At 37.3% G+C, this 57,671-nt stretch carries 37 protein-coding genes (1 of these 37 running past the window's edge); 17 read left to right on the top strand and 20 right to left on the bottom strand.

The window, feature by feature from the left end; genetic code table 11:
* The 5 genes from FLA105534_RS01010 to FLA105534_RS00990 all read right to left on the bottom strand — a co-directional run.
* Positions 1–171: the start of an IucA/IucC family protein gene (locus tag FLA105534_RS01010; protein ID WP_173964187.1), read on the bottom strand. Its footprint begins 1,662 nt before the window's first position; the window shows 171 of its 1,833 coding nt (coding positions 1–171); the start codon lies at positions 169–171; its stop codon lies off the left edge, out of view.
* A gap of 221 nt (positions 172–392) precedes the next feature.
* On the bottom strand, positions 393–1,745 hold the full coding sequence (locus FLA105534_RS01005) for a lysine N(6)-hydroxylase/L-ornithine N(5)-oxygenase family protein (RefSeq protein ID WP_173964186.1): 1,353 nt from the start codon (positions 1,743–1,745) through the stop codon (positions 393–395).
* A gap of 17 nt (positions 1,746–1,762) precedes the next feature.
* Positions 1,763–4,204, bottom strand: coding sequence for a GNAT family N-acetyltransferase (locus FLA105534_RS01000; RefSeq protein ID WP_173964185.1), 2,442 nt, complete (start codon positions 4,202–4,204; stop codon positions 1,763–1,765).
* The gene (locus FLA105534_RS00995) at positions 4,182–5,702 is read right to left on the bottom strand and encodes a pyridoxal phosphate-dependent decarboxylase family protein (protein ID WP_173964184.1); all 1,521 of its coding nucleotides are present in this window, start codon (positions 5,700–5,702) and stop codon (positions 4,182–4,184) included. The genes FLA105534_RS01000 and FLA105534_RS00995 overlap by 23 nt, the downstream gene beginning before the upstream one ends.
* A 32-nt stretch (positions 5,703–5,734) precedes the next feature.
* A complete protein-coding gene (locus tag FLA105534_RS00990; protein WP_173964183.1) occupies positions 5,735–6,367 on the bottom strand; it encodes a nitroreductase family protein in 633 nt (210 codons plus the stop codon).
* 695 nt (positions 6,368–7,062) lie between these two features.
* Between FLA105534_RS00990 and FLA105534_RS00985 the strand changes: the two genes are divergently transcribed.
* The 3 genes from FLA105534_RS00985 (at position 7,063) to FLA105534_RS00975 (ending at position 13,038) form a co-directional block, all read left to right on the top strand.
* Positions 7,063–7,440: a hypothetical protein gene (locus FLA105534_RS00985; RefSeq protein ID WP_173964182.1), complete on the top strand. Its 378-nt coding sequence runs from the start codon at positions 7,063–7,065 to the stop codon at positions 7,438–7,440.
* 83 nt (positions 7,441–7,523) lie between these two features.
* Positions 7,524–11,903 carry a CusA/CzcA family heavy metal efflux RND transporter gene (locus FLA105534_RS00980; RefSeq protein ID WP_173964181.1) on the top strand — a complete coding sequence of 1,460 codons (4,380 nt, stop codon included), beginning with the start codon at positions 7,524–7,526 and terminating at the stop codon, positions 11,901–11,903.
* A gap of 4 nt (positions 11,904–11,907) precedes the next feature.
* Positions 11,908–13,038 (top strand): efflux RND transporter periplasmic adaptor subunit, encoded by a 1,131-nt coding sequence (locus FLA105534_RS00975; protein WP_173964180.1) that lies wholly within the window; start codon positions 11,908–11,910, stop codon positions 13,036–13,038.
* A 74-nt stretch (positions 13,039–13,112) separates the two neighbouring features.
* Here the strand turns inward: FLA105534_RS00975 and FLA105534_RS00970 are convergent, their stop codons facing one another.
* The 4 genes from FLA105534_RS00970 to FLA105534_RS00955 form a co-directional block, all read right to left on the bottom strand.
* Positions 13,113–16,328, bottom strand: a complete 3,216-nt coding sequence (locus FLA105534_RS00970) for a TonB-dependent receptor (protein WP_173964179.1) — start codon at positions 16,326–16,328, stop codon at positions 13,113–13,115.
* Positions 16,329–16,622: 294 nt separating this feature from the next.
* Positions 16,623–17,990, bottom strand: coding sequence for an ATP-binding protein (locus FLA105534_RS00965; protein ID WP_246253137.1), 1,368 nt, complete (start codon positions 17,988–17,990; stop codon positions 16,623–16,625).
* Positions 17,991–18,254: 264 nt separating this feature from the next.
* Positions 18,255–18,938, bottom strand: coding sequence for a response regulator transcription factor (locus tag FLA105534_RS00960; RefSeq protein WP_173964178.1), 684 nt, complete (start codon positions 18,936–18,938; stop codon positions 18,255–18,257).
* Between the two features lie 31 nt (positions 18,939–18,969).
* The gene (locus tag FLA105534_RS00955) at positions 18,970–19,887 is read right to left on the bottom strand and encodes a bestrophin family protein (protein ID WP_173964177.1); all 918 of its coding nucleotides are present in this window, start codon (positions 19,885–19,887) and stop codon (positions 18,970–18,972) included.
* Between the two features lie 509 nt (positions 19,888–20,396).
* Here FLA105534_RS00955 and FLA105534_RS00950 point away from each other — a divergent pair.
* A complete protein-coding gene (locus FLA105534_RS00950; protein WP_173964176.1) occupies positions 20,397–20,882 on the top strand; it encodes a JAB domain-containing protein in 486 nt (161 codons plus the stop codon).
* A gap of 93 nt (positions 20,883–20,975) precedes the next feature.
* On the opposite strand, the gene FLA105534_RS00945 is transcribed toward FLA105534_RS00950, so the two are convergent.
* A complete protein-coding gene (locus tag FLA105534_RS00945; RefSeq protein ID WP_173964175.1) occupies positions 20,976–21,827 on the bottom strand; it encodes a porin family protein in 852 nt (283 codons plus the stop codon).
* Positions 21,828–21,880: 53 nt separating this feature from the next.
* Complete coding sequence (locus tag FLA105534_RS00940; protein ID WP_173964174.1) at positions 21,881–28,171, bottom strand: T9SS type A sorting domain-containing protein; 6,291 nt, start codon at positions 28,169–28,171, stop codon at positions 21,881–21,883.
* A gap of 87 nt (positions 28,172–28,258) precedes the next feature.
* On the opposite strand from FLA105534_RS00940, the gene FLA105534_RS00935 reads away from it, so the two are divergent.
* The gene (locus FLA105534_RS00935) at positions 28,259–29,278 is read left to right on the top strand and encodes an SAM-dependent methyltransferase (protein WP_173964173.1); all 1,020 of its coding nucleotides are present in this window, start codon (positions 28,259–28,261) and stop codon (positions 29,276–29,278) included.
* Between the two features lies 1 nt (position 29,279).
* Here the strand turns inward: FLA105534_RS00935 and FLA105534_RS00930 are convergent, their stop codons facing one another.
* Entirely contained in the window at positions 29,280–29,834 is a 555-nt protein-coding gene (locus FLA105534_RS00930) for a phage tail protein (RefSeq protein ID WP_173964172.1), read from the bottom strand.
* 761 nt (positions 29,835–30,595) lie between these two features.
* On the opposite strand from FLA105534_RS00930, the gene FLA105534_RS00925 reads away from it, so the two are divergent.
* From FLA105534_RS00925 to FLA105534_RS00880, 10 genes are all read left to right on the top strand, one after another.
* Positions 30,596–31,153, top strand: coding sequence for an RNA polymerase sigma-70 factor (locus FLA105534_RS00925; protein ID WP_173964171.1), 558 nt, complete (start codon positions 30,596–30,598; stop codon positions 31,151–31,153).
* A gap of 115 nt (positions 31,154–31,268) precedes the next feature.
* Positions 31,269–32,189 carry a FecR family protein gene (locus FLA105534_RS00920; protein ID WP_173964170.1) on the top strand — a complete coding sequence of 307 codons (921 nt, stop codon included), beginning with the start codon at positions 31,269–31,271 and terminating at the stop codon, positions 32,187–32,189.
* A gap of 176 nt (positions 32,190–32,365) precedes the next feature.
* Positions 32,366–35,755, top strand: a complete 3,390-nt coding sequence (locus tag FLA105534_RS00915) for a SusC/RagA family TonB-linked outer membrane protein (protein WP_173964169.1) — start codon at positions 32,366–32,368, stop codon at positions 35,753–35,755.
* A gap of 16 nt (positions 35,756–35,771) precedes the next feature.
* A complete protein-coding gene (locus tag FLA105534_RS00910; RefSeq protein ID WP_173964168.1) occupies positions 35,772–37,307 on the top strand; it encodes a RagB/SusD family nutrient uptake outer membrane protein in 1,536 nt (511 codons plus the stop codon).
* Between the two features lie 296 nt (positions 37,308–37,603).
* A complete protein-coding gene (locus FLA105534_RS00905; RefSeq protein ID WP_173964167.1) occupies positions 37,604–39,433 on the top strand; it encodes an alkaline phosphatase in 1,830 nt (609 codons plus the stop codon).
* A 388-nt stretch (positions 39,434–39,821) separates the two neighbouring features.
* Positions 39,822–40,343 carry an RNA polymerase sigma factor gene (locus FLA105534_RS00900; protein ID WP_173964166.1) on the top strand — a complete coding sequence of 174 codons (522 nt, stop codon included), beginning with the start codon at positions 39,822–39,824 and terminating at the stop codon, positions 40,341–40,343.
* 46 nt (positions 40,344–40,389) lie between these two features.
* Positions 40,390–40,599: a hypothetical protein gene (locus tag FLA105534_RS00895; RefSeq protein WP_173964165.1), complete on the top strand. Its 210-nt coding sequence runs from the start codon at positions 40,390–40,392 to the stop codon at positions 40,597–40,599.
* Positions 40,600–40,611: 12 nt separating this feature from the next.
* Positions 40,612–41,454, top strand: a complete 843-nt coding sequence (locus FLA105534_RS00890; protein ID WP_173964164.1) for a FecR family protein — start codon at positions 40,612–40,614, stop codon at positions 41,452–41,454.
* 388 nt (positions 41,455–41,842) lie between these two features.
* The gene (locus FLA105534_RS00885) at positions 41,843–44,455 is read left to right on the top strand and encodes a TonB-dependent receptor (protein ID WP_173964163.1); all 2,613 of its coding nucleotides are present in this window, start codon (positions 41,843–41,845) and stop codon (positions 44,453–44,455) included.
* Positions 44,456–44,460: 5 nt separating this feature from the next.
* Entirely contained in the window at positions 44,461–45,330 is an 870-nt protein-coding gene (locus tag FLA105534_RS00880) for a DUF4249 domain-containing protein (protein ID WP_246253135.1), read from the top strand.
* Positions 45,331–45,466: 136 nt separating this feature from the next.
* On the opposite strand, the gene FLA105534_RS00875 is transcribed toward FLA105534_RS00880, so the two are convergent.
* From FLA105534_RS00875 to FLA105534_RS00840, 8 genes are all read right to left on the bottom strand, one after another.
* Positions 45,467–45,901 (bottom strand): META domain-containing protein, encoded by a 435-nt coding sequence (locus tag FLA105534_RS00875; protein ID WP_173964161.1) that lies wholly within the window; start codon positions 45,899–45,901, stop codon positions 45,467–45,469.
* 145 nt (positions 45,902–46,046) lie between these two features.
* Entirely contained in the window at positions 46,047–46,712 is a 666-nt protein-coding gene (locus FLA105534_RS00870) for a porin family protein (RefSeq protein WP_173964160.1), read from the bottom strand.
* 14 nt (positions 46,713–46,726) lie between these two features.
* Positions 46,727–48,019, bottom strand: a complete 1,293-nt coding sequence (locus tag FLA105534_RS00865; protein WP_173964159.1) for a TolC family protein — start codon at positions 48,017–48,019, stop codon at positions 46,727–46,729.
* Between the two features lie 11 nt (positions 48,020–48,030).
* On the bottom strand, positions 48,031–51,144 hold the full coding sequence (locus tag FLA105534_RS00860; protein ID WP_173964158.1) for an efflux RND transporter permease subunit: 3,114 nt from the start codon (positions 51,142–51,144) through the stop codon (positions 48,031–48,033).
* 8 nt (positions 51,145–51,152) lie between these two features.
* Positions 51,153–52,325 carry an efflux RND transporter periplasmic adaptor subunit gene (locus FLA105534_RS00855; protein WP_173964157.1) on the bottom strand — a complete coding sequence of 391 codons (1,173 nt, stop codon included), beginning with the start codon at positions 52,323–52,325 and terminating at the stop codon, positions 51,153–51,155.
* Positions 52,326–52,778: 453 nt separating this feature from the next.
* A complete protein-coding gene (locus tag FLA105534_RS00850) occupies positions 52,779–54,146 on the bottom strand; it encodes a HAMP domain-containing sensor histidine kinase (RefSeq protein WP_173964156.1) in 1,368 nt (455 codons plus the stop codon).
* Positions 54,143–54,826: a response regulator transcription factor gene (locus FLA105534_RS00845; protein WP_173964155.1), complete on the bottom strand. Its 684-nt coding sequence runs from the start codon at positions 54,824–54,826 to the stop codon at positions 54,143–54,145. The genes FLA105534_RS00850 and FLA105534_RS00845 overlap by 4 nt, the downstream gene beginning before the upstream one ends.
* 65 nt (positions 54,827–54,891) lie before the next feature.
* Positions 54,892–55,677, bottom strand: coding sequence for a hypothetical protein (locus FLA105534_RS00840; RefSeq protein WP_173964154.1), 786 nt, complete (start codon positions 55,675–55,677; stop codon positions 54,892–54,894).
* Positions 55,678–56,201: 524 nt separating this feature from the next.
* On the opposite strand from FLA105534_RS00840, the gene FLA105534_RS00835 reads away from it, so the two are divergent.
* Positions 56,202–56,837, top strand: a complete 636-nt coding sequence (locus tag FLA105534_RS00835) for a hypothetical protein (protein WP_173964153.1) — start codon at positions 56,202–56,204, stop codon at positions 56,835–56,837.
* A gap of 215 nt (positions 56,838–57,052) precedes the next feature.
* The gene (locus tag FLA105534_RS00830) at positions 57,053–57,499 is read left to right on the top strand and encodes a hypothetical protein (protein ID WP_173964152.1); all 447 of its coding nucleotides are present in this window, start codon (positions 57,053–57,055) and stop codon (positions 57,497–57,499) included.
* Positions 57,500–57,671: the final 172 nt, after the last annotated feature.

Here is a 57,671-nt window from a genome sequence, read left to right as displayed (position 1 = left end):
TAATCTGAAATGGGTAAGACCATCCTCATCTTTAGCAGTTATTTGTGGGTTTGCGACGTCTTCACGCATCAATTCCGAAATACTTTTGGCGAGTAAGTTTCGATTGACCTGATTCCAAATATCGGCGTTGAGGTGCTGAGCGTCTTTAAAGGTATTTTCTGGGGTTATCATTTTTAGTTGATTTTTAGTAAGACCTGTCAATAGGGGGTATTTTTTTTAACACATAGAGACATAGATAACAAAGCTTGTAAAAAGAATAAAAGGCGTTTCACTTTTCATTAAAGCACATAGCTATGAGAAAGAAATGAGTTTCTCTTCTAACCTCCTTATCCAACACTTAAATCCTATGTTTCTATGCGTTGATTTTTTTATTTACACCAATAGCTTAAGATCTAATTGTTTAAGGGTTCGTTTACTAATTCCAAAACATTCGCTGATGAAAATTCAGGAGTTGCTTTTTGTACTCCGAATTGTTGAAAAGCAATACGTTTTTCAACCTTATACACTTCACGATTAGCGATTTGGTTAATGATGTACGAATTTCGATAAGCACCCATTCCCAAGTCCGGAGTCGAAAGTCCATGCGTATGTAATTCAGCATTCTGAACAAAAATATCCGTACCGTTTTTGTCAATAGTATAATTACGTTGCACTTTGAATAAGCCATTTTCCAGTCGGCCAATTTTGTCCTGAATTCCTGAAAGAATAGCGGGCTCTTTGTATTTGTAACCCGTTGCCAGAATCACATAATCGGTTTGATCCTCGAAAGGTTGCTCCAGTTCTGTCTGTACAAAATCAAGTAAATGTGAACCATCCGTATCTTCTTTTACCGATGTCAGACGCATATTTGAACGCAATTCTACATTTAGTGGAGTGTCTTCTAAGCTCATCTCGTACAAGCTGTCGAAAATCTCATTGATCAATTCGTGATCGATACCTTTGTACAGCCCGTGCTGACTGTCTAAAAGCTGTTTTCTTTTTTGTGCCGAAAGACTGTGAAAATGATCTACATATTCCGGAGAAGTCAACTCCAAAGTCAGTTTGGATTTATTGTCAAGCGGGAAGAAGTGTGACGAACGGGTGAACCATTTCAATTGCAATCCGTCTTCCGTATCCGGTAAAAGATCACGGAATACCTCGGCAGCACTTTGTCCTGATCCAATGATTGTTACCGACGCATTTTTCTGAATCTGAGGTTTGAAATACAAATATTGAGAAGCATGAATCACATTTGGAAGAGCTTCAGTGTCAATAAAATCAGGTACATGTGGTGAAGTTCCCGTACCCAAAACTATTTTATGCGTATAATAAACAGTCGTAATACACGTCTGAGTATTGATCACCGTAACTTTGTAAATATCATCAACAAGGTCAATTGAAATTACCTTGTGCGAAAATTTAAGGTTGCTTAACTGAGCAGCCGCCCATTTGCAATATTCATTGTACTCTCTTCTGTAGATAAAGAAATTTTCACGGATGTAAAATTTATAAGCACGTCCGCTTTGTTTGATGTAATTTAAGAAGCTGTATTTATTAGTCGGATCGGCCATGGTAACCAAATCGGCTAAAAACGGAACCTGCAAAGTGGCATTGTTTAACATTAAACCCGGGTGCCAGTCAAAGCCTTCCGACTGATCAAAAAACAGTGCTGATAAATCTTCAATGGGTTCGATAAGTGCGGCAAGTCCAAGGTTGAAAGGACCAATTCCAATTCCGATTACCGAATATATTTTTTCTGTATTCATTGTGGTTATTTTGTGAATTAAACTTGTGAGGTTGAAACGGTGTTTTTTTGAAACTCTTCGGCAGCCGGGAATTTAGCCCAATACCATTCTCTGTAACAGAAGTTTAGATTGGCTTTTTTGTGCGGCATTTCGATGACTTTCTGAATTTTAAACCCAACGTGAGCCTTGTTCATCATCGAAGCGATAGAATCTACAGAACCTTCTCCCACCATTTTGCCTACTTTGGTTTCGCTCAAAACAAAATCCATCATAGATTGTGTTGCTGGAGAACCGTATTTTAATTTCGGATCGGTTGGTGCGATAAATTGGTGTGTTCCGTAATCGGAGGGAAGTACGTCATAGTATTCTCCAACAATGTCACGGCACGGCCAGTACACTTCAATATTAAAAGTTGGAACTCCGTTGGCCTCTCCGATATAACTGTGCGAATGACCTCCCGGAAGCATGGTGCGATAGAATACCTCCAATTCACGTAACGGCCAGTTCATTTGCCAGATTTTCAAAGCATGTTCGCGGTGAAACCACTCGTGAAGCATCTCCAGATCGTTGTCTACATCTACCGGACGCAGACTGATCGTTACGTTGTCTTTCTCAAAAAAGCGGCTGAAAACCGTAGTGTTTGGTTTTGGCTGAATCAATTTTTTGGAGAAAAAGTGTTTGTTTAACGGATTAGGATACGTTTTGTACACCGCCGGATTGGTTCGTGGCGCACTGGCTTCGTCCATATTGTTTAAACTGGTCAGTAAATTTCCTTTTACGATTAGTTTGACACTGTTCGTAAAATGAGAAACCAAACCTGTTACATCTGAATCTTCTTCTTTTTTTAAGGCATTGTATATAAGATCCAATAATACCGTTTCGTCAGCAAGTTTGTTTTTACCCAAAGCGCTCACAATTCCTAACAAATGATTGATTAACAGGTAATACCCCCAGAAATCAATAATTCTTTTTTCGGCAATAAAAGAGCGGCTTTCTTTTCCAAAATCAGGGATTAAACGTTCCAGTTCCGGTACGATTCCTTCGCGGAAAAAGTATCCCTGATTGTCTCTGAAATATAGTTTTGACGGAAAAAGATTTTCATCAAATTCAACCATTACATTCTGTTGGTGGAATTCTGATCCAAATCCGTATTTATTAAAAACGCCAATTAAAGGAGTAAGACTAATATTCAGGTATTGTTTGAACCAGGCAATAGCAGTGTCAGCTACTGTTGTATCTTGTCTTTTGGCGGATTCCTCAATCAGGGTTACGATTCTTGGCAGTTCATTCAAAATATTATCCTGAGACAAAGCAGCAACCAGTGTTACATTTTTATTGGCGTTGGCTCCATGAAAAGGATTTTGACGGATACTAGTACTGAAACCATCGATAATTTTATCTTCAAAAACCACCGTGATGAATGCAGGATCGGTAATCAGCTGAATTTGTGGATAGTCTTTCTGAATGCCTTTTCCCCAATCTGTTTTCATCAACTGCGCTGCATCATAACCACGATTAAGTTCGTGTAGGTAATTGACACGGAAAGAGTTGGTAATTTTCACGTGCAGTGAGAATTTATACATCCATTCGCTTTCGTCATTGTACACGGTACGAACCGATGAGGTTGCCGCATAGGAAGGACCAAATTGACCCAAACTGAAAAGCAGTTGTCTGGATTGCATTTCTTTTACTTCTTTTTGCTCTAATAGATAGTTGGCTTCCCAAGGGTGTGCCGGTACTACTTTGTATTGCGAATAAAAATCCAGTAATTCTTTGGCGTTTTTATTGGCATATTTTGAAATTTCATTTCTCAGATAATCGGTGATCAGATAGTCTTCGGCACTTTTTTCGATAACATTTTCAGGATGCACCAGGAAAAAGTGTAATGGAAACTGCCCCTCGGTTTCAGGAGAATAGTGAAGCAATTCGTCTTTGGTAAATCCTTCTCTACTTTTTGGCAGTGGATGTACCGTATGTCCTAGAATTAACGATTGTTCTGCTGATATAAAAGTTTGTTCCGGGTTGCTGGCGTTCCGGCCGCTATTTTTATAATGCTCCAGGTAAAGCGCCAGATTGTCAATACTGTTTTCCATGCGTTTTTGTGTAGGAAGCGGATCAATATCCGGATATTCTGCTTTGCAATAAGCGGCAACAATTTCTGTAAACGCGATAGGATTTATTTCTCTGAATTCATCCGTTGCAATAGTGCGGGACACTATCGGAAAGCCAAAAGCATGAACGCCACTTTCGGAAAAGTAAACCAAAGGAGCAAAAACTTCCTGGCCAACAGTGCTAAAGTCAAATCGAAGAAAAGTGCTGTGATCGATAGTCTGCATAAATTCAGCCAAAGCAGGGTCGTATTTCGGAACACCTTCGTATTGGCTCCAGTTGCTGAATTCTCTGCAATAACAGTTGAGGAGGGATTTGTAATTTACTTGTTCTGCAAGTTGTTTAAAATTAGTTAAGTCTGTGGTATTCATCTCCGTTTTGTTTTATGAGGTTAAGAATGTTTTTAATATCATTTAGGGTTGTAAGGGGATTTAAAATGGTGAATTTCAAATAGAATTCTCCATCTACTTTGGTGCTGGCGACCAGAACTTCGCCGCCAAAAAACAGTTTCTCTTTGATGTATTTGTTGACTTCACAAGAATTAGATTCAGCCGGTCCGTCGAGATAACGGAAGAGTAAAATACCAATATCAGAGTGGCATAACAGTTCAAAATTAGGATCGGCTTCAATATAGGCAGCGGTTTGTTGGGTAGTTTCGATTAAGGTCTCAGTAAACTGTCCGAGCTTTTTCTTGCCCATATAACGAAGGGTAAACCAAAGTTTCAAAGCATCAAAACGACGTGTAGTTTGAACAATTGATTTATTGACCTGAGCCGGAAGCGCATCGTAATTTTGCTCTTTAGGATTCAGATAATCAGCGTGATGCTTGATCAGGTTGAGGTGAAGTTTATTTTTAACAATAAAGGCACTGCTGCTTACGGGCTGGAAGAATGATTTGTGGTAATCGACGGTTACAGAATCGGCCAGTTCTATGCCGTTTAATAAATATCTTTGTTTCTCTGTTAAAAGCAATCCGCATCCATAGGCAGCATCTACATGAAGCCATAAATTGTGCTGGCTGGCAATAGCAGCGATTGTTTTTAACGGATCGATGTTGCCAAAATCGGTTGTACCGGCCGTAGCGGTAATGGCAATTGGAATGTTTCCTTTTTTAATTTCGTCAGCGATCGCCTTTTCGAGTTTTTCCGGATCCATACGGTATCTTTTGTCTACACCCACATTTACAATAGCTTGTTCTCCGAGACCTAAAACCCAGGTGGTTTTATGATTGCTGAAATGCGCTTTATCCGAAACAAAAATCCTGTACTTGTGAGCATCAGGAGGAAGTCCTTCCATTTTAATATTCCATTTTTGATATTGCATGGCATAGTAATCTCTCGCCAGAAGTAGCCCCATTAAATTACTTTGAGATCCTCCCGCTGTAAAAACGCCATCGCCTTGTGTATAACCCACCTGCTCGCTGGTCCAGTCAATTAATTTTCTTTCGATAAAAGTTCCGCCAGCGCTTTGGTCATAAGTATCTTGTGAGGAGTTGATGGCACTGATCAGAATTTCTGCCGCTAGTGCCGGAATAACAACCGGACAGTTTAAGTGTGCAATATATTCCGGAAGGTGAAAAGCGGTGGCGTGGTTTACATAAAGCTCGTCTACTTCGTTCAGCAGACTTTCGTAATCGGGTAGTGGAGTGTCAAAATCTATCTCTTCAACTTTAGCTCTGATTTCCTCAGGTTTGATTCCGCTGAAAGGTTTTTTATTATTTTTTAGGAAATTCGAAACACGTTCCTGTGCTAATTTCATGGCTTGAGCGTATTCTGTTCCGGAGTTTTGATGGAAAATGTCTTTGTAAAAATCCTGGCCCTGCTGGACTCCTTTTTCGGTGACTTCTGTACGAATCAATGTGGTATTCATAAAATAGTTGTTTAAGGGGTTAAAGTTATTTTTCAGTCGAGGTAGACGACTTTTTTAGATAAAGGGGTTCTCTTTTTTTTGGAGGGTTTTAAGGCTTCGGGATAATACCCCAGATAAAGAAGCCCTAGTGATTTTTCATTTTCTGAGAGACCAAATTTTGCCACGTAATCGATAGCTACTCCTTTGGTACTCCAGTAACTGCCCATTTTATGAGCATGGCAGGTAAGCGCAATATTTTGTACAGCAGAAGAGACTGCAGCAATTTCTTCCCATTCGGGCAGGTCAATTTTGGTGTTTTTCACCATGACTACTCCAATCATACAGGCTGCGTTGAGCGGATAATTTTCGAGATACGAAAGCTTGTCTTTTTGATCTTCGGGAGATAATTCATTATAGAAATCTCTGTAATAGTGAGCCATATATTCGCCGTACTTTTTCAAATATTTGCCCCTAAAAACGATAAACCTCCAGGGTTCTGTCATTTTATGGGTAGGAGCCCAGGTGGCATTCGTCAAAATTTCTTCAAGCAATTGATCCGGTAATTCTCCCTTGATAAACTGATTGGCATAGACGCTTCTCCTGTTACGGATGTTCTTCGAAATTTTGTTTAATTTATAAGAAGAGTCTGATAGCTTGATTTTACTGAGGTTGTTCTTAATTTTCATTTATTTTGGAAATTTTTCTAAGAAAATTCTTTTTTATTTTGGCCAAATAAAAATAAATTTGTAAGTAATTCTTATTTAGAATGAATAAGAATAGTATGAAACAAAAGTATAAATTAATCTGATAGAAAAAAAAGTTTTTTTTAAAATTTATACGAATGACCGTACACTTGTCTTTGAATCTCTTTGATTGTTGTTTTTTAATGTATTGATTATGAGTAATTTGTATTTAAGGGTTTAAAGTCTTTTTACAGCTATTATTAAATTGTAAAAAAGAAGTTACGTGTAATTTACACAGATAAAAAGAGAGGCGAGAATACTTGTTTTATTTTGTATTCTTACAAGAAGTTAAAAAAAGAGAGCAAACCAGGAGGGAAGGAGCATTTAGCTTGGTTTTAGGAAGTTTTTAGCAAAATTTTAATAGAATTATTCTCGTCCATTTTGAAATAGAAAAGGGTTTGGAATTTTAGAATTTTGAAGTTTTTTTTTGAGTAAAAATGGCTTAGGATGGATCAATTTAATTTTGAATTGAGAATAGTTGTTCTAAATTAACTTTTAAGCTTTATAAAGTACTTTAATTTTTAGTTTTGAATGTGATAATTGTAATTTTTGTTGCTATAAATAAGTAAAGTCATAAAAGTTAGTAGCTTCTTGTTGTAAGTGTAAAATTATTTTGCGACATCGTTTAAATTTGTGAAGTGCGAAAACTCATTATATACCTGTTCATCTTTTTAATTGTATCCAATATTGGGTTCTTTCAGCAGTTTTATAAACTGCCGATATTGCTCGAGCATTTTAAGGAACATCAGCAAAGGCATGATATCAGTTTTTTTGATTTTTTAGAAATGCATTACTGGGGAGAAGATTTAAAAGACAATGATTCTGATCGTGATATGCAGCTTCCGTTTAAGAACATATCCGGACCTTACGTACAGTTGGTGTTTGTTCCGCAGGACAAACCCATATTTTATATTCCTTTTACTGTTGGATTTTCACAATCGGGTACAATTCCTTATACCTCAGATTTGTATTCAAATCCTTCCTTATTTTCGGTATTTCGCCCTCCTGTAGCCTAATTTGATTTTATAGAATTTTTATTGTGGTTAAGACATTTTTGATGTTTTAGCCCTGGCATTACTATATTCAAATAAATTAAATTATGCTTAATAAGATCATACAATTCTCAGTTAAAAATAAACTGGTAATTGGGATCTTCACGTTGCTATGGATTATCTATGGCGTGTTTGAAGTAACCCGTTTACCTATCGATGCCGTTCCTGACATCACCAACAATCAGGTACAAATTATTACAACGGCCCCGTCTTTGGGGGCAGAAGATGTAGAGCGTTTAATTACATTTCCAATAGAACAGGCAATTAGCAACATCCCGCAGCTTAAAGAAAGCCGCAGTATTTCGCGCTTTGGACTTTCGTTGGTTACGATTGTTTTTGCAGACGACACAGATGTGTATTGGGCGCGTCAGCAGGTGGCCGAACGATTGCAAAAAGTAGAAATTGCAGAGAACGCCAGTATTCCTGAAATGGCACCGGCAACAACAGGTTTGGGGGAAATTTACCAGTATGTTCTTAAGCCGCAACCCGGATATGAAACAAGGTATTCTCTGGAAGATTTGCGTACTATTCAGGATTGGACCATTAGAAGACAGCTTTTGGGAACCCCTGGAATTGCAGATGTCGCTACTTTTGGAGGGAAATTAAAGCAGTATGAAATTGCCGTTAATCCGTCACGCTTAAAAGCACAAAACCTGACTATAAAAGAGGTTTTTACAGCATTGAACAGTAATAACGAAAATACTGGTGGCGCGTATATTGAAAAAGGCCCAACGGTACTGTACATCCGAAGTGTCGGACTAACCCGAAACATTAGGGATATTCAGAATATTATTGTCAAAAATACTCAGACCGGAACTCCTATTTTAATCAAAGATATTGCAGAAGTAAAAATGTCTTCGGCCATACGCTACGGAGCCTTAACGACAGCTGATATTGGCGAATCGGTTGGTGGAATTGTAATGATGCTTAAAGGAGAGAATGCCAATAATGTTATCGTAAATGTCAAAAAACGAGTTGCCGAAATTGAAAAAATCTTACCCAAAGGTTTGAAAATAGAACCTTTTTTAGATCGTACAAAAATGGTCGATAATGCCATTGGGACTGTTCAGAAGAATCTTATCGAAGGTGCCTTGATTGTAGTCCTTGTTCTGGTACTTTTTCTTGGGAATTTAAGAGCAGGTTTTATTGTGGCTTCGGTAATTCCGTTAGCGATGCTTTTTGCTATTATTATGATGAACACCTTTGGCGTAAGCGGGAATTTAATGAGTCTGGGCGCGCTTGATTTTGGTTTGATTGTCGATGGTGCGGTAATTATTGTGGAAGCCATTTTACATCATATTCATTCTGCTAAAAAATACAAAGAAATCGATTCTATTTCACAAGAGGAGATGGATAAAGAAGTAACTGGTTCGGCAGGACGTATGATGAATGCAGCAGTATTCGGACAGATTATTATTCTGATCGTTTACCTCCCAATATTGTCTTTAGAAGGTATCGAAGGAAAAATGTTCAAACCAATGGCACAAACTGTTGCCTTTGCTATTTTGGGTGCTTTTATACTTTCCCTCACTTATGTTCCAATGGTGAGTGCCTTGTTTATTAGCAAGAAAATAAGCCATAAGCCCAATTTATCGGACCGCATAATGGTAAAACTTGAATCTTATTATGAAATTGGATTGTCCAGAGCATTGCAAGTCAGAAAAGGAATTGTGATCTCGGCATTCGTTCTGTTTGGTATTGCCTTGCTGCTTTTTAGCCGAATGGGAGGTGAGTTTATCCCACAATTGGAAGAAGGTGATTTTGCTGTAGAAACCCGTTTACTACTGGGGACAAATTTATCGACGACCACAGCAACCATTGAGAAAATTTCGACTGCATTAAAAAATACTTATCCGGAAGTAGAAAAAGTAGTTTCCAGAATTGGTAGTGCCGAGATTCCGACAGATCCTATGCCTATAGAAGGTGGAGATATGATTATTGTGTTGAAAGACAAATCAGAATGGACAAGCGCTTCTTCGTTTCCTGAATTAGCAGATAAAATGACTCAAACCGTTAAAGAAGTTGCACCCGGAGTTACGACCGGTTTTCAGTTTCCGGTTCAAATGCGTTTTAACGAATTGATGACCGGTGCAAAGCAGGATTTGGTTTGTAAAATTTACGGCGAAGATCTCGATAAATTGGCAAAATATGCCGAGCAGTTAGGCGCAATTAGCACTACAGTAGAAGGTGCTACCGATCTTTATGTGGAGAAAGTTACCGGAATGCCTCAGATTGTTATTGATTATGATTGGGCTGAAATGGCGAAGTACGGAATTTATGTTTCAGACATCAATCAAACGGTAAATGCCGCTTTTGCAGGAGCTGTAGCAGGAAGCATTTATGAAGGAGAAAAAAAGTTTGATATGGTGGTACGTGTAGAAGCCAGCGGACGAAAAGATATTGATGATGTTCGCAATTTATTGATTGCAACCCGCTCCGGAATGCAGATTCCGTTGTACCAGGTTGCTTCTGTAAAAGAAGTGGAAGGTCCAAATCAGATTCAGCGTGAAAACGCTAAGAGAAGGATTATCGTTGGTTTTAATGTGAGAGGGAGAGACGTAGAATCTATTGTAGAAGAATTACAAAAGAAAGTAAACAGTCAGATCAAATTTGAGCCTGGTTATTATATTACCTATGGCGGTACTTTTGAAAACCTGCAACAAGCAAAATCCCGTCTGGGAGTTGCGGTTCCGGCGGCTTTGTTTATGATTTTGGCATTGTTATATTTTGCTTTCCGATCTTTTAAAGAAGGAATTATCATTTTTACAGCCATTCCATTATCGGCAATTGGCGGCGTGTTTGGACTGGCTTTGCGCGATATGCCGTTTAGTATTTCTGCCGGAGTTGGTTTTATTGCGCTCTTTGGTGTAGCCGTTTTGAATGGAATTGTTTTAATCTCCGAGTTCAACCGTATACAAAAACACGGCGAAATTACCGATCCGCTACAAATTATCATTACAGGAACCAAAAACAGGTTGCGTCCTGTGTTGATGACAGCTGCTGTTGCTTCTTTAGGATTTTTACCTATGGCTTTGAGCAATGGCGCAGGAGCAGAGGTACAACGTCCACTTGCAACCGTTGTGATTGGTGGACTGATTACAGCTACTTTGCTGACGCTCTTTGTACTTCCGGCTATTTATTTAATGACGTATCATACTAAAGTTTTTTCAAAAAAAATTAAAAAAAATAAGATGGATAAACTGACTTTACTATTGCTGGCTTTGTTTCTTACGGCTTCGGTTCAGGCACAAGAAGTACCCATATCTCTTGACGAATCTTTGTCGATAGCGCTTCAGCATAACAGAAGAATTAAATCTTCGCAATTGAATGAAAGATCAAAAGAACAGTTGGAAAAAACAGCTTTTGATCTTCCTAAAGCATCTCTGAGCGCCGATTATGGTCAGTTTAACAGTGCTGTAAACGACACCCGTTTTGGGATTAGTCAGACTTTTGCTTTTCCAACAGTATATGCGAATCAGAAAAAAGTACTGAGAGAACATCACAATGCTGCAAAAGCAGAATCGCAGCTAACCGTGCAACAGGTTAAGTCGAATGTGAGGAACTTATTTTATTATTACATCTGGCTCAACAGTAAAAAAGAATTGCTGACTTATGCCGATTCGATTTACAGATTAATGGAACAAAAATCAGAGCTGCGCTATAAAACAGGAGAAACTAATGTTTTGGAAAAAACAGCTTCTCAATCTGCACGGCAGTTTTATACAAACCAGCTAACGATGGTTAATAAAGATATTACTATTACCTTAAAAATGTTTAATACGGTTCTTCAGGATAGTATCGTTCATGTGCCTTTTTCTGATAAGATCAAGAATGATTTTGCTGTTGCTTTAAATCAAAGTAAAAATATTGCAACGCTTCCTCAGATACAACTTTCGATGTATGAAGCAGAAGCAGCAAAGTGGAAATGGAAAACGGAACAAGCCAGATTAATGCCCGATGTTACAATAGGGTATAATAATTTGAGTATTGTTGGTACACAAACGAGTTCTTCAGGTCAGGATGTTTATTATAATAACAGTCAAAGGTTTAGTTATGTTAATCTTGGGTTGTCTGTTCCATTGTTTTTCAGCAGTCAGTCAGCTCGTAACAAAGCTGCGAAAGTAGATTATGAAACGTATAAGATGAGGGCAGAAACGACAAAGATTGAAATGCAGACGGAGATTAGTAACGCCGAAAGCGAGATCGAAAAATACAAGGAAAGCCTTTTTTATTACGAAAACGAAGGACTAAAGAACGCGACGGTAATTATCGACGCAGCGAATAGTCAATTGGAAAACGGTGATATCGATTACCTGCAATGGGTTTTGGTAGTCAATCAGGCGATCACCATAAAGAATGAATATTTCGATAGGATTAACGATTACAATAAGGCCGTGATTAATTGGCAAACCCTTAATAATTTATAAAATAATGAAAATATATAGCAGTATCATTTTTGTTTTTCTATGCCTGGTTTCCTGCCAGAGCGACAAAAAAGAACCACAAAGTAAAAAAGTACTAACACCCGAAAACAGTATTCAATTAAGCGATGCACAGATCCAAAATGCAAAATTGGTTGTTGGTCATCCTGAAGAAAGAACAGTAAAAGGAATATTACAGCTTCAGGGAACAGTGACGGTACCTCCGAAGAGTGTTGTAACAGTGAGTATTCCTTTAGGAGGTTACATCAAAAAAACGGATTTAATGACAGGTATGCATGTTAGAAAAGGGCAAGTATTGGCGGTAGTCGAGGACATGCAATACATACAATTGCAACAGGATTATCTTACCGCGAAAGAAAAATTTCAACTGGCTCAAAGTGAGTTTAACCGACAAAAGGAACTTAATGCTAAGAAAGCAAGTAGTGATAAACTATTGGAACAGAATGCAACTGAGATGCAGACACAACACATTTATATGTCATCGTTAGCCCAAAAACTGGGGTTGTTAGGGATTAATGTCAAAAAACTCACCGCTTCAACGATAAGCAAAACGGTTGTGATTCATTCACCAATCAATGGGTTGGTTGCTAAGATCAATGTGAATGTGGGAAAATACATTTCAGCGACCGACATGCTTTTTGAGTTAATCGAAATGAGCGACATTGTCCTGATGATGAATGTTTTTGAAAAAGACATACAACTGCTTTCAGTCGGGCAGGTCGTTACGGCTTTCACTAATGCTAATCCGTCTAAAAAGTACAAGGCAAAAATTGCTTACATCAATCAAAGTCTGAATGACGATCGTGCAGCAGAGGTGATTTGTAAAGTGAATCAATATGAAAAGTCATTAATTCCGGGACTTTTTATTAATGCCGAGGCAGAATTTGATAATGAAAAAGCTCTTACAGTTCCGGAAGATGCCGTGGTAAGATGGCAGGGTAAGTTTTTTGTTTTTTTGAAAACTGGCGGGCACAATTTTAAAATGCTTCCAATTGAATTAGGTACTGCCAGTGAAGGATATCGTCAAATCAAATCTTCGGCTATCGATACTTCTTCGGATATTGTAATCAAAAATGCTTACACGCTTTTGATGGCTTTCAGAAACGGAGGAGAGCAGTAATTTTAAGTTAAAAAGAATCCCCCAGCTCCATAGGGATTGGAACTGGGGGATAATAAAAAAATAAAACACAATCTTTAGAACGTATACCTCACTCCAAATTGTCCTTGGAATCTTGAGGCTAACTGATCTACAGTATAAGGTGATGTCGAAGGTTTCTGGAAAGTATAAGTTGGATCGCCAGTAGCAACTCCGCCTAAATTCCCTGATTTTGTTAACCCAAGATTTGCCGTTGAATTGTAAGTGTTTGGAACAAAATAGCTTCTTCCCCAATCTTTATTAATCAGGTTTCCAACATTTGCTATGCTGAATGAAAGCTGTAAAGCACCTGCTTTATTAATTTTGATTTCATCCATTAATTTCAAATCAGCTTGTATGTTCCATGGTGTAGTGGCACCGTTTCTTTCTGTGAAGTTTCCTCTTCTGCTTTTTAAATAATCATTTCCATTGATAAAAGCTTCGTAATCTGCTACCTGCTGCGCTGCTGTAGCCGATGGAACTCCTGCTGCATTTACACCAATGTATTTCGCTGCTTCTGCTGCATCTTTGAAGATATAAGCCAATCCTGCTGCCTGACCTGTTCCTGCAATTGTAGAGTTTACAAATCCCCATGAAAACGGATTTCCGGATTGAGCATTGAAATATACATTTGCTGAGAAGGTATTGTTATCGGCCACTTTTACAGCATATCCAACATTTGAAACAATTCTGTGCTTGATATTGAAGTTTGAAGTTGCTAATTGTGGATTATTTGGTGTTAACGACTGGTTCATCTGGAAGTTACTTTCCATCGAGTTACGGATTCCATTAGTAATATCTTTAGAATTTCCGTAGGTATAAGCCACCATAAAGTTAAGACCAAAATCATACGTTTTTGAGATCATCTCCGTAATACTGTATCGGTATCCTTTGTTGGTGTTTGATAATAAATACGCATTTGAAAATGCAGGATTTATATTGGCTGCATAAATTGGCATCTGGTGGTTGGTATCATAAGAAAAATAAGTCGGGTTATCAGTCTTATTCACTTGTTGAAATTCCAGGTCACGAATTACTTTGGTATAAATACCTTCGGTGGTAAATTTATAACCGTTGATGATCTTATCGATTGCAAGTGAGTTTCTCAACACTGCCGGCATTTTAAATTTGTTATCCACTAAATCGGCCTGTACTTTTGGCGTTGCATCGTGATAACCGTTTAATCCGTTTGCAGCCAAAGGATCTCCAGCCGCAGCAACTTGTGCTGGAGTAAGGTTGTTTTTGTCATAACTTCCGTAACCTACACCATCATTGTAGTAAGCATATCCTAGCCATGCAAATGGAATTCTTCCGGTAAATACTCCTGATCCGCCACGAATAACAAGTGTTTTATCTTCGTCTACATTGTAAGTAAATCCAATTCTTGGCGAAACCAATGCTGTACTGAAGAAGTTGTTTTTAATTTGGCTCAATGGTGTGTATGTATACGTGTTACCGTAATTAGGATCAGCTGGAGAATTTTGTACCTGCGGGCTTAATTTTGGTTTATTAGGCAAGTCAGTATAATCAATTCTTACACCTGGAGTAACTTTTAACTTGTTTCCAATTCTAATTTCGTCCTGTACATAAACACTGTAAAGGTTTACTTTAAACTGTGCATAAGGATTGTTGAAGATTTGATCTCTTGTTGAACCGTCAAAAGGATAAGTTCCACGAACACGGGTAGGAAGTTTGTTGTAGAAATCTGCCAGAGATTTGTAGGATATCCTTCCGTTAAGGGCATTTACGAATCCGTAATTGATGTCGTAGAACTCATTGTGTGTACCAAATAATAAAGTATGATTTCCGGTTTTATAGGTAAGGTTGTCTGTGATTTCGGCTGTATTTTGTTTCATATTAAACACCGTTGCTTCACGATCGTTTCCTAAAAAGATGGTTCCGCCATTATATCCAATTTCTGTTTGGGGAAACATGATATTGCTTGATTTTGGATCGCGATAATCTTTTATAGCCGAGTAACTTGCGATGAACGAGTTGGACCATTGGCTGTTAAAATGGCTTTTAAGTTCTAAAACTGTACTGATGGATTGGTTTTTTTGCGTGAAATCCATGCTTGAAAATCTGAAATTTGCCGCATCACGCTCTAAGTTAGAAGCCTGTGAGATAACGGTATTGTTTCTTAATGATAACGAGTGTTTTTCATTAATTTTCCAATCTAATTTGTTGAAGAATTTTTGACTTTTTGCAAAGTTGTTGTACCCACCGAAAGTTCCGGTGTCAAATCCGTAGTTTGTTTTTACGAAGTCTGAGATTTGTTGTGCGGTAGTGTTGTCTACCAATGAAGTCAGTTTTCCGTTAGAATCGGTTTGTCCTGCATTGTAAAATATAGGATCAGTTCTTTCGGCATATTCCATATTCGTAAAGAAGAACAATTTATCTTTTACAATCGGTAAACCTAATCGGAATCCAATTTGATAATCACCAAAAGAATTTGGCATTTTAGAACCGTCGCCGGCATTGTTACGACCTGTAATAGCTGCGTTTCTTCCGTAACTGTAAATCGATCCCGTAACATTGTTGCTACCACTTCTGGTAACAGCATTAACGCTTCCTCCTAAAAAGTTTCCTAATTTAATATCGTAAGGAGCAATATAAACCTGAATATCCTGTATAGCATCAAGACTTATAGAGTTGGAACGTGTACTGCTTCCCGGCATTCCTGAAGTTCCTGATTGTCCCCCTAAAGACGGACTAAAACCAATCGCATCATTGTTGATTGAACCATCGATCGTGACGTTGTTGTATCTGAAATTGGTACCGGCAAAAGAGTTGTTGGAACTTTGAGGAACTAATTTTGTCACATCCTGAATCCCGCGATTGATTAACGGAAGACCATTGACCTGTTTTTCATTAATATTCGTTCCGTTATTTTTAGAAGAGGGTTTAGAACTTGTAATCACAACTTCTTCCAGTACATTGTTGTCTGCTTTGCCAACCACTATCACCGGCAGGTCATTATCGCCAAGTGCTAAGTGTATTTGTGCATTAGAGTAGTCTTTAGTAGCAGAACTTTTAATTTCTAATTCATAAGGTCCGCCGGCATTTAAATTTTCGAAACTAAATCTACCTTGTTTGTCAGTTACAGCTTTGTACACTGCATTAGTAGGTAAATGAGTTAAAGTAACATCTGCACCCGTAAGCGGGCTTGTACCATCATTAACTTTTGCAGATAATGAAGAGGTGGTAATCTGAGCAAAAATGTTTCCCATAACAAGGAGCATTACAGCCGAAAAAATGAGTTTTAGTTTTGTCATTGATTTTTGAGTTTTTATTTGACAAAGAAACTCAGTTTGCTCCGATCGGATTTAACGCTTTTGTTAACTTAAAATGATAAAAAGAGTTAGTGTTAATTTAAAATTATCAAGCTGTTAGGTTTGTAGATTTTTTTCGGTCTTTAAAATCAATGATTTGTGTAAATTGTTAAAAACAAACGGATTAGAGTTGTATTTAAAGTAGATTAAAGAAAGATTAGAGTGTTAAGTAAAGGTTACCAACTGCAAAAACAGACTGGATTAAGTCCTGCTACTATAGCAGAGAAACGAATCAGATTATGGAAATATTAAGGTAACAGAAGTACCTTTTCCAACTTCAGAATCTACTCTAACATTAATATGATGCAGTTTGAGTATCTGCATGGTAATGAAGAGACCTAAACCTTGTCCTTGTATGTGGCGGGTATGGTCGCTTCTGAAAAAAAGATCAAAAATAGATTCTTTGTCCTGTTCTGAAATTCCGGAACCCTGATCTGTAATTTGTATTAAAAGTTTATTGTGCTCAGAGAAAGTTAAAATATTTACCGGTTTTGGAGATGAAAACTTAATTGCATTGTCTATAATATTGTAAAGGACTATAAAAAGCATATGTTTATTGGCATGAACCGAAAGTAAATTTTCACGATCGGCTAAAGCACTTAGATCTACTGATACTTTAGATTCGGGGTATTCAATTGCTTTTTTCTCCAGTACATTCCATAGTATTTCATCAATCCTTATGGTTTCCATTTGCTGAGGTTCAGACAGCTGAAGTCCCGATAGTACCAGAAGACCATCTAAGGTTGATTTTAAATGCAGTGTGTCTTTTTTAAGAGATTTTAAAATTTCTTCATATTGCTCGTTGGTTCTGGGTTGTTGCAGGGATACGTCAATATCACCAATGATGATGGTCAAGGGAGTTTTGAGCTCGTGTGAGGCGTTTTTTAGAAAATTTTTCTGCGTCATCACACCGGTTTCAAGTCTTTCTAAGAGATAATTGAAAGTGGTTACAAGTTCTTTAATTTCATCTTTCTCCTGAGCTTGCTGCACTTCTAATCTCGAATGCAGATTTTCGGTGGTGATGGTATTTACTTTTGCAATGACTTCTTTAAATGGACGGAAGGTTTGTTTGGCTAAAAATGTTCCCAAAAGATAATTTAGGGGAATGCCTGCCAGGTAAAAAAGGATAAACATTAGACCCAGAATCTCAAGCTGTCGGTTACCGGTGTGATTGATACCAGAGACTACAATTATAAAATCGCCCTGATTGTCTTTGTAAAATAAACCTACAAACTGCCTGTTCTTTATGGTAAACGATTCTATTTTGTTTTTTACAATACTATTCAGTTCATGGTCGCTAAGCTCAATATCAATTGAATCTTTTAAGTATAATTTTTTGGTTTTAGCATCGTAAACCCGAATGGATTCATTATTGATTCGGTGGTATTGAACTTCAATCTCATGGTATCGTTCGTTTGTAAATTCTTTTATTTCATCCTTCTTAAAATAAAATAAAGCAGCGGTCAAGGCATGATCTTCCAGATTGTCATAATAAAGATCTTTCATATGACTTCTGAAAAGCAGGAATGATCCGGTCATCAGTAATCCGACGATAAAAGCAAAAAGCAGGGTAGAATTTACCGCTAATTTATTTTTAAGATTCATAACGCTTTAGGTCTGTTTTTAATATATGGGAACATAATTCAAAATAAGTAGGAATAGCGATGTATTTATTTCCTCTCGCAGATTGCTTCGCCTGTTCGCTATCGCTCGGGTTACCAGATTCAGCAAATTTTTAATCTTTGCTCTTCACTCTTCACTCTTCACTCTTTATTCTTCACTCTTTATTCTTCACTCTTTATTCTTCACTCTTTATTCTTTACTCTTTACTCTTTACTCTTTACTCTTTACTCTTTACTCTTTACTCTTTCAACTCTTCTGCTTCAACATATACCCGGTTCCTTTTATCGTATGAATAAGTGGAGTAGGGAAGTTCTTGTCGATTTTATTTCGCAGGTAATTAATGTACACGTCAACAGTATTAGAGGTACTGTCAAAATCAATGTTCCAGACCGCCTGTGCAATGGCCACTCTTGATAAGGCCGTTTCGCGATTTTTCATAAAGAAAATCAGGAGTTTGAGTTCTCTTGACGAAAGGTTGAGCTCTTTGCCGTCTCTTGTGGCACTTTGTTCTTTCATATTAATTTCGATTCCGGCATACGACTGAAAATCGAGAATTCCGGTACTAAATTCGGCACGACGAAGCTGTGCATTAATTCGGGCCAAAAGTTCTTCAAACAAAAAGGGTTTGGCGAGATAATCGTCGGCTCCGGATTGTAAACCTTTTACTTTTTCCTGTGGTGTATCGAGTGCACTTAAAATTAGGATAGGCACTATAATTTTTCTGCTTCGTAAAACTTCGCAAACTTCAAAGCCGGTAATGTCCGGAAGCATGATATCAAGAATAATGATATTGTACTCGTTTTCCATGACCTCTTTGATGGCTTCAAAACCTTTGGTAATGGTTTTAACTTCATACAAATGTTCTTCTAATCCTCTTGTGATAAATGATGCAACTCTGGGATCGTCTTCAACTAATAACACTCTGTTCATATTCGAAATATAATTGAGGTGTGATTCCTCTTTAGGTAATAAAGTAATTTTTATGATGCGTTACCGGATTTATTTTTTTATCGTTTAATTCTAATAAGGTGTTTTCGATCATTTCAGACATTGCATCGAGAGCAAGATCGTTAGGCTGCAGACCAAATGGATTTTCGAGTTCGTCTGCAATGGCTTCCAACGCCACAAAAGTATAAGCAATAAAAACAATGATAAACGGTGTAATCCAGCCCATAGTTTCGACAAAACCAAAAGACAATAAAAAGCAATAAATATAAACCGTTCGGTGTAATAATACACTGTAGGTGTAGGGGATAGGTGTACCGGCAATTCGCTCACATCCACCAACAATATCGGACAGTTTATTGAGATTTTCTTCAAAAGCCAGTTGTGTAACACTGTCTATTTTATTTTCAGCTTTGGCATCTTTTACCCAAAGTCCCAATTCTCTTAAGATAAGTATTGGTTTATAGCGAGTTTCTCTTAATTGGTCGGCAAACTCTTTGGGTAGTAATCGACTCATATCGGCATCAGAATTGGTTTCCCGAAGCTGATGTTTGAGACTGTATACAAATGAAATAAGCAAATTAGTGAATTTTTCGCGTTTGGCATCGTATTCTTTGTCTGGGACAAGAGTGATGCTTTGTCGGGCAAGAGATCGGGTATCGTTGAGTAATGCACCCCAAAGTTTTCGTCCTTCCCAAAAACGATCGTAACTCACACTGTTTCTAAAACCGAGGAAAATGGCCAGTGCAATTCCAAATAATGTAAAAATAGCAGGATTGATGTGCAGATTATAGTGAAGGAGCCAGGGTTTAAAATAAACGACGACAAAGGAAAACAGCAGTAATAATAAAAGTCTAGGGAGAAGCTGTGGCAAAACGGAACCTCGCCATTCAAAGAGCATTTTAAACCAGGTATTCTTTTTCTTTATAATCATTGATGGTGATTAGATTTAATACCATAAAAGTAATTAAAAGTGCGCCCTCAAACAAAAAATGATAGAAATATATAAGGATTAAACGTGATGTATAGATTGGAGTTTGATCTTTCGCCCTTATTGAGACTTTGTCATTCAGAAATCAATTTGAAAAATTCAGAAAGTCTAATATTTCTACCGTTACAAATTTTTTCTAAAGTATTTACTGGAATATTGTAGTTTGAATTATCTAGTTGAAGAGCTGTGCTTTTTATTTTTCTAACTATACTTTCTTCTACATTGTGATCTAATGCAAATGACCTCTGGGATTTATAAGTTTTAATCCAGTTCTCGTAAATATAAAAACAAATTTTGATATTAATTTCAGTCATCATAGCAAAGTAAGGCAATTCAGAAAATTTAAATGCGCACGAAAGTGCGCGTTTGTAATATGTTTTCTTACATTTGTTTTATTCTTTCAATGGCGATCGGCTAGAGATGTATTTTGAAAATTACATATATGAATAATTATGAAATCGAAGAATGAAAAACAAGATTGGAAAATTGCTTCCGAAATTGAATTGATTTATAAGAATAAAGTAAGAGTTTCGGAACGACCTCATCTTTCATCCTCTAAAACAGCTTATGAACTAGCTTTGAAAGTTTGGGACATGGGGAAAATTGAGTTCTTCGAACAGTGTAAAGTTTTTTTGCTCAATCGTTCAAATAAGGTACTAGGGGTTTACGAAGTATCTTCGGGGGGTACATCGGGAATTTCGGTAGATCTTAAATTATTGTTTGCTTCAGTAATTAAGGCAAATGCATCTGCTTTTATTATGATTCATAATCATCCTTCGGGTAAAACGCTGCCTTCAATTGCTGATCGATTATTTACAAAAAAAGTTAACGAAGCAGCTGCTCTTTTAGATATTAAATTGGTTGATCATTTAATTATTACTTTGGAAAGTTATTATTCTTTTGCGGATAACGGTAATTTTTTTGAAGATGGTTTTTAATCCATAAAAAAAAAGCCGATTTCCCCCAAGAAACCGACTTTTTTAATTTTTCCCGAGCGGGAAAAGTAGTTGTTTAATATTTTTATTTGATAATTAACGTAAAGCAAATCTCAGTTTAAGTCCATAAGAAACTAGTCTGACATTGTTGACGGATGGAGAATCCAATACGCTGTTGTATTGTAGCTGCACAGGAAGTTCCGGATTGTACTGAACCAGATTTTTGTCTCCATTTTTATTGTAGATGTTATTTAGACCATAATCGATATAAGCACCGAGATAGAATGAAGTTCTGTTTCCAATCTTTTGTTTTACACCTGTTTCAAATGTAGCAGAGTAGGACACTTTAGTATCTAAATCCTGTTCGCTGGTTTTTAAATCATTAGTACTTGCAAAACCGGCAAACGCAGGGTTAAATAATTCTACATTGTATTGCGGATAGTAACCGCTTGTAGTAAGGTTTTGAAAGGTACTTTGATAACATCCTTTAATCGCAAATCCTACTTTAGCACCTGCAGCAACGTACAATTGAGTAGTCCCCGGAGTTTCAAATTGAATTGCGATTGGAACATTTATGTAACTTAGACTTTGTTCTTCTCTGAAGTTAGTGGCTTTGTATCTAAACTGAAAGGTTTCATTTTCGGCATCTTTAGTAACATATTGTCCACTAAAAGAAGCGTACTTTGCATCAGAATTATAGGATTGGTACTCGGCTCCAATTCCAATGCTTAAGCCTTCGTTTAAATAATAGGAGTATCTGATTCCTGCACTAATTCCGTTTCCGGGTACGATAGTACCACCGCCACTGTACTTTAGAAAAGAACCGGGTCCTGCGACGGAGATCGATATTTCCTGTTTTTTGTCCTGACTATAGCCCTGGAGGCATATCGCTAAAAACGCCGTAACTGTAGCTATAGATTTTATAGAGGTACTGATATATTTTTTCATCTTAAAGTTGTATTAGCCAGTACCATTTTGAAGTGGTACTGGCATGATTTTGTTTATTTTACAATTACTTTGAATGACTTTTTGATATTGCCTGACTCAATAACTACAAGAACCATATTACTTTCAGTACTTGGAGGTAATTGTACCTGTGTTTGAGCAGTAGATGATTTCATTGTTGTAAGTAGTTTACCAGTAACAGAGTAAAGACTTATTTGCATGTTTTCTAAATCACCTTCTGGTAAATCAGCATCTACAGTAAGCATTTTTCCTGTTTCAACCGGATTTGGATACAATTTGACCTCAAGTGATTTCTGTGTCTTAATTTTAGCAGGGCATGTTTGCAATACCTTACCATCTTTAGTAGTCATTTTTACACTGTAGTCGGCAGTTAGATCTAATTTATTCGCCAGATCGTCTCCTGCTGAAAAGTATTGGTTTGTACCAATTAATTGTCCATTTTTAAACCATTGGTACGAAACAAACTCGTAACCTCCATTGGTTTGAGGATTGTTGTTTACGATAAGTACATTATTGAATTTTTGGTGTACGATATCATAGAATCCAAATGGTTTTTCAACAGTTATAGCATATGTAGCACTTGTACTTCCATCTTCAGAAGTAACTGTTACATTTTGCGCATAAATTCCCGGTTTAGGAGTATTAATGGTAAAATTAGCCGATGGAGTAAAGGTTGCATTCGTTGTATTGGTCAGTGCTACATTTACGTTGTTTTCGTCACATCCCATTAGGTAGTTAAGAGTCTTAGCCGGATTAGGGTATACTTTAGTTCCAATGGTAATTTGAGTAACGGTAATGTCGTTGTTTTTGATTACCAATAGCTGTGTAACATCCGGAGCAGGTAAATAATTGTTGTCACCAGCCTGAGCGGCTACAATTGTTACTTCTCCAGGTCTTAACATATTTACTACACCAGTTAATGGAGCGACAGTAGCAGGAGGTAACGCAGTTTTATAGGTAAAGGCATAGTTTACCGTTAGACCTGAACTGGCAGTAGCCCCCAGATTGAAAGTATTTGATCCTCCAAGAGTTTTTATTCCCAATATTGGAAAAGTAATTTGCTGTGCTGCTTTTTGAATCGTAAGTTGTGCAGTAAGCGTAATTGGTAAACAATTTGGTGTACTTGTTGAAGGAGATACTACGGCAGTAACTGTATAAGTCCCCGCATTTGTTGCTGAGTTTCCTGAACCTGAAGGTGCGATGGAATAAGTAACAGTCGCTCCTGACGGTAAATTAGCAACTTGCACCGCATGTGGATTTTTGTCATAGGTAAATGTCGCATTGCTAAAGGTTACTTGTTGAAGTGCTGAATTCAGTACTTGTACAGTTTGTGTTTGTGTACTAGAGTTTCCACTTGCATCAGTATATTTCCATGTAATGGTATAAGTTCCCGGTGTATTGTAGTTTAACGGACTTGTTGTTGTTGCCGTGATACTACCGCTGCAATTATCGGTTGCAGTTGGAACTGGAATTTGAGCCGATAAAACAGCACAAGAATTTGTAATTACAGGGAGAGTTGCCAGATTTGGTACTGGCGCTGTTACATCCGGAGTTGTAATTAAAGTCACAGTTTGTGTAGCGGTACAACTGTTGGCATCAGTAACAGTTAACGTATAAGTTCCTGCTGCTAATCCGCTAATATTTTTGGTTGTACTACCATTAGACCATAAATAGGTGTAAGGAAGGGTACCGCCGGTTACAGTTACATTTATAGCACCATCACTTAGTCCGTTGCAGGAGATATTCGTTTGAGATGATATGCTTGCTACTACTACAGTAGGTTGGGTTATAATAGTACTTACTGTTGTTGTGCAAGAATTTGCATCGGTGATTAAAACAGCGTAGTTACCAGGAGCCAATCCTGTAGCTGTAGCTGCAGTACCTCCGGTAGGAGACCATACATAAGTATAAGCACCTGTTCCTCCAGTTGCAGTTACAGTAGCAGAGCCATTATTTGCCCCATTACAAGTAACATTTGTTGCAACTATAGTTCCACCAACTGCCGTTGGTTGCGTAATATTGAAATTTTGTGTCACGTTACAGCCATTACCATCTGTAATAGTTACAACATAAGTACCTGCAGTTAATCCTGTAGCTGTAGCTGCAGTACCTCCGGTAGGAGACCATACAAAAGTATAAGCACCTGTTCCTCCAGTTACTGTTACAGAAGCAGCTCCAGTAGTACCTCCATTACAAGCTACATTTGTTTGTGTTGGCACAACTATCAAAGGAGTAGGTTCGCCAATAGTAATATTTTTAACAATAGAACAACCGTTTGCAGACGTAATAGTTACAGTATAGTTACCGGCAGTAAGATTGTTGGCGGTAGCATTAGAACCTCCTGAAGGAGCCCATACATAAGTAAATGGACCAGGAGCACCTGATGGTGTTACCGTTGCAGAACCTGTGTTACCGCCATTACATAAAACATCAGTTTTATTAACGACCGCTACTAAAGTGTTGGTTGTATTAATGGTTACGCTTTGCGTATTGGTACATCCGTTTCCGTCTGTGATGGTACAGGTATAGTTTCCAGCTGTTAAGCCTGTAGCAGTGGCTGTTGTAGCTCCTGATGACCATTGGTAAGTAAAAGGAAGTACTCCGCCAGTTGGATTTACGGTAGCCTGACCTGTAGTCGAACAAGTGGCATCTACTTTAGATGTCGTTGCAGCTAGTACTGCCGGCTGATCAATAAAGAATGTTTTGGTGATAGAACAACCGTTAGCATCTGTAATTAAACAGCTGTAGTTTCCGGTTGCTAACTCTGTAGCTGTAGCCGCAGTACCTCCTGTCGGAGACCATGCATAAGTATAAGCTCCAGTTCCTCCTAAAACGGTTACACTAGCTGTTCCGGTTGCTGTTCCATTACATAAAACATCTGTTTGTGATGTTGTTGCTGTTAAAGCCGCTGGTGGATTTAAAGTAGTACTTGCAGTAGTTGAACAACCATTTGCATCCGTCACTGTAACCGTATAAGTTCCGGCTGATAATCCTGAAGCTGTTGCAGCATTTCCTCCTGTTGGAGTCCATACATAAGTATATCCAGGTGTACCTCCGGTTACATTTACTGTAGCCGAACCATTGCTGTCACCGTTACATAATAGATCTGTTTTTGATATTGTAGCTACTAATGCAGTTGGCGTACCTATTACAATTGTTTTGATTAAGCTACACCCTTTACTATCTGTGATGGTACAAGTATAAGTACCGGATGACAATCCTGTAGCTGTAGCTGCAGTACCTCCTGATGGTGCCCATACATAAGAGTATCCAGGTGTTCCTCCGCTTGGAGTCACCGTTGCGCTACCATTTGTGTTTCCAAAACAACTAACATCTGTGGTCGCAGTTGAAGCACTAAGTATTGCCGCTGGTTGATTGATCGTAAAGCTTTGTATAGTAGAACAGTTATTGACGTCTGTAACAGTTACGTTATAAGTGCCGGCTGTTAAATTTGTAGCTGTAGCAGCAGTGCCTCCTGATGGTGACCATGAATAGGTGTAAGCTCCTGTTCCTCCGGTTGCACTTACAGTAGCAGCTCCGGTTGCATCTCCATGACAATTCACATGAGTAATTGGACCTTGTGAAGCTACTAAAGGGGTTAAAGGCTGCGTTAGAATGAAAGTTCTGGTTGTTGGACAGATATTAGCATCTGTGATGGTTACCGTATAAGTACCGGCAATTAATCCTGTAGCTGTAGCAGCAGTACCGCCAGATGGTGACCATGAATAGGTGTAAGGTGCAGTTCCGCCACTTACAACTACGCCTGCGCTTCCTGTTGCATCTCCGTTACATAAAATATCAGTTTGCGAAGTTGTTACTGAAAATGCAGGAGGGTTGGTAAGAATGAAAGATTGTGTAGTACTACAATCATTTGCATCTGTAACCGTTACTGTATAAGTGCCGGCCGCTAAACCAGTAGCTGTTGCTGCAGTACCTCCGGTAGGTGTCCATGAATAGGTATATCCAGGGGTTCCGCCTGAAGCGACTACAGTTGCACTACCGTTAGTTGCATTATTACAAGTCGGACTAGTGAATGTACCCTGAGAAGCTATTAGGGTTGTAGGTTGAGTAATGAAAAAGTTTTGTGTAACCGTACAGTTGTTAGCGTCTTTTATAACTACACTGTATGTTCCTTGTGAAAGACCGTTTATTGATGCGGTTGTAGCACTATTAGACCAAAGATAGGTATAAGAACCCGCTCCGCCAGTAGGCGCAACTGATGCTGAACCATTAGCGCCACCATTACAGCTTACATTAACCTGAGTTGGATGTGCAAGGATAGGTGTAGCCGTTCCTATTATAATATTATTGATTGTTCTGGAACATATAGTAGTAGCATCAGTGATGGTAACACTATAAATTCCTGCTGTAAGTCCAGATGCAGTAGCAGTGGTGGCTCCGTTGGACCAGTTGTAAGTATAACCCGGAGTTCCTCCAAAAGCACTCACAGTTGCAGAACCGGTAGAAGCTCCAAAGCAAGAAACTGAAGTGGTGCTTATAGACCCATTAAGGGAAGCTGCGGGCTGTGCAACAACAATACCGGTTATCGTTTTTGGACAACCGTTAGCATCTGTTATGGTAACGCTGTAAGTTCCTGCCTGAAGTCCTGAAGCAGTTGCTGCAGTACCGCCAGATGGTGACCATGAATAAGTATAACCCGGAGTTCCTCCCGATGCAACAACAGTAGCTGTACCATTTGATCCTCCAAAACAAGAAACTGATGTAGTAGAAGATGTTCCATCAAGAGCGGCAGCTGGTTGTCCTACGACAATACCGGTTATCGTTTTTGGACAGCCATTCCCATCCGTAATCGTAACACTGTAAGTTCCTGCTGTAAGCCCTGATGCAGTTGCTGCAGTACCTCCTGATGGAGACCAAGAATAGGTATAACCAGGTACTCCGCCCGTTGGAGTAACAGTAGCTGTACCATTTGCCAATCCAAAGCAAGAGACAGAAGTAGTAGAAGTCGTCCCGTTTAAAGCTGTTGCTGGTTGCCCTACAACAATACCAGTTATCGTTTTTGGACAGCCGTTAGCATCTGTAATAGTAACACTATAAGTTCCTGCGGCAAGTCCGGTTGCAGAAGCAGTCGTAGCTCCGTTAGACCAGTTGTAAGTATAGCCTGGAGTTCCTCCTGACGGAGTAATGGTAGCTGTACCATTTGACGATCCAAAACAAGATACATTTGTAACCGAAGGAGTTCCATTTAGTGCAGGAGGGGCTATTAATGTAAAAGGTCTGGTAATTTGTACCAATTCTGCATCTGTAATAGTGGCTGTATAAGATCCTGCTGACAACCCGGTAGCTGATGCTCCGGTACCACCAGCTGGTGACCATGAATAGGTATAAGGAGGAACGCCTCCTGTTGCAACCACTGTAGCCGATCCATTTGTACCGGCATTACAGCTGATATTGGTAAATGAGGTCGAAGAAGTGCTTAAAGCTGCTGATGTAACAAATGTTGATTCGGCACCATAAGCTGTTCCTGCACTATTCTTTGCATAAGCTCTGTAGTGAATAGTCGAACCGGCAGTAAGCCCTGTTACGGTATTACTAAAAATTCCACTTCCGGTTCCTATTTGAAATTTATTGTTTGCGATAGTTGGGTTTGCTGTTACTGCCCAAACGATTCCTCTTTCTACGCTGACATCTCCGCCATCTGCAGTTACATTACCTCCAATAATTGCTTTAGTTGAACCAACATTTGTAGCTGTTGTCGTAGTTACTGCTGGTAAACCTACACCATCGACCCAGGTAAAATTATCAATTGCAAAATAATCGTAATTGGCGCTTAGCTGAATTTCAAGTTGGTCAATGTTGATATTGGTAAAATTAGAAACTCCGTCTGTCGCAAAGTTGACAGGGGTAAAACCCTTTCCAGGTAAGGCAACGCCTATGTTAGCTCCGGTTGTGTTTTTTACAATCGTGAACTGCGTTACACCACCAAGTTTCCCGATTAAGGTAACCGAACCAGGTGCGCCGTCAAAGGTACTATTAGGGGTCTGACCAGAAGTACCTGTAAGGTAAATCCATAAACTATTCATTTTAAAGCTTCCTGTAGCTGCAGTAATGAATCCGCTTTGTCCTAGACTTTCTGTTGTAGGACCATCTGTAACCTGTATAAATCTGTTTGAACCGTTATACCCTTGGCCTGCAAACTGAACACTAGTAAAATTAATATAAGTGCTGGTTAAGTTAAAGGTCTTACCATTGCTTACAAAGTTGGGCTGACCTGTAGGTACACTTTCAAAGGTTTCTACTGTTTGCGCAGTCAATTGCTGCAGCGTAAAAAACAGTAGGATTAGTAATAAGTAGAATTTTTTCATAATTAACTGATATTAGATTTATCATTTTGTATTCTTACATTTGTTTTTCCAGTTTCAACTTTAAAGCTTTAACTAAAATTGAGTATCATGTATAAACAAGAGCTTACGATTATTGTTCAATCTATCATTGCGTCAAATACTATTGATGAACACACCACATGTGCGCGAAACCTTTCAGAATTTTATGAAAAAATCGCAACAGTTGACCACTTTGAGAACAACGAAGTTCTTGTTAAAGGTGGCATTGCTTTGTCAAGCTCTGGTGCGGCAGACTGTGTTGACGATTATTTACGCACAGTTTATTTCATAAAAGGCGTTTATAAGGCTCTGACAAAATTGTGTAATGATTTCCCTGAGAGAAGTATTAATATTCTTTATGCGGGTTGTGGCCCTTATGCAACTTTAATTCTTCCTTTACTTCCCTTGTTTCATAAAGATAGAATTAAAGCCATTTTGTTAGATATCAATACTGCTTCAATAGCATCTGTACATCATATTTTATCGGTGACCGGTCTAAACGATTATTCATTAGAATTAGTCGAAACAGATGCCATCACGTATACAAAACCACAGGAGTTTACAATTGATTTGGCCATTTCCGAAACGATGCATTATGCTCTTACCCGAGAGCCGCAAGTGGCGATTACACGAAACATTGTTTCGCAATTGTCTTCACACGGAATTTTAATTCCCGAAGAAATCAAAATCGATTTGGCTTTTACCTTTTTCGATCATGAGCCGTCACTTAAAGATGCTAAAACAGAGGTTAAGGGCCGCAATGAAATGCAGCCCTATCCTCATAGTGTATTTGTAGATAGATTATTTACAATAAGCAAAGAACTTTTTGGCAATGCAAGTCAGGACTTAGAATTTAAAAGTGACTTTTATAACTTGCCGGCTGATTTCAGTAATTATCCTGATGTGTGCATTTTTACTGAAATCACGATATTTGAAGACATCGAATTAAAAACTGCGGAGTCTTATATTACAAACCCTTTTTGCATTGCTTCTATTTATAGTCTTACTGAATATGCTGAAATTCAATTTTTGTATGACTTCAGCGATATACCCAAATGGTCTTATAATGTAAAAAATGTGCTTAACTAGTTTAATTTCTGGAAGGGAAAATTCCTTCTAAACAAATGATATAAGACAATGCTACGTAAGGCTGCATTACTGAGATAGGAAGATTACTACCAGTTGCACCTGTTGTTACATTGCTTAATAGATCAACACTTGGGGTTGCAGTTGCAAAACCTAATGTTGGTGCGAAAACTCTGGATACAAGAGCTCCAGGTACTGCAATTGAGGCTCCTGCTACGGGCACTGAGTCTGTCGAATTTCCCGCACTTACAGAAATTTTACCTGGTCCTGCGTGAACGTGAGCAGGAAGGTTGCTTGTTAAAATTGAAACGTTTGGTGTACCTGCAGCTTGTCCAAGAACGTAAGTCCCTCCAGGTGAAGTTCCTTGTCCAATAGCTGTTGCACCTTGTAGATTTGGTAAAGCGAAAGTAGTCTGACCATTTCCTCCATAGGTTGTACCAAGGATTGAGAATAATGCCGTATTTTGTGCAATTGACAATATTTGTCCGTTACAAAATGCCCAGCCTCTCGGGGCAAAATTTCCCGCAAAAAGTTTTACAACTCCAATGAATTCTTCCATAGTGTTTAGTGTTAATAGGTTAGTGTTTATATTTGTTTTTGATATTACTTGTGTTTGTAACTAAGAAATAAAAGGACAATTTTTATATTTCAACTAAGATATAAAATATAAAACTCTCAAAAACAGGTGTTTCTACCTGTTTTTCGCTTCTAAAACAGGTTAAAACTAAACATCTTCCGCACCGAAACTGAAAAATATGTCATAAGGCGGGTTTTTATTGTCATGAAATATCTTATTTGTGTTGGAAAAAGATATATTGAGGATAGAAAAATCACAAATCGCTTAAAAATAGACCACATACTGTATTTACTGGTGTTTTATCTCTTTTAGCTAGAAAAAGTTGATAGCTGTAGGAAGTATAATACAAGTTTGATGTTCTATTGAAACATCAGAATTAAAGTAATAGGAAATTTGTTTTCAGTAAGGCATAACATGCTTGACCAAATTCATAATTAGTAGCGATATTATCAGGTTTAATAAGTAACACTTTACAAAGCCGGTGCCTAACAAAGTGTCATTTAAAGACCTACATAACATAACACATCAGATGTTAATATAATGTTTTATAATAAAGGCTTTTTATTAATGTAAACGTAACCTTGCAGACCTACCCTCAGCTTTAATTTTGGAGACATATTATAAAACAACACAATTGTAGTATATGTCATTTTTTAAAATAAGAATACATCGCAGTATCATAATAGGAATGGACGTTTTAGTAAGAGCGATTTGTTCGCCAAATCATTCAAAACTGATGCATTATGTATAAAAAGTTTACGGATGAGGAACTTGTTGAATTATTAAGACAAGGAAAAGACAAGGCATTTGATGAGTTGTATTTCCGTTATCGTGATGTATTGGTTCGTTTTGTTTATATCAGAATGAAATCGGTTTCGGTTTCTGAAGAGATTGTTCAGGAAGTTTTTACTGCTATTTGGGAAAGGAGAAAGATTCTGGTTATCCAAAAGAAATTTTCGGCTTACATCTATACCTCGGTTCGATATGTGACTTTAGACTATATAAAATCGCATACTGTTACCGACCAATATGTGAAAGAGGTTATAGATAGAAATACAAATGATTTTAACGGAAGTAACACTACTGAGGATTCCATTTATTATGAAGAACTGCAGGAAGCAGTCGACAAAGCAACTTTATTACTTCCAAAAAAATCAAAAGAAGTTTTTATTCTCAGCAGGATCAAGCATTATACCAACAAAGAAATAGCCGAAGAACTAAATGTTTCGCACGAAACAGTAAAGTATCATATTGCCTATGCTTTAAAGTTTATGCGAAGCTATCTGGGCGAGTTCAATTAAAAGCAGATTTCGAATGTAAGGTTGCGCTTTCTTTTCTTAACAAAAGCGTAACCTTAGTCACCTACCTGAAAATACTATTTCTAAGACATACTATTAAAGAGATAAACACATTATAATGCCTGAAAAATTAAATCAAGATATAAAACATTTTTTAGAAGGTAAGCCTTCTCTAAATGGGGAAGAATTATGGAATAACTGGTACAATCACCCTGAAGAAATCTTTGATACTATAGCGACTATTACCTCAGATCGTTCGAAATTAAAAAAAGAGATTCAACAAATAAAAAAAACCGATAAGGTTATTTTTCTTCAATATAGGAATTGGACGATGGCAGCTTCTCTCTTTCTTTTAATGGGATTATCCTGTTTTTTTTATTTATCAACCGTAAAAACGATTTCGAGACAATACGCTACCAAGGCGGGAGAACATGCTAAAATAGTTTTAAGCGATGGAACCCAAATATGGCTTAACGCGGGAAGTCGTGTAAAGTATCCTCTTGCCTTTAAAGGAGATACGAGAGAAGTTTATTTAACGGGAGAAGCTTTTTTTGATGTAGCCAAAGACAAAAAACATCCTTTTATTATTCATACTGCTAAAATGGATACAAAAGTACTGGGAACCAGTTTTAATGTGCAAGCCTATCCGGATCAGACGACTCAGGAAGTTTCGGTTCTTACCGGAAGAGTAAATGTAAAATCAACCGTCACCGAAGAAAACGTATATGTAACTCCCGGTCAAAAAGTGGTTTTTAAATCACATGATAACAAGTTGCAGGCTTTCAAGGATGTTCCGGTGAATTCTATTTCGCTTTGGCGCAAAAATATTATCGTTTTTGAAGATGCTCCTTTAGCGGAAGTGATAGCAACCATCAATCGGAATTATAATGTAACCGTCGAAATTGGAAATAAGAATTTAAATAATTTAAAAATCAGTGCTTATTTCAAAGAGCTTCCGGTAGGACAGGTTGTTGCTTTGGTGTGCAACATCATCAACGCCGATTATAAAGTAGAAGCAGGGAATTATGTGATACGATAAATCGTAGAACGGGCAAAAGAAACATAACATACAGCAACACCATTCGTATAGCGCTATGCGATTTAGTGGGAGTAACTGTATCTATTCGTCAGAGAACAATTCGTTACCAATCCAATTAAAAAAAAATCTACGTAGAAAACTGATCCATAATCAAAAACAATTAAAAAATCACAAACATGACTAGAAAGCAAATGCGGTATGTTCCAAACCGCGAGAGCATTAAAAAATCGGTACTAACGAGAGCGCTGCTTTTTATAGCTCTATTTTTTATCGGATTAAGCGTAAAAGCCGGCAGCTACGATATTGGCAAGAGAGTAACATTAAAAGTAGAAAATGAAAGCATAAGAAATGTTTTTCAGAAGATTGAAAAACAAATTGATGTGCATTTCATGTACGAAACCAATCAGGTGAATACCAATCAAAAGATTAGTTTAAAACTCAACAATGTACCCTTAGAACAGGCGCTGGATAAAATATGCAGCAATTTATTATTGAGATACGAAATTGTAAGCAATAATATTGTCATCAAGAAAAATCTGAAAATATCAGATGCTGCTCAGGGTAAAATAAGTATTTCGGGAACTGTTTTTGGAGGAGATGATGGAATGCCGCTGCCGGGTGTAGGAATTAAAGATAAAGATTCAGATGCAACTGCAACGACAGATTTTGATGGAACTTTTAAGATGGAAATCAATTCATCTGCGGCAGTCCTTGTTTTTTCCTATGTTGGTTACGTTACGCAAGAAGTAAAAGTAACACAATCGGATAAAAATATAAAAATAAAATTATTAGCCGATATGAAACAACTGCAGGAAGTTGTAGTAATGGGATATGGAAGTGTAAAAAAGAATGAAGTTTTGGGAGCTGTGGGTACTGTTTCGATGAAAGAAACTTCGAGCAGAACTTACAATAGTGCAGCAGAATTATTGCAGGGTACAGTGGCTGGTGTTACCGTAATTAATAATGGTGGTGACCCAACTGCCGAGCCAACAATCAATATTCGTGGTATTGGATCTTTGAATGCCGAAACACCTTTGATTGTTTTAGACGGAATTATTTACAGTGGTTCTTTAAATACCTTAAATCCGAACGATATTGCTTCGATCAGTGTTTTAAAAGATGCTGCCTCTGCTGCAATCTACGGAGCAAGAGCTTCTGGTGGAGTAATTTTAATTACTTCTAAAAAAGGAGTTTCAGAGCGAATTAACATCAATGTAAATTACCAGGGAGGTTTTCAAAGTGTAGCAAAAAAGCTAGACGTTTTAAATGCTGCCGAATATGCAGATGCCATGAATGCCGCCAGAGATAATGCTGGTATGCCAAGAATTCCGGCTTTTGATACGGCATTTGAACCAACGGCCAGAACTACTAAAACGAACTGGATGGATGAAATCTTCCGTACAGGCGAAATTCAGGATTTGTCCATTTCAATCAATGGTAAGACCGAAAAATCTAATTTCTTTATCTCTGGAAGTTATCGCAAAAACGAAGGGATATTACTCAATACTTTCGGAACCCGTTATACAGCAAGAGCTAATTCTTCTTTCAAACTGGCACCAAATTTTACAGTGGGCGAAAACCTGTCGTATTCCTTAACAGACGGTCAGGCGGCCAACACCTCAAGTGGGTATACAGGTGCTATTTTAGCAGCAATTTTTTATCCACCCAATGCTACAATTTACAGAGAAGACGGTTCCGGAAATTTTGGAGGGGTTCCCGAAAAATATATCGGTTCATATGGAGACGTCATCAATCCGGTAGCCTATTTAAAAAGACTGGACAACCGCAATCCGATTTCTACTGTTTTAATTAATCCTTATGCGGAGTGGGAAATGGTATCAGGCTTAAAATTCAAATCAAATTGGGGTTATACCAGAATTCAGAACAATGCAACTGATTTTGCCGTTAAAATAACAGAGCCGGGTAAAATATTTGATTTTAACCGATTGACACAAACGGCTTCTACTACAACAGATTTGTTGAGTGAGCAGACGCTTTCTTACGAAAAATCATTAGGAAAACACAATTTTAAAGCATTGGCTGGATACACTTATCAACAAACTAAAAGAGATTTTTATACCGTACAGGGAACTGGTTTTGACAGTGAAGATGCCTCACAGCGTTATTTGTTGAATGCCAAATTAGTACAGCAATTGGATGCAGGGATGTCTGAGGAGATCATTTCTTCTTATGTAGGAAGGCTGAATTATGACTTTAATCAAAAGTATTTAATTTCGGGAATTGTACGCCGCGACGGTACTTCAAAATTGATTTCTGAGAACCGTTGGAAAGTATATCCTTCTGTTTCTGCCGGATGGTTAATCTCAGAAGAAGGATTTATGAAAAATATAAATCCAATTGTCAGCAACTTAAAATTACGTGCTAGCTGGGGACAAATTGGAAACTTAGGAAACCTTGGTCCATATCAGTTTAGTGTGCCTTTAAAACAAACACAAGCTTTAATCGGAAGCAGTCCGGTAATCAGTTACGGTTATTCAGAGAGCGAATTGTCGAATCCGAACTTAAGATGGGAAAGCTCCGAACAGACCAACGTTGGATTGGATTTTACGATGTTTAATAACGCGCTGTCAGGTTCTGTGGATGCTTACATCAAAACCAATAAGGATATGCTGGTTCGCGATCAGTTACCGGGTGTTTCGGGAACTCCGTTAGGAAGAATCGTAAACTCCGGAAATGTTGAGAATAAAGGAATCGAAGCAAGCTTGACGTATCAAAAAACACGTGGTGAATTTAAATTTGATATAACGGCAAATGCAGCTTTCTTAAGTAATAAAATTGCTTCGATCAAAGATGATTTAACATCCCTTGAACCGCTGAATTTAAGTAGAGTACGTAGTTTGCCTTTGGCTAATATTTATCAGGTTGGAAGTCCTGTAGGAGCTTTTTACGGATATTCGACAGACGGATTATTTCAGAGTAATGCCGAAGTAAAAGCGTATGTAAACGATAAAGGAGTCGTATATCAGCCAAATGCGGTTGCCGGAGATATTAAATTTAAAGATATAAACGGTGATGGAGTAATCAATAACAACGATAGAGTAGTGCTTGGAAATCCTTTTCCGAAAACTACTTTCAGCCTGAATACCAATTTCAGATACAAAGGATTTGATATGAACATCTTTTTAAGCGGAACAGCCGGAAACAGTGTTTTTAATGCTGTAAAACATACAGGTCTGAATGCCTCTTTCCCGGGCTACAATTTACTGGCTGATTCTAAAAATGCCTGGTCACCAACAAACACCAATACCAATATTCCGGTTCTTTCGTCAACAGACAACAATAATAATTTTGGACGAATCTCTGATTTTTATATCGAAGACGCTTCTTTCGTGAGATTAAGAAATCTGTCGATAGGATATACCGCAAAAGAACAATGGTTGAATGGAAAAGCAAAACTTAGATTTTTTATCTCTGCGCAAAACCTATTTACCATTACCAAGTATTCCGGAATGGATCCGGAAGTAGGACTTAAGAATTTTGGTATGGACTTAGGGAAATATCCACTTTCCCGTATTTATATGACGGGTGTAAACGCAACTTTTTAAAAAATATACAAATAAAATGAAAAAATTAAGTCTTTTAGTATTGAGTTTTATGCTTTTAATAGGCAGCTCGGCTTGTGAAAATGAACTTGATTTAGTGCCTCAGGGAGCACCTTCAAGTGGTAATTTCTGGAAAACACCTGCCGATGCAAAAGCAGGAGTAAATGCAATCTATGCCCTTTATTCTGATGACAATATGTACGGTCGTGGATTTTTCTGGCTCAACAATGCAAGTGATGACATTGGGACCAAGCCAAGGCAAAATGCAGAACGAATCAAGAACTTTATTGTAGACGGAGCAGAGTCGGATACCAAAGACATTTGGAGACTGCATTATGAAGTAATGAAACGTTGCAACGATGTGATTCGTAACATTCCGAAGATTTCTTTAGACGATAAAACAAAAAACATGATGTTGGGAGAGGCTTATTTTAATCATGCCGTAATGCACCTGGAATTAGCCTATCACTACGGAGACGAACGTGCCGGAATTCCGATTCAGGACAGAGACAATCCAACCAATGTATATGTACCACGTGCTAAAAACGTAGCCGAAAACTATGCTTACATCGCCGCAGATTTGGTGAAAGCAGCCGATTTACTGCCTTATTTTAATGAGTTGACTACAGACAATTACGGACGTGCCCATAAAACAGCCGCATGGGCTTATTTAGTGCGTACCTACTTGTATGCAAAAGACTGGGACAATGCTATTAAGTATGCGAATTTGATTGTGAACAGCGGAAAACACAAGTTACTGGATAATTTTGAAGATGTTTTTAAAATTAAAAACAACTGGTCATCAGAATACATCTGGTCCGTAACTTCCAGTGCCGAAAATACAAGTCTGGGCTCTATTTTTCCGGGAGTATGCCTTGAAGATAAAGGCTGGGGTGTTTACAATGGCTGGGGAAATTTTTATCCTACCAAGGAGTTATTTGATACCTATGATCCGGCAGATAAAAGACGTAGTGCGACCATTTTACAAAAAGGAGATAAGTTTATGTATTTTGGTGAATTAGTGACTTTTAATGAAGGAAAATATATAGTAAGTTCAAGTAACAGAACCGGTTATCAGTTTAAAAAATACATGGAGCCGTTTGGTTACCCAAAAACAACTTCGGGTGGAATTGACATTCGTTATGTAAATGCAAACGGAGATAAGCCTTCAACTGCTTTAAATGTTCCCCTTTTGCGTTATGCTGATGTAATCTTAATGCTGGCAGAAGTAAAATTAATGAAAGGACTGAGCGCTGATACTGAAATAAACATGATTAGAAATCGTGCTGGTTTACCAAGTATCGGAGGAGCAACCTTAACCGATCTGAAAAGAGAAAGACGTTGTGAATTGGCCGGAGAATGGACAGACCGTCATTTTGATTTAGTACGCTGGGGCGACGCTCAGGCAACCTATGCAAAACCTTTACACCATTATAACGGAACGGTGATTTATCCCGCCCGTAATTTTAACCCTGCTATTCACCATGTGTGGCCAATACCACCGGATGAGATTGCAGTGAGCAAAGGAGCCCTTTTCCAGAATAAGGGTTGGTAGTTAGTAGTTTCATTTTGTTTGTTTTTTTTACGCTGCAAGCTTAGTTGTGAAGCTTGCAGTAGTAAAAAAACAAATGATTTTTAATCCGCTAGGTTTAATTTTTTTTATAAATAACACATAGATACATTGATTTTAGTTGAAAAAAGAGAACAAAAAACAAATATATTTCTTTCACATAGTAAGATATGTGTATTAAAATGGAGTGAAATGTCTTTTTTAGGAATACAGAATCTATGTAACTATGTGTTGAAATAAATTAAACCCAATGGGGTAATTTTTATATAAAGTATATTTCCATGAAAAAAACAATAATCCTTTTGTGCCTTCATTTTTTTCTGTTTGCACAAGCTCAGGAATACAGTTCTGTCAATATTCATTCGCACAATGATTACGCAGGTAAATTACCATTTTATGAAGCCTACTCCAATGAAGCAGGTGTTATCGAAGCCGATGTTTTTCTGGTAAATAGCGAGCTGTTTGTCGCACATACTTCAGAAGAAATCAAGACCTACAACACACTGCAAAGTCTTTATTTAGACCCTTTGTCGAAAAAGCTAAAAACCTTAGACGGCAAAGCATACCCTGACAGCAAACCTTTAATTTTGATGATCGACATCAAGTCAGAAGCAACGGCAACACTTAAAGCGATTGTTCAGCAGTTAAAAACGTATCCGGAGCTGATTTCGAATAAAAATCTAAAAATAGTCATTTCAGGAAGCAGACCTTCACCGCCAAGTTGGAAAGAGTATCCGGACTTTATCTATTTTGACGGAAGGCTGAATGAAAATTATACCACAGAACAATTGTCACGTGTAGAAATGATTAGCGATGATTTAAAAGAACACACTGTTTGGAACGGTAAAGGCGTGATGACGCAGGCCGATTTAGAAAAAATACAAGCTATCATTAAAAAAGTTCACGATCAGAATAAAAAGATCCGGTTTTGGTCGACACAGGATAATGTAAACACCTGGATGACTTTAAAGAATCTAAAAGTCGATTATATTGGAACTGATAATGTGCCGGCACTGACCGAATTCATTCAGAAAATAAAAACTACTTTTTATCAGAATACTGAATTCCATGAGGCCTATGTACCAAGGAATGCCGCTTTGTTTTCTAAAAACAAAAGACCTAAAAATATAATTTTGCTGATTGGTGACGGAATGGGACTTACTCAGATTTATGCGGGATATACAGCCAATAAAGGGCAGTTGAGTCTTTTTAATATACCAACTCAGGGGTTGTCGATCACTAAATCGTCAGACAGTTATATTACCGATTCGGCCGCGGGTGCTACGGCAATGGCAACCGGGCATAAAACTAACAACCGCTTTATTAGTGTAGACGAAAACGGAAAAGCGCTGGAATTAATCACACAGCAATTGGCGAAGAAAAAGTACAAAACAGCCATTATTTCTGCCGGAAATATTACAGATGCTACTCCGGCCGCTTATTATGCACACCAGCCTGAAAGAAGTTTTAGCGAACCAATTGCAGCAGATTTTATCACAAACCCTTCCGATATTCTGATTGGAGGAGGAGCAAAAGAATTTAAAAACAGAAAAGACGGTAAGGATCTGTCTAAGGTATTGGAGAAGAAAGGATATACTTTTTCGGATCAGTTTAAAACTCTGGACACTATTAAAAATAACCGATTTGTAGTTTTAGAAGATGCTGCAGTAGTTTCGATGAAAGAGGGTAGAGGTGATTTTTTAAGTAAGTCTTTATCAAAGACGACAGCTGTTTTTTCAAAAACAAAGAATCCATTTTTCATAATGGCCGAAGGAGCACAAATTGACTACGGCGGGCATAAAAATGATCTTGAGTATGTGGTTCGTGAAATGCTTGATTTTGATAAACTGGTTGGTCAGGCCATGGAATTTGTAGATCAGAATCAGGAAACGCTTTTAATTGTAACGGCAGATCACGAAACCGGAGGACTCTCCTTAATTGATGGCAGTATTGCAAAAGGATATGTACAGGGAAGTTTCAGTACCAACGACCATACAGCAGTACCAGTTCCGGTTTTTGCTTACGGACCCGGTGCTTCGAATTTCATGGGAGTGTATCAAAACACAGAAATTTATACCAAAATACTCGAAGCGCTTTTTGCGAAGCAGTAGACATCATTTAATTTTATTCTTTAAAATAAGCAGTAACGATTTTTTTGTTACTGCTTTTGTTTTGTAATAAGTGTCTTAAATACTTTTAAATAAATGAGATGTTTTTAGAAAAAACTGTTTTTGAAAAAGCGGCAAATGGCTTTATTTTAGTGGGGTTCTAAAGTTTATAAGTAAATTAAACAAGAAAAATAGGATTAAATATAGCTATGTAAAATTGTGAATTTTTTAGGATTAATTTCATTTTCTGTTAAAAACTTTTACAAGAAAATTTCTGTTCTTTGTAGCTTAAGATTGGTTAAGAAAAAGACTAAGGAAGTCTTAGGTGATTCGCTTTCGAGCACAATATTATTTTAGACATCGAGTTTAGACTAATTATCATATTTGCGTTATGGACAACAGGAAGTTTATATTAAGTTTAAAAAAAGGTAATGAAGCCACTTTCAAAGAAGCTTATCTCAATTACTATGATAAACTGATAAACATAGCCAAACGCTTTAACTTTACAGTACTTACCCCACAAGATTTTGTTCAGGAAACATTCTTACGATTGTATAATAAAAGAGAATTGCTTCACGAAGATGTTTTATTAGACAAACAAATATTTGTCATCTGCAAGAACATCATCCTTAATCATCTCAACAGAGAAAATAAAATAGTACAGCTCGATCCGTTGCATGTGGTAATCGAGGAGGAGGATAATGATACTGAAATTTTTGAGGAAAGACAGGAAAAGCTAAATAGTTTTATAAATCTGCTTCCGGAACAGCAACAAAAAATTTATACCTTACATAAACTGGAAAACCTTAGCTATAAGGAGATTGCAGCCTTAACGGATCTTTCTGAAAAGACTATAGCCAATCATATTTATCTTGCCAGTAAATTTATTCGAAAAAAAGTCGAAAACCATTAGGAACTTTTTTGTTCTCATTTGTTATCTATAAAAATGGGAACATAAAATGAATATTGAAACTTATAAAACGGACGTTACAACTAAAGAAGATGCAAGATTTGTTGTAACGCTTCTTCAATTTGTTATTTCTGATTGTATCATGAATTTTGATGTAGAAGATACAAATCATATTCTGAGAATCGAAACCAACAGGGAGATTAAAGAAATGGTTTACGGTGTTTTTAATAAGCAGGGATTTTATTGTCAGAAACTTTAACGCTCCAAAGATATGAATGATAAAAAAGTAGAAGAAGAATTAAAAAAGATCTGGGATGATATTCCTATTTCGCATTCCAACGAGGAGAAAGAAGCTTCGTGGGAAGCGTTTCAATCTAAAACCTTCGCTTCGAAGCAATCGAAATTTAAAGTATGGCATTATGCCACAGCGGCAGCTGTTTTACTTTTCGGGTTTATTGGTTCAGGGTTGTTCTTTAATAGAAATCAGGACCAATCAGAAGTTAAATTGGCTTCGAACGTAATTGAAAATACCACTTCAATTGTAAAAACAGTTTTTTTACCTGACAGTTCGAAGGTAGAGTTAAGTCCTAATTCTAGAATTGAGTATGCTAATAATTTTACAACCAATCGTAAAATTGAAATTAAAGGAGAGGCGTACTTTCATGTAAAGAAAGATAAAAAACACCCTTTTCAGGTTTTTTGCAATGAAACTACAACCACTGTTTTAGGAACTTCTTTTTTAGTAAAAGGATATACACAGAAAGAGGTAACGGTGGAGCTTTTTGAAGGAAGCGTTGAAATGAGTGTGAAAGATCAGGACAAAAAATGGATACTGGTTCCGGGTGAAAAGTTTACCTATGCCAACAATACGGTTGAGGTAACAGAGTTTGAAAGATTTACCGATTTTGAAAATGAAAAGCTAACGGTTTTAACTACCTACATTAAAACCAATTACGGCTACACGATGACCTTTCCAAAGGAGTATTATGAGCAGCGCATTACATTGAGAATTAATAAGAAAGAAGATTTAAAGATAATTATCCAACTCATATCCGAAATGTATAACCTAAATTTTGAAATAAATGAAAAATTAAAAGAAGTTACTTTTCAATAGAAAAGAAAAAGGATGCACTAGCCGCGAAACTAAACATCCTTCTCATGGTCAGGATAATAGGAAACTATCCTGTTTAATAATACTCAAAAATACAAAATTTTATGAAACATATAATTTCAGCCTGTTTTTGTTATACGTTAAAATTTCCGCAGGAGTACTATGACCATCGTATTACAATGCGAATTAATAAAAAAGAAGATTTTAAAAAACTTATCCAATTAATATCCGAAATGTATAACCTAAACTTTGAAATAAATGAAGAATTAAAAGTAATTACTTTTCAATAGAAAAGAAAAAGGATGCACTAGCCGCGAAACTAAACATCCTCCTCATGGTCAAGATAGTACGAAACTATCTCATTTAATAATTTTCAAAAATACAAAAATTCATGAAGCATATAATTTCAGCATGCTTTTTTTTATTCAGTTGGGCGGTGTTTTCTCAAAATGTAACCGTAACTGTTGATAAATCAGTAACATTAAAAGAATTCTTTAAGCAAATTGAAAGCCAAACTGATTTCAAGTTTGCCCACACGGATCAGATTAATACCGGTCAAAAGTATTTTACTCAAACCAGGACTTACAAAAATATCAGCGTAAAAGAACTTGTCAATGAACTCAATAAGAGCGCATCGGTTCAGTTCTCCATCGTAGGTAATAATATTTTTGTAAAGCAAAAAGTAACCAAAGCACCTAAAAAAAAAAATAAGCTGACCGGTCAGGTCTTTGATGAAAACAAAGAACCGGTTATTGGTGCGAATATATTTATCAAAGAGCTTTCTACTGGCGCTACAACCGATGCAGATGGAAAATTTGCGATAGAAGTAGATAAAGGAAATTATACCGTATTAATTACATATCTCGGCCTAAAAAACAAAGAGAAACAAATTGAAGTTGCTGACGATTCAAGAATCAATTTTTACATGGACGCCGATAGTCACGAACTCGAGCAGGTAGTCATCACCTCCAATAAAGCGGTTGATGTTAAAAATACTCAGATGAGTGTGAACAAACTTTCGATGGCCGAGATTAAAAGAATTCCGGTTGCTATGGGGGAAGCAGATCCTTTAAAATCGATATTGACATTACCGGGAGTAACCAACGCCGGAGAACTTTCATCTGGTTTTAATGTGCGTGGAGGAGCGGCCGATCAGAACTTGATTTTGATAGATGGAGGTCCGGTTTACGCTGATTCACACATGTTTGGGTTTTTCTCTATTTTTAATGCCGATATTGTAAATGGGTTAGATTTATACAAGGGAGGAATCCCTTCTAAATATGGGGGACGTGTTTCTTCTGTTTTAGATATTTCACAGCAAACCGGAGACTATGAAGAGTACAAAGTAAATGGAGGGATTGGTTTAATCTCGAGCCGTTTATTGGTACAGGGACCTATTCAGAAAGAAAAAGGATCTTTCATCATTGCAGGACGTGCTTCGTATGCTCACGTATTTATGAAACTGACTGATAACAAGAACTCCGCTATGTTTTATGATTTGAATGCTAAGTTTAATTATCGTTTTGGAGCCAACAATACGCTGTCTTTTTCGGGATATTTCGGAAACGATGTTTTTGATTTGAACAATCTTTTTGACAGTACCTACGGAAATACGATGGGGATCTTAAGCTGGAAACACAAGTTTTCGGAGAATTTAAATACCAATTTGTCTGTTTACTTCAGTGATTATAAATTTAATCTGGGATTAGAAAGAGAAGGTTTTAAATGGAATAATAACATTCAGACTTATGGTTTTAAATATGGCTGGAGTCAGACTTTATCAGAAAAATTAAAACTTAACTACGGAATAGACGGCCAGTATTATGATTTTAACCCAGGAACAGCGAAGCCTACTACTGCGGGTTCACAGTTTAATTACAAGCAGTTGGCTAAAAAGTATGCTTTTGAATCTGCTGTTTATCTGGACTTCGAACATCAGCTAACTGAAAAACTGAACCTTCGTTACGGTCTTCGTTATAGTATGTTTTACCGTTTAGGAGGGGAGGAAATAAGTACTTATGAGGATGGAAAGGCAGTAGTTTTTAATCCATTGTATAAAATTTATGAAAATGGAACTCCAACAGGAAGTATATCTTATAAAAGTGGAGCGACCATAAGTAAGTTTGATAATTTCGAACCACGTGTCGCATTATCATACGCCTTTGATGAAAATACATCAGTAAAGGCAAGTTATAATCGAATGGCGCAATACATTCACATGTTATCCAATACCCAGTTTCCATTGCCAACTACGATCTGGACACCAAGCGGACCTTTTACAAAACCTCAGTTGTTAGATCAATATGCCGTTGGTTATTTTAAGAATTTTAAGGATAAGGAATATTCTTTTGAAGGAGAGTTATTCTACAAGAAAATTCAAAATCGTATTGACTATATTGACGGAGCAAATATCCTGGCAAATGACAATATAGAACAGGTGATTTTGAATGGTAGAGCCAGATCATACGGTATGGAGTTAATGTTGAGAAAAAATACAGGAAGATTGACCGGATGGGTTTCTTATACTTTGTCGAGAGCTGAACAAAAAACACCTGGCAGGACGACCGAAGAATCTGGAATCGCAAATGGCGGATGGTATTTATCAGGATATGACAAACTGCACAATTTAAGTATTGTGGGGAATTATGAATACAATAAAAAATGGTCTTTTAATGCCAACTTTAGCTTACAGTCGGGCCAGCCGGTAACGTATGCCAATGGGTATTATGAATTTGGAGGTATTAACATTCCAAACTTTTCATTAAGGAATGAAAACAGGCTTCCACTTTTCCATCACCTGGATGTGGCAGCCACGTATACGCCAAAGCCGGATAAAAAGAAAGGATGGCAGAGCTATTGGGTATTTAGTCTTTATAATATTTATAATCGACAAAATGCGGCTTCAATGACCTTTAGAACAAATGATGATACAGGAGCGAATGAAACCAGAAGACTTTCTATTTTTGGAATAGTACCAGGTGTTTCTTATAATTTTAAATTTTAATGAATATGCAAAGGATAGATATAAAAACTTTTAAAAAGAAAGTAATGGCTATTTTAAGTCTGGTTTTGGTGCTGTTTTTCTCATCTTGTGAAGACGTGGTAAAACTTGATTTAGAAACCGGTGAAACAAGAATTGTGGTAGATGCCGAAATTATCTGGAAAAAAGGAACAACGGGAAGCGAACAAGTCATAAAGGTCAGCAAAACGGCTCCTTATTACAACAATACCACGCCAAAAGTTTCGGGAGCGAAAGTAAAAATCACGAATAGTAAGGGCGATATTTTCATTTTTAATGAAAAAGAACCAGGTTTTTATGTATGTACTAATTTCGTGCCTGTTATCAACATGGATTATGCACTTTCTGTTGAGGCAGAAGGACAGAGTTTCACAGCAACAGAAAAGTTGATTTCAGTAACTCCAATTGACAGAATAGAGCAGAAACTTGTTCCGGATGTAGGAGGAGATGACCTGTATGAAATAGGGTTTTTCTTTAAAGATCCGATTGATCAGGTAAATTTTTATCTGACAGATTATAAAACTGATGTTCTTATTTTTCCGACCTACACTTTATTGGACGATGAATTGTTTAATGGAAATGAAATAAATCCACGATTTTCTGACACCAAATTGAAACCGGGGAAAAGTGTTGCGGTTATAAATCGTGGTGTTTCTAAGAATTTTTATAATTATATGAGCTTGCTTTTAGAGATATATGGAGGTAGTCCTTTTTCTATTCCCCCTGGAAATATCCGAGGCAATATTATAAATACTACGAATGCCAATAATTTTGCTTTTGGTTATTTCAGGCTTTGCGAAGCAGATACCTTTACCTATGTTGTAAAAGAGAACGATAACATTGTCTATCCGAGCAAGTAAGATTTTAATTGAAGGTTGATTTGTAACGGCATCTGGCATATAAATATTTATGTCAGATGTTTTTTTATGAATATGGGATACAAAAAATGGACTTGTAAGAAAGTCCATTTTTTGTTTTATTTTGAGAGTAGTAAAATTACTTCGCCACTTTTTTAAAGCGCATCATTGGAACATCATTCAGTAACAAGTTCAGTTTATCATCTTTATCAATAGAATAGGTGTTGATTTTTCTAATCATTTCGGTAAAAGTTTGCTCCCCGCCGCCTTCGCAGAACATCATTGTTGTAGGGCCTTGTTCTCCAAAGCTGATGTTTTGTCCTTTTAAAGTATAAGGAGCGCTGTAGCCATTACATCCTGCGTTTCCAGATACCTGACCCGTACTTTGATCAAACTTTATAAAAGGTTTTTTGTCAGGATACAAGCCTTCAAAAGCTATACGAGGACCGGAAATGTATTCCAGTTCCCAGGTTGTGTCATAAAGAGCAGTACTTTGCGTGGTATTTTTTGTGCAGTTGCAAGAAGTGAAAACTAAGGCAACAGCTGCCAACATTAGGGTGAAGTATTTTTTCATAGGAAAAGTTTTAGAATATAAAATTAACAAGTTTTAGGTTATGATGATCGTTTTTCTAAGAGATCTTAATGGAAGTTTTTAAAATATTGAATCATTCTAAATTTGTAAATTCGTTGCTTAAGAATTTTATCTTTGAGAGCTGAAATCATCGCTTTTTAAAATTATAACCCAGTGTTATTAAAAAATTCTCGTTGTAAATTTTCCATTGCGGGATAGTAGCTGCATTTTCGATAAGAGGAACAAAACCGTGCAGATACCTTGCGCCAAGAGTTAAACCATTCGGAAACTCATACGTTAAACCGGTTACAAAACCCGCATCCATTTTCTGGCTGTAGCTATTCGAAGCTTTCCCCGTTCCGTAAAATGTGGTATCCGTATATAAATTTCCATCGGTATCTTTGCGCTGCACAGAGGCGTTCAGTAAAAAACCGATGTAAGGACCCACATAAACTTGTAAGCCTTTGTAGTAAAAAGCAGGACTAATGGGAAATAAATCAATATATTGGCGTTTTAGCCTGCTGGTGAATCCTCCGTTTATGGTATCTGCGATTTGTAGAGCTGTTTGTTTTCTGCTGTAAAACAATTCGTGTTTTAAACCGAAATATGGGGAAATTTTATTGTCTAAAGTGATTCCGATTGTCAGGCCGTTCAAACCTTTTGAAGCCCCGTTATTAGACAGACTGTCTATATCTTTCCCTTTGAGTAATGACCAGTTTGTACCAGCGCTGATACCAAGAGTAATACCTTCCTGTTGTGCGCTCATTTGCATCGTGAAAAGGAATATCAGGCAAATTGTATATGTTTTTTTCATGATTTCTTCTTGTTTTAAAAATTAATATCCCAAATCCCAGCCGCTTTTTCAAGTTCTACTAAAGAGGCTGCATAACGATATAATGTTTCATAGTAGTTGAGCTGGGTCTCATTGTAAGTATGCTGGGCATTTAAGACATCAAGTAGAGTAGTTTCTCCACGTTTGTAACTGTATATTTTTCCATTGAGTAATTTTTCGGCATCGGTTAATAGACCCGTATTAAATTGACGAACCTGTTTTTGTGCCGTTACATAGACAAACCATGCTTTTTTAACTTCTGTCTGAACCTGCAACTCTGTTTGTCTGTATAATACATCAGACTGAAGTAATCCGTATTCAGCTGCTTTTAGTTCTCCCTTATTTTGGTTTGAGAATTTTAAGGGAATGGTTATACCAGCTGATACAGCATTTGTTGATGGAGTAGGAGCCACAACATTACTCACAACCGATGTGTTTTGTATGCCAAAGTGTATTCCTAAATCTAAAACTCTATTAGCTTTTGTTAATTTTAAAATATCTTGAGAGACATTTTTATTCTGTAGAGCAGCTAGTAAATCAGCACGATTGTTTTGAGCAGTAATCACGAGCTCACTTAAACCAAAAGCACGATCAAATTTGTTTAAATCACCATAAGGAGAATTTAGACTATCCTTTTTTTGCTCTCCAATAAAAGCTCCTAATTCCAGTAAAGAGTTTTTCCAATCGGTTTCACTTTGATATACCTCATTTAACATCGAATTAGCACCAAGTTTACTTTGACGGGCATCAATTTCGGCAATACTTCCAAGCTTAAACCGAATACTGTCAGTAGCAGCGATATTCTTTAGAATATGGTAAGAGTTTAATTGTACCAAAAGAATTTCTTTTTGTTTTAAGCTCGTTAGAAAACTTAAGGTAGCATCTGCACGTAAGTTCCGAAAGTAATCTTCCAGTAAGGTTTTAGATAGTTCCGCTGTGCTTTTTGCTATATTTATGCGTGCTTTTCGTTTTCCGCCAAGTTCGAGCGTCCAGCTAAGTTCTGATGAAAAACCGTAACCCATTTGCATTCGCCGCTGGCCATTATCATTGGCTCCTATAGCCAGTTCCGGATCGGGGAAAACTTTTGAAGCCAGCACATTAGCTTCTGCGATATTTACATTAAATTTTTGAGCAGTAAACTCTAGATTTTTTTTACTGACTAAGGCGAGAAAATCAGTGTAATTCATCTTTATTTTTGTGAAAGTAGTGTCAATCTGAGCATTTGATACTGCCGAAATATTTAGCAGTATCAATATAATTCCCCAGTTTTGTATGTTCTTCTTAATCATAAGGGTTCATTTTATGGATTATTGATTTCATTTTGCAGGTGCTCTTTTGGGAGATCAAATTTTTTCTCGATCAAATAATAAAGTGAGGGTAAAGCAAAAAGTGTTAGAACGGTAGAAAATAGTAGTCCGTAAACGATAACCGTTGCTAATGGTCTTTGCACGTCACTGCCTATTCCTGTGGCTAATGAAGCGGGCAATAAACCTAGTATTGCGACAGTAGCCGTCATTAAAACAGGACGGAAGCGTTGTTTAGCGCCAGTGATTACGGCTTCGAGTAATGCTATTCCGTTTTTACGAAGCTGATTAATGTGTGAAATCATAATAACTCCATTTTGTATTGCAACACCAAATAAAGCGATAAAACCTACTGCTGAGGATACATTGAGCGTCATCCCGCGGACAGTAAGGGCTAACATGCCACCAAATAATGCCAATGGAACAATACTCATTAACAGTCCTGCCTGACGAAATTTTCCAAACGCACCGTATAGCAGCACAAACATTAAGGCTAATGCAAGAGGGAGAATAATGGCTAAATGACTATAAGCTCGTTCCTGATTTTCGAATTGTCCTCCCCATTTTAGTTTAAATTTTGCGTGGTTGTATTTTACTTTTTCTTCAATTTTAGATTGTGCTTCCTTTAAGAAAGAACTTAAATCGGCTCCTCTTAAATTCAGGCGAACCGTTAGATGGCGCTTGTTCATTTCACGGGCAATGGTACTTTCACCGGTATTAAGTTTGATATCGCATACTTGTGACAACGGGATTTTGACACCTTCGGAATTGGTAAGCATCAGGTTGCTTATTTTTTCAGGATCATTTCGGCTTTCTTCGTTATAGCGTGCGGTAATATCATATACTTTATTGCCGACAAAAATTTGCGAAATGGCTTTTCCACCCATAGCCACTTCTATTAATTCTGAAACAGCATCGATATTTAATCCGTATTGCGCTATTTTCTGGCGGTCTGCAATTATTTGTACCTGAGGCAATGGCGGTTCCTGATCGATAGCAAGATCGACGGCACCTTTTACCTCCTGAAGGGTTTTAATGACATCTTCCGCAATTCGTCTGGTTTCTTTGTAATCCTCGCCATATATTTTTACCACCAGTTCACTGTGAGCACCTGAGATTTTGTCCATCACCCCATCGATCATGGGTTGCGAAAAACCAATATTATAGCCCGGCATAGTAGCATATTCGGCAGATAATTCTTTTATTAAATTCTCTTTTGTTTTTCCTGATTTCCATTGCTTGTAGGGTTTTAGGCCCATGCTGCATTCGTAATGCGAAGGCGTCCAGGCATCAGTCCCGTCATCATTACGACCTGCCTGTACCATCATGTAAGTTACTTCTTCGTGTTTTAAAGTACGATGACGCAGTGTGTCGCTCATTTCCTTCGATTTTTCTAAAGTAATACCGGGAGGTAAGGTCACCTGCAGCCAGATCGATCCTTCATCCAATGGTGGTAAAAAATCTTTTCCGACCACGGCAGTAAGTATAAAAGCGAGAACTGATACTGCAATCAGAGGTGTAAATACTTTTTTAGGGACCTGCATTATTTTCTGTATGCGATGATGGTAAGCACTGGTTAGTTTTTCCAGCCATTTGTTATGATACATTTTTTGTGGCTTGCGATAGATGAAATAAGCCAATCCGGGTATCAGCAGTAAAGCAACCAATAAAGCGCCAAAAAGCGCATATCCTACTGTAAAAGCCATAGGAGTGAATAATTTTTTCTCTACACGCTCAAATGCAAACAATGGCAAATACGCTGTTATGATAATCAGAGTGGCAAAAAAGATGGGACGTGCCACACTTTTTACGCTGCTGGCAATATTATTTTCGGTGAGTTCTTCATCTTCGTTATCTTCCCGTTTTTTTAGAATGGTTTCCATCATCACAATGGCTCCATCGACAATAATACCAAAATCAATTGCTCCAAGAGAAAGTAAATTGGCAGGAATATGAGTGAATTTCATCAGAATAAAAGCAATCAAAAGCGAAATAGGAATGGTAATAGCGACCAATAAAGCACCTCTCCAACTGCCCAGAAAAACAATTAAAACAATAATTACGAGTACCATTCCTTCCAACAATGTATGAGAGACAGTAGTAAGTGTTGTTTCTACCAGACTAGTGCGGTCCAGAAAAGCGTGGATTTTAACACCTTCAGGAAGGTAATTTTTATTGAGGTCGTCCACTGCTTCGTTGACCCCTTTTAATACCACAGAGGGGTTTTGGTTTTTGAGCAGCAATACAATTCCTTCGATATTGTCCGAATAGTCAACTCCGCGTTTGTCGGTGTACCCTAAAGCTCCTTTACGTTCCAGATTACCATATTTTAACTTTCCGATATCACTCAAATAAATAGAGACTCCATTTACCGATTTTACAACAATGCGTCCAATATCTTCCAGATTTTTTACCAAACCGATTCCGCGTACCACATACGACTGGTCTCCACGATCGATAACACTTCCTCCTGTATTTGCATTATTTTTTTCGATGGTTTCTGTTACTTCACTTAAGGATAAACTATATTGCTCAAGTTTAGCGGGATCGAGTTCTACTTGGTATTGTGTTGTGATTCCTCCAAAATTAGTGACATCAGCCACTCCCGATACCTGTTTGATACGCGGAATAATGGTGTACTCCTGTAGTTCGCTCAGCTCTCTTAGGTCATGGTTTTTGCTTTCAATGATATAGCGGTAAATTTCACCAGTAGGAGAGGTTAGTGGGTCTAAACTCGGAACAGCACCATAAGGCAGTTGGACATCATTTAAGCGCTCCTGAATTCTGGTGCGGGCAAAATAATCTTCAATACCGTCATCAAAAACGATCGTTACCATTGATAAACCAAAAGTACTTTTGCTTCGCATTACATGTAAGCCAGGTAAACCGTTTATGGCTCGTTCTATCGGAATGGTGATTTGCTGTTCAACTTCTTCCGCTGCCAAACCCGGAACCTGCGTTACGACTTGTGAGGTGACATCGCCGATATCAGGATAAGCCTCAACAGAAAGTTGCTTCCAGGAATAATATCCAAACAAAGAAAGAAGTAAGAATAATGCCAGTATTAACCAGCGTTTTGCTATTGTTGTTTCAAATATATTTTGTTTCATAAAGTCATTTATTTCGCTCCAAGGAGATAAAAAGCTCCTTCACTGATAATTGTTTCATTTGATTTTAATCCTGAGAGCACGGCTATTTTTCCATTTTGCGATATTCCGGTCTCGATGTAACGACGGACGTATTTGCCCGGCTCTGATTGGACAAAGACGAAGCTTTTGTCATTGATTTGTAATACTGCTTTGGCGGGTATGAACAAGGTATTCATGGGCTTGTCTGTAAATTTTACAGAGACAAACATTCCCGGTTTAAGGATATGATCGGTATTGTTGCAGGCTATTAATACCTGTACGCTTCGGGTATCCTCGTCTATGATTTCGTCGACATGATAGATTTTGCCTGAAATTTTTGTGTTCGGATAAGCGCCGGAACTGATTTCGGCCCCTTGTAGTTCTTGCAAAAAATGAATGTCTTTTTCTTTAATCTGGCCGGCAACCCATACTTTTTTGAGATCAGCAACTTTTGCTTTCGGTCCGGCATCTTCTTTTAAATACTGTCCCAATACCAGTTCATTGGTGATCACTTCACCGGCAATGGGTGAGGTGATGACTAAGGGCTGACCGAAAACCAGTTTGTTTGTGTTTACTCCAAAAATTTTAAGACTGGCAATTGCATTTTGATATTCTTTTTCACTGATTTCGAAGTTGGTTTCGGCTTCTTCGAGATCTTTCTGAGAACCAACACCGTGAGTTTTTAAGTCTTTTTGCCGTTTTAACGAGAGTCTGGCAACCTCATACCCCGATTTAGCCTGGAAGAAGTTTTTCTGGGCAGCTGTAAAATCAGGAGAAACCAATTCAAATAAAGGTGTCCCGGGCAATGTTTTCATTCCTAATCTTGCATGTATTTTGGTGACTCTTCCTGAAAAAGGGGGAGCAATTTCGGCATACGAATTTGGAATTGCTTTGACAGTTCCGGCAGTTTGTAATTCGAACTGATAGGGCTCATTTTTAACGGTTTGGAACTTTAGTTTGAAGGCAATATTTGATTTTTGCGGAATCAGGACCGTATCTCCTTTTAAAGAAAAGTTTTCAACCTCTTTTTTTTCGGTTTTGTTCTGGCAGGCCACTAACATTGAAGCGGCCGTTATAGCGAGTAAGAGGTTTTTACATTCGGGATTTCGAGGATAGATTTTTGATAGTTGAAGCCTGAAAAGTTTTGTAGTGTTTAATGTCATGTCATTTTGATTTTTACGCATTAATTAAATTTTGTGGTTCGCTATAGGTACAGCATGACCGCAGAAAATTTGGGAACAGTAGTATTGGTAGGGTAACACATCGTGTGCTACAGCAACAAATCATGATCCTTAAATCTGGCGCAAAATTAGACAGGCATTCCCGAAAGAGCCATTAGAGACCTTTTAGAAAAAAATTAGAATTCTATTAGAAAATAGTGCAAAACTGCTTTTGGATTTTAGAAAATAAGCGGATAAAATAAAGAGAATACACCGCTGTTTGATGCAAGTATTAGGAATAAAATACAGGATATTTCTTTTTAAAGCTAATAGTGAGTAAAACGCATTTAATGATCTGAAATAAAGCGTGTTTGCTTGGTGTGTATGCCTGCCTTGTCATGCTTTTTGTGACAGCCATTTGAGAGTGAATAGAGAAGCTATAGAATTGAAAAAATGCTATTGTAAGTTGAACGCTACGATAAAAGTTGTGCCCTTATTTTTTTTGGAAGTAACGGTGATATTCCCTTTGTGGAGCAGAATGATTTTCTTTGTTAAGGAAAGACCAATACCATTTCCATCGGCGTAAATTTTATTAGAACCTCTGTAGAACGGAGTAAAAATATGTTCGAGTTCTTCTGGTAAAATACCAATTCCATTGTCTGAAAAATGAAGCTCTATTTTATTATTGAGAAATGAAATAGATACAATACTTTGATGGTCATCAGAAAATTTACAGCCATTTTCAAATAAATTGACAAAAGCAACTTTTAGGAGATACTCGTTTCCATGAACTGAAATTTGACTGTCGTCTTCAAAATCGTTCTCGAAGTGGATGGTTATATTGTAGTCCGGATTTGACTTTTGAACTTGTTGGCGGGCATCTAATAAAACTTCATCAATACGAAGTTGTTTAAAAGCAATTTCTGAAGGATCATAATTGGCTTTAGCAAGATCAAGTAAACTGTTGGAGAGTTTGGCCAGTTTTTTAGCATCCTGTAAAGTATTTTGAATGACCATTTTATATTCGTTGTTATTGCGTTCTTTATGGGTTGAGAGTTCTAATTCGGCAATAATTGCAGAAAGCGGTGTTCGTAGTTCGTGTGAAATGTTTGAAACAAATTGTTTCTGAGAGTCGAAGGAATTTTCGAGACGGTTTAGCATTTTATTGAACGTAGTAGCCAGTTCGGTAATTTCATCTTTGTTTTTGGAAGTGTCCAGTCGCAGATCAAGATTTGTAGCCGAAATGGTTTTGGCTTTGTTGGTCATTTTAACAATAGGTTCAAACGCTTTTTTCGAAAAAAAACGACCGGCAACGTACAGCAACAAAATCGATAAGATAAAAACAATGATGCAGGTCTCAAGGAGGTTGTAGAATTTGCTGTATCCAAATCCGTCGTATGCAGCGGCAGTAATAATGTATTCTTTTCCCTGGAATCGATAGGTCATGCCTATAACTTGCCAATCTTTTTGATAAAATTTTATTTCGCCTTTACGGGCAATTTCATTAATCATTGACTTGGTTTCTTTGACCACATCAATCTCAACAGCATCGTGATAGAGTAGGTGGAAAGCAGGGGTATAAATGGCAACTTCAACCTCGTTTAAGGTGGCTCTGTTGTTTTTGTAAATGTCCTGTAGTGTTTTACTGTCGACTTCAGCATTCAAAAATAAATTGGCTTTGGTGATCGCCTCTTTCTTTAACAATGCATAGAATTCTTTTTCTCTGTTTTCTTTTGCCGAAATCAGAATAATAGCAGCAAACACTAATAGAATAGTGGCCGTGACAAGGGTAAATAATAGGGTTAGCCGGGTTCTTGTTTTCATTCTGTTTTCAAAATAAATCCCATCCCCGATTTTGTATGAATGAGTTTTTTATCATAATCCCTGTCAATTTTTTTCCTCAGATAGTTGATATAGACATCAATAAAATTGGTGCCGGTATCAAAATGAGTATCCCACACTTTTTGGGCTATTTCTACTCGGGAAAGCACTCGTTCTGGATTTTGGAGCATATACTCTAAAAGTTTAAACTCTTTTGGAGTAAGGCTTATTTCAGTTTCATTTCTTCTGATACTTTTGGTTTGCAGGTTCATTTCAAGTTCGTCATACTTTAAAATAAACCCGGTGGTATGAATTGAATTACTACCGCTTCTTTTTAGCAAAGCTCTGATACGAACTAACAGTTCCCTCATTTCAAAGGGTTTTGTGAGATAGTCATCGGCTCCCGCATCAAAACCTTCCACTTTATCATCTGTTGAGCCCAAAGCAGTTAACATAATGATAGGAAGATCAGGTTTTATCAAACGTATCTCTTTACACAAATCAAGCCCGTCCATTTTTGGGAGGATGATATCGGTAATAACCAGATCGAAAGGATTCTGCAACATCAGTTTTTTCGCAGAGAGACCATCATAAGCCACTGTAGGGAAAAATCCATGTTCAGTAAGTCCCCGCTGAATCAACTCAGCCACTCTTTGGTCGTCTTCTACTACTAAAATTTTCATCTCTACAAAGTTATACGATTGAATGTAGAATGGAAAAAAAAATAGTGACTAATTAAAGATGGGGTTTAAACTCTTCTGGGATCTCCTTTTAGATACGTTTTGCTATATTTAAAATACTCGGTTGAAGTTCTTTCTCCCGCTTTGCCGTCAATTCTTAGGACGCTTCCGGCACTATTTAGCAGTTTTTGTAATTCTGTTGCTTCGCTGGTAACCGTTCCCGAGTAATAGCTTGTTTTATTTCCCTGAAGTAGTATGCGCTCTACGATGTGGGGATTGGGCAGGGTAATCAAATGCTGCTCCATCATACGTCGCAACAAAACAGCGGCGCCGCATTGTTTAGAAACTGCGTTTGGATCATACTTACCATCCTGAACGTATTTGCCTTTAGTATAGTGGTTGGAATAACTCCATAAATAAGGTGAATTAATTCCTTGTTTGTAATAACCTAAGCCATTAAACAATTCCAGTCTGTAGAGAATTCCCGAGATACTCCAATCGGTCCATGAGTTTAGTTTGTCATAGATTAAAGCATCATTAGCGCTGAATTCCCATGTAAATGGCGGATTTCCGGCTTTTGGAAGTCCCACGGGAACGTGAACCGTACGCTTGGTAAGCGGATCACCGTTGTGAAGGTGAGTGTCAAACCTTAAACTTCCTTCCATACAGTGTATAATTGAAATGATATACCAGGGAATATTTAAGGGATCACCCACAGATTGATACCTGGTTTTGTTCGAGACTATTTTTGCTACCAGCGCATCGATTTCAGGATACTTAGCTTCTTTAAGGATACAGGAGGCAAATAATTTTTCGTAATTGCTTTTTTTGTCTGGAGGTACTGTTGTCGCCATGATAGTTTGTTATAATTTATGAATTGGTTCTGTTTTATTTTCAAAATGAAGTACTTCTAAAAAAAATCATTTTTCTATCTGCCGGAATAGTATGATCTTGAATGATAGTCAGGGGGTAAGTTTGGATAATGTAAAATTAGTTAAAAAACGGATTATTGGTTTTAACTGGTTTAAAAACAGGTATTTATATGGTTTTATTGAAGAGTGGATTTTGTTTAATAGAAGTAGGTTAATTGTGGAATAGAGATTTTCGATACAAAAAAACGCGATTAGATATTCACTGGTTCTAACAGATTACCATCGTATTTAATTGATTTAAAATCACGGAAAGTCAAAACAATTATGCCAAAACAGGCCAAGCTTTTGGTTAACATTGTTGTAACTATTTTAAAAGGATTTACTTAGTGTGTCCTTAACATTTTTTGATAAAACTTAAGAACAAGTATGAGTTGATTTTTATAGATTTGTAGAATCAATTATATTCCCAAAAATGAATTGGGGAGCAATTACAAAACTTTAAGACAATGAAAGCTGTTACTTCAATATTTTTATTTTTAATGTTTGTCAGTTCAACTTCTTATTCACAATTAAGTTCAGATAAAATATTCGAAAGTTTTAAGCAGGGAGAACGCACCAATTGTTCATCGATTGCTTTTATTAAAGCCTCTTTAAATGTTTATGGGTTAGACAATCTTTTTATAAATGAGAAAATGGAGGATAACTCACATAAAATCATTTTAAAAAATAATGCATCATTCAATCTGAAAGAAGAAGAAATAAATAAAGCAACAATATCTGCTGGTTTTATCTATATAAAAGACAATTGTGAAAGCGAAAAAATAACAGATTATGCAATATTGACCTACGCAGTAATGGCAAAATACAAGCAAATCATAGATAAGATATCAACTTTTGATGAAGCATTGGAGGATTTGGAAGATGGTTCAGTATATACTCCAACCATTTACAAATATTTAGGGTTTAAAGAAGGCAAACAAGTGTTAAAGTTAAAGCGACAATCGGGAAGTGAATTTTGTGGAGTTGTTGCCTGGTCTACGGCACATGCCGTTTTTGTTTGTGAAGATTTTATGGATTATTACGGCAATAAAAAAAGTATCTGGATAAAGTATCCGGGACGTTTTAGGGTAATTAAATCGTAAGCGACCGGAAGAATTTCTGTAAAATTTTTTAGGTTTTTTTTAATATGATGAATTGTTATAGCCGTAAAATGTGCTCTCCAGCACCTCAGAATTGTCCTATAGATTGATATAATGCAAATTGTTAATTTTTTTTAAAAAAAAAGGAATCATTAAAGTTGCCGCTTAAGTTAAATTGTATACTTTTGTTTTCCTCAACAACCAATTACATTAATAAAATGAAAAATAGTATTATTTTAGTAAGTTTCTTTTTCTTTCTGGCAACTGGTGCTATTTCAGCACAGGCAAAGAATGCTCCAAGAAGTATAATCAGTACAACAGCCATTATCCGCAAATACCATGATCAAAAAGAATTGAGTGGTATGCAAAAAGGAGAACTTTTGGAATTATACATTGAGCGTATTAAAGTTTTAGTAAAAACACTTCCGTACATCGCTTTGGTTACAAAACCTGGAGTAACGATGTCTGACTTAGGTATTCCGGACGATAGTGAACACAAAAAAGTATTAGACGGTCAAGCCGAAGGAACAACAATATTTTTGGATACAACGGTAGATTTTCAGAGAAAAATGATGCCTTATTCAGATAAAGGGAATTTAATTGCTGCAATTTTATTTTACGAAAGCACATTGAAGTCATTACACGAGTTTAACGACATAAACTAATGTAAAATAGGGATTCATTCCACAAAAAAATAGAAACCTCCAAAGTCATTTGATTTTGGAGGTTTTTTTTGTTTAAAATGTCTAGTCCTGAAATAGCGATACACAAAAAGTATCATTATGGAAGTACCTCAAGAAATACGCTATGTAAAGCGTACACAAAAAGACTACTCTA

The organism is Flavobacterium collinsii (genome assembly GCF_902804485.1).
Taxonomy (GTDB): domain Bacteria; phylum Bacteroidota; class Bacteroidia; order Flavobacteriales; family Flavobacteriaceae; genus Flavobacterium; species Flavobacterium collinsii.
This window is presented reverse-complemented; position numbering and strand designations above follow the sequence as displayed.

Excerpts from the sequence above, each read along its gene's own strand:
- FLA105534_RS00950 (WP_173964176.1), top strand. The coding sequence starts at position 20,397 with ATGAAATCGAAGAATGAAAAACAAGATTGGAAAATTGCTTCCGAAATT.
- FLA105534_RS00995 (WP_173964184.1), bottom strand. The coding sequence starts at position 5,702 with ATGAATACCACATTGATTCGTACAGAAGTCACCGAAAAAGGAGTCCAG.
- FLA105534_RS00855 (WP_173964157.1), bottom strand. The coding sequence starts at position 52,325 with ATGACATTAAACACTACAAAACTTTTCAGGCTTCAACTATCAAAAATC.
- FLA105534_RS00880 (WP_246253135.1), top strand. The coding sequence starts at position 44,461 with ATGCAAAGGATAGATATAAAAACTTTTAAAAAGAAAGTAATGGCTATT.
- FLA105534_RS00895 (WP_173964165.1), top strand. The coding sequence starts at position 40,390 with ATGAATATTGAAACTTATAAAACGGACGTTACAACTAAAGAAGATGCA.
- FLA105534_RS00920 (WP_173964170.1), top strand. The coding sequence starts at position 31,269 with ATGCCTGAAAAATTAAATCAAGATATAAAACATTTTTTAGAAGGTAAG.
- FLA105534_RS00940 (WP_173964174.1), bottom strand. The coding sequence starts at position 28,171 with ATGAAAAAATTCTACTTATTACTAATCCTACTGTTTTTTACGCTGCAG.
- FLA105534_RS00945 (WP_173964175.1), bottom strand. The coding sequence starts at position 21,827 with ATGAAAAAATATATCAGTACCTCTATAAAATCTATAGCTACAGTTACG.
- FLA105534_RS00835 (WP_173964153.1), top strand. The coding sequence starts at position 56,202 with ATGAAAGCTGTTACTTCAATATTTTTATTTTTAATGTTTGTCAGTTCA.
- FLA105534_RS00845 (WP_173964155.1), bottom strand. The coding sequence starts at position 54,826 with ATGAAAATTTTAGTAGTAGAAGACGACCAAAGAGTGGCTGAGTTGATT.
- FLA105534_RS00925 (WP_173964171.1), top strand. The coding sequence starts at position 30,596 with ATGTATAAAAAGTTTACGGATGAGGAACTTGTTGAATTATTAAGACAA.
- FLA105534_RS00965 (WP_246253137.1), bottom strand. The coding sequence starts at position 17,990 with ATGAATCTTAAAAATAAATTAGCGGTAAATTCTACCCTGCTTTTTGCT.
- FLA105534_RS00915 (WP_173964169.1), top strand. The coding sequence starts at position 32,366 with ATGACTAGAAAGCAAATGCGGTATGTTCCAAACCGCGAGAGCATTAAA.
- FLA105534_RS00850 (WP_173964156.1), bottom strand. The coding sequence starts at position 54,146 with ATGAAAACAAGAACCCGGCTAACCCTATTATTTACCCTTGTCACGGCC.
- FLA105534_RS00830 (WP_173964152.1), top strand. The coding sequence starts at position 57,053 with ATGAAAAATAGTATTATTTTAGTAAGTTTCTTTTTCTTTCTGGCAACT.
- FLA105534_RS00890 (WP_173964164.1), top strand. The coding sequence starts at position 40,612 with ATGAATGATAAAAAAGTAGAAGAAGAATTAAAAAAGATCTGGGATGAT.
- FLA105534_RS00900 (WP_173964166.1), top strand. The coding sequence starts at position 39,822 with ATGGACAACAGGAAGTTTATATTAAGTTTAAAAAAAGGTAATGAAGCC.
- FLA105534_RS00935 (WP_173964173.1), top strand. The coding sequence starts at position 28,259 with ATGTATAAACAAGAGCTTACGATTATTGTTCAATCTATCATTGCGTCA.
- FLA105534_RS00960 (WP_173964178.1), bottom strand. The coding sequence starts at position 18,938 with ATGAACAGAGTGTTATTAGTTGAAGACGATCCCAGAGTTGCATCATTT.
- FLA105534_RS00955 (WP_173964177.1), bottom strand. The coding sequence starts at position 19,887 with ATGATTATAAAGAAAAAGAATACCTGGTTTAAAATGCTCTTTGAATGG.
- FLA105534_RS00930 (WP_173964172.1), bottom strand. The coding sequence starts at position 29,834 with ATGGAAGAATTCATTGGAGTTGTAAAACTTTTTGCGGGAAATTTTGCC.
- FLA105534_RS00910 (WP_173964168.1), top strand. The coding sequence starts at position 35,772 with ATGAAAAAATTAAGTCTTTTAGTATTGAGTTTTATGCTTTTAATAGGC.
- FLA105534_RS00840 (WP_173964154.1), bottom strand. The coding sequence starts at position 55,677 with ATGGCGACAACAGTACCTCCAGACAAAAAAAGCAATTACGAAAAATTA.
- FLA105534_RS00865 (WP_173964159.1), bottom strand. The coding sequence starts at position 48,019 with ATGATTAAGAAGAACATACAAAACTGGGGAATTATATTGATACTGCTA.
- FLA105534_RS00990 (WP_173964183.1), bottom strand. The coding sequence starts at position 6,367 with ATGAAAATTAAGAACAACCTCAGTAAAATCAAGCTATCAGACTCTTCT.
- FLA105534_RS00980 (WP_173964181.1), top strand. The coding sequence starts at position 7,524 with ATGCTTAATAAGATCATACAATTCTCAGTTAAAAATAAACTGGTAATT.
- FLA105534_RS01000 (WP_173964185.1), bottom strand. The coding sequence starts at position 4,204 with ATGAATACCACAGACTTAACTAATTTTAAACAACTTGCAGAACAAGTA.
- FLA105534_RS00970 (WP_173964179.1), bottom strand. The coding sequence starts at position 16,328 with ATGACAAAACTAAAACTCATTTTTTCGGCTGTAATGCTCCTTGTTATG.
- FLA105534_RS00885 (WP_173964163.1), top strand. The coding sequence starts at position 41,843 with ATGAAGCATATAATTTCAGCATGCTTTTTTTTATTCAGTTGGGCGGTG.
- FLA105534_RS00975 (WP_173964180.1), top strand. The coding sequence starts at position 11,908 with ATGAAAATATATAGCAGTATCATTTTTGTTTTTCTATGCCTGGTTTCC.
- FLA105534_RS00905 (WP_173964167.1), top strand. The coding sequence starts at position 37,604 with ATGAAAAAAACAATAATCCTTTTGTGCCTTCATTTTTTTCTGTTTGCA.
- FLA105534_RS00860 (WP_173964158.1), bottom strand. The coding sequence starts at position 51,144 with ATGAAACAAAATATATTTGAAACAACAATAGCAAAACGCTGGTTAATA.
- FLA105534_RS00870 (WP_173964160.1), bottom strand. The coding sequence starts at position 46,712 with ATGAAAAAAACATATACAATTTGCCTGATATTCCTTTTCACGATGCAA.
- FLA105534_RS01005 (WP_173964186.1), bottom strand. The coding sequence starts at position 1,745 with ATGAATACAGAAAAAATATATTCGGTAATCGGAATTGGAATTGGTCCT.
- FLA105534_RS00875 (WP_173964161.1), bottom strand. The coding sequence starts at position 45,901 with ATGAAAAAATACTTCACCCTAATGTTGGCAGCTGTTGCCTTAGTTTTC.